The 57,348-nt window shown below is 68.9% G+C and carries 49 protein-coding genes, 1 tRNA gene and 2 pseudogenes (2 of these 52 cut by a window edge); 36 read left to right on the top strand and 16 right to left on the bottom strand.

Annotation, left to right across the window (positions count from 1 at the left end; translation table 11 throughout):
• Both ACWGLC_RS01310 and ACWGLC_RS01305 read left to right on the top strand, forming a co-directional pair.
• On the top strand, positions 1-394 hold the 3' portion of the coding sequence (locus ACWGLC_RS01310) for a hypothetical protein (protein ID WP_452098217.1). 125 nt of this gene lie to the left of the window's left edge; the window shows 394 of its 519 coding nt (coding positions 126-519); its start codon lies off the left edge, out of view; the stop codon is at positions 392-394.
• 74 nt (positions 395-468) lie between these two features.
• Complete coding sequence (locus ACWGLC_RS01305; RefSeq protein ID WP_452098216.1) at positions 469-1,323, top strand: oxygenase MpaB family protein; 855 nt, start codon at positions 469-471, stop codon at positions 1,321-1,323.
• Positions 1,324-1,412: 89 nt separating this feature from the next.
• On the opposite strand, the gene ACWGLC_RS01300 is transcribed toward ACWGLC_RS01305, so the two are convergent.
• A complete protein-coding gene (locus ACWGLC_RS01300) occupies positions 1,413-2,123 on the bottom strand; it encodes a GntR family transcriptional regulator (RefSeq protein WP_452098215.1) in 711 nt (236 codons plus the stop codon).
• A 494-nt stretch (positions 2,124-2,617) separates the two neighbouring features.
• Between ACWGLC_RS01300 and ACWGLC_RS01295 the strand changes: the two genes are divergently transcribed.
• The 5 genes from ACWGLC_RS01295 to ACWGLC_RS01275 all read left to right on the top strand — a co-directional run bounded on the left by ACWGLC_RS01295 (position 2,618) and on the right by ACWGLC_RS01275 (position 9,875).
• Positions 2,618-3,418 (top strand): crotonase/enoyl-CoA hydratase family protein, encoded by an 801-nt coding sequence (locus tag ACWGLC_RS01295; RefSeq protein ID WP_452098214.1) that lies wholly within the window; start codon positions 2,618-2,620, stop codon positions 3,416-3,418.
• A gap of 195 nt (positions 3,419-3,613) precedes the next feature.
• Positions 3,614-6,187, top strand: a complete 2,574-nt coding sequence (locus ACWGLC_RS01290; RefSeq protein WP_452098213.1) for a glutamate-cysteine ligase family protein — start codon at positions 3,614-3,616, stop codon at positions 6,185-6,187.
• A gap of 16 nt (positions 6,188-6,203) precedes the next feature.
• A complete protein-coding gene (locus ACWGLC_RS01285; RefSeq protein WP_452098368.1) occupies positions 6,204-8,147 on the top strand; it encodes an alpha/beta hydrolase family protein in 1,944 nt (647 codons plus the stop codon).
• Positions 8,104-9,309 (top strand): amidohydrolase, encoded by a 1,206-nt coding sequence (locus tag ACWGLC_RS01280; RefSeq protein WP_452098212.1) that lies wholly within the window; start codon positions 8,104-8,106, stop codon positions 9,307-9,309. The genes ACWGLC_RS01285 and ACWGLC_RS01280 overlap by 44 nt, the downstream gene beginning before the upstream one ends.
• A gap of 32 nt (positions 9,310-9,341) precedes the next feature.
• Positions 9,342-9,875, top strand: a complete 534-nt coding sequence (locus ACWGLC_RS01275) for a gluconokinase (protein WP_452098211.1) — start codon at positions 9,342-9,344, stop codon at positions 9,873-9,875.
• A 13-nt stretch (positions 9,876-9,888) separates the two neighbouring features.
• Here the strand turns inward: ACWGLC_RS01275 and selD are convergent, their stop codons facing one another.
• Positions 9,889-10,893 carry a selenide, water dikinase SelD gene (gene selD / locus ACWGLC_RS01270; RefSeq protein WP_452098210.1) on the bottom strand — a complete coding sequence of 335 codons (1,005 nt, stop codon included), beginning with the start codon at positions 10,891-10,893 and terminating at the stop codon, positions 9,889-9,891.
• A gap of 104 nt (positions 10,894-10,997) precedes the next feature.
• Here selD and ACWGLC_RS01265 point away from each other — a divergent pair.
• The 4 genes from ACWGLC_RS01265 (at position 10,998) to ACWGLC_RS01250 (ending at position 14,966) form a co-directional block, all read left to right on the top strand.
• Positions 10,998-11,093: transfer RNA gene (locus ACWGLC_RS01265), tRNA-Sec, on the top strand.
• A gap of 117 nt (positions 11,094-11,210) precedes the next feature.
• On the top strand, positions 11,211-12,491 hold the full coding sequence (gene selA, locus ACWGLC_RS01260; protein ID WP_452098209.1) for an L-seryl-tRNA(Sec) selenium transferase: 1,281 nt from the start codon (positions 11,211-11,213) through the stop codon (positions 12,489-12,491).
• Positions 12,491-14,263 (top strand): selenocysteine-specific translation elongation factor, encoded by a 1,773-nt coding sequence (gene selB, locus ACWGLC_RS01255; RefSeq protein ID WP_452098208.1) that lies wholly within the window; start codon positions 12,491-12,493, stop codon positions 14,261-14,263. Before selA ends, selB begins: the two co-directional genes overlap by 1 nt.
• A 226-nt stretch (positions 14,264-14,489) precedes the next feature.
• Positions 14,490-14,966: a hypothetical protein gene (locus ACWGLC_RS01250; RefSeq protein ID WP_452098207.1), complete on the top strand. Its 477-nt coding sequence runs from the start codon at positions 14,490-14,492 to the stop codon at positions 14,964-14,966.
• A 221-nt stretch (positions 14,967-15,187) separates the two neighbouring features.
• Here ACWGLC_RS01250 and nrfD read toward each other — a convergent pair whose 3' ends face one another.
• From nrfD to fdh, 3 genes are read right to left on the bottom strand one after another with little or no spacing between them, the layout of a single operon-like run.
• Positions 15,188-16,201, bottom strand: coding sequence for an NrfD/PsrC family molybdoenzyme membrane anchor subunit (nrfD, locus tag ACWGLC_RS01245; RefSeq protein ID WP_452098206.1), 1,014 nt, complete (start codon positions 16,199-16,201; stop codon positions 15,188-15,190).
• Positions 16,201-17,190 (bottom strand): 4Fe-4S dicluster domain-containing protein, encoded by a 990-nt coding sequence (locus ACWGLC_RS01240; RefSeq protein WP_452098205.1) that lies wholly within the window; start codon positions 17,188-17,190, stop codon positions 16,201-16,203. The genes nrfD and ACWGLC_RS01240 overlap by 1 nt, the downstream gene beginning before the upstream one ends.
• 3 nt (positions 17,191-17,193) lie before the next feature.
• Entirely contained in the window at positions 17,194-20,448 is a 3,255-nt protein-coding gene (gene fdh, locus ACWGLC_RS01235; RefSeq protein ID WP_452098367.1) for a formate dehydrogenase, read from the bottom strand.
• Between the two features lie 326 nt (positions 20,449-20,774).
• Between fdh and ACWGLC_RS01230 the strand changes: the two genes are divergently transcribed.
• Both ACWGLC_RS01230 and ACWGLC_RS01225 read left to right on the top strand, forming a co-directional pair.
• Positions 20,775-21,896 (top strand): hypothetical protein, encoded by a 1,122-nt coding sequence (locus ACWGLC_RS01230; protein WP_452098204.1) that lies wholly within the window; start codon positions 20,775-20,777, stop codon positions 21,894-21,896.
• 10 nt (positions 21,897-21,906) lie between these two features.
• Positions 21,907-22,887 carry an iron-containing redox enzyme family protein gene (locus ACWGLC_RS01225; protein ID WP_452098203.1) on the top strand — a complete coding sequence of 327 codons (981 nt, stop codon included), beginning with the start codon at positions 21,907-21,909 and terminating at the stop codon, positions 22,885-22,887.
• Positions 22,888-22,987: 100 nt separating this feature from the next.
• On the opposite strand, the gene ACWGLC_RS01220 is transcribed toward ACWGLC_RS01225, so the two are convergent.
• The 5 genes from ACWGLC_RS01220 to ACWGLC_RS01200 all read right to left on the bottom strand — a co-directional run bounded on the left by ACWGLC_RS01220 (position 22,988) and on the right by ACWGLC_RS01200 (position 26,165).
• A complete protein-coding gene (locus tag ACWGLC_RS01220; protein WP_230929765.1) occupies positions 22,988-23,203 on the bottom strand; it encodes a CDGSH iron-sulfur domain-containing protein in 216 nt (71 codons plus the stop codon).
• Positions 23,187-23,861: a HemK2/MTQ2 family protein methyltransferase gene (locus tag ACWGLC_RS01215; RefSeq protein ID WP_452098202.1), complete on the bottom strand. Its 675-nt coding sequence runs from the start codon at positions 23,859-23,861 to the stop codon at positions 23,187-23,189. The genes ACWGLC_RS01220 and ACWGLC_RS01215 overlap by 17 nt, the downstream gene beginning before the upstream one ends.
• 105 nt (positions 23,862-23,966) lie before the next feature.
• Positions 23,967-24,506 (bottom strand): hypothetical protein, encoded by a 540-nt coding sequence (locus tag ACWGLC_RS01210; RefSeq protein ID WP_452098201.1) that lies wholly within the window; start codon positions 24,504-24,506, stop codon positions 23,967-23,969.
• Positions 24,507-24,528: 22 nt separating this feature from the next.
• Entirely contained in the window at positions 24,529-25,617 is a 1,089-nt protein-coding gene (locus ACWGLC_RS01205; RefSeq protein WP_230929768.1) for an inositol-3-phosphate synthase, read from the bottom strand.
• Positions 25,614-26,165, bottom strand: a complete 552-nt coding sequence (locus ACWGLC_RS01200; RefSeq protein ID WP_230929769.1) for a PadR family transcriptional regulator — start codon at positions 26,163-26,165, stop codon at positions 25,614-25,616. Before ACWGLC_RS01200 ends, ACWGLC_RS01205 begins: the two co-directional genes overlap by 4 nt.
• Positions 26,166-26,365: 200 nt before the next feature.
• On the opposite strand from ACWGLC_RS01200, the gene ACWGLC_RS01195 reads away from it, so the two are divergent.
• The 8 genes from ACWGLC_RS01195 to dnaB all read left to right on the top strand — a co-directional run bounded on the left by ACWGLC_RS01195 (position 26,366) and on the right by dnaB (position 35,103).
• On the top strand, positions 26,366-26,815 hold the full coding sequence (locus ACWGLC_RS01195) for a DUF5318 family protein (protein WP_452098366.1): 450 nt from the start codon (positions 26,366-26,368) through the stop codon (positions 26,813-26,815).
• A gap of 167 nt (positions 26,816-26,982) precedes the next feature.
• The gene (locus tag ACWGLC_RS01190) at positions 26,983-29,271 is read left to right on the top strand and encodes a transglycosylase domain-containing protein (protein ID WP_452098365.1); all 2,289 of its coding nucleotides are present in this window, start codon (positions 26,983-26,985) and stop codon (positions 29,269-29,271) included.
• 22 nt (positions 29,272-29,293) lie between these two features.
• Positions 29,294-30,883 carry a glycosyltransferase family 87 protein gene (locus tag ACWGLC_RS01185; RefSeq protein ID WP_452098200.1) on the top strand — a complete coding sequence of 530 codons (1,590 nt, stop codon included), beginning with the start codon at positions 29,294-29,296 and terminating at the stop codon, positions 30,881-30,883.
• Positions 30,880-31,062 carry a hypothetical protein gene (locus ACWGLC_RS01180; RefSeq protein ID WP_452098199.1) on the top strand — a complete coding sequence of 61 codons (183 nt, stop codon included), beginning with the start codon at positions 30,880-30,882 and terminating at the stop codon, positions 31,060-31,062. Before ACWGLC_RS01185 ends, ACWGLC_RS01180 begins: the two co-directional genes overlap by 4 nt.
• 164 nt (positions 31,063-31,226) lie before the next feature.
• Positions 31,227-31,514: a 30S ribosomal protein S6 gene (gene rpsF, locus ACWGLC_RS01175; protein ID WP_230929773.1), complete on the top strand. Its 288-nt coding sequence runs from the start codon at positions 31,227-31,229 to the stop codon at positions 31,512-31,514.
• Positions 31,515-31,619: 105 nt separating this feature from the next.
• Positions 31,620-32,204, top strand: a complete 585-nt coding sequence (locus ACWGLC_RS01170) for a single-stranded DNA-binding protein (RefSeq protein ID WP_295648304.1) — start codon at positions 31,620-31,622, stop codon at positions 32,202-32,204.
• Between the two features lie 111 nt (positions 32,205-32,315).
• Positions 32,316-32,768 carry a 50S ribosomal protein L9 gene (gene rplI / locus ACWGLC_RS01165; RefSeq protein WP_344994456.1) on the top strand — a complete coding sequence of 151 codons (453 nt, stop codon included), beginning with the start codon at positions 32,316-32,318 and terminating at the stop codon, positions 32,766-32,768.
• Between the two features lie 508 nt (positions 32,769-33,276).
• Positions 33,277-35,103: a replicative DNA helicase gene (gene dnaB / locus ACWGLC_RS01160; protein ID WP_452098198.1), complete on the top strand. Its 1,827-nt coding sequence runs from the start codon at positions 33,277-33,279 to the stop codon at positions 35,101-35,103.
• A gap of 339 nt (positions 35,104-35,442) precedes the next feature.
• Here the strand turns inward: dnaB and ACWGLC_RS01155 are convergent, their stop codons facing one another.
• Complete coding sequence (locus tag ACWGLC_RS01155) at positions 35,443-36,708, bottom strand: MFS transporter (RefSeq protein ID WP_452098197.1); 1,266 nt, start codon at positions 36,706-36,708, stop codon at positions 35,443-35,445.
• A 114-nt stretch (positions 36,709-36,822) separates the two neighbouring features.
• Between ACWGLC_RS01155 and ACWGLC_RS01150 the strand changes: the two genes are divergently transcribed.
• From ACWGLC_RS01150 to ACWGLC_RS01115, 8 genes are all read left to right on the top strand, one after another.
• A complete protein-coding gene (locus ACWGLC_RS01150; protein ID WP_182631108.1) occupies positions 36,823-38,526 on the top strand; it encodes a (2,3-dihydroxybenzoyl)adenylate synthase in 1,704 nt (567 codons plus the stop codon).
• Between the two features lie 14 nt (positions 38,527-38,540).
• The gene (locus ACWGLC_RS01145) at positions 38,541-40,067 is read left to right on the top strand and encodes an FAD-dependent monooxygenase (RefSeq protein ID WP_452098196.1); all 1,527 of its coding nucleotides are present in this window, start codon (positions 38,541-38,543) and stop codon (positions 40,065-40,067) included.
• An 88-nt stretch (positions 40,068-40,155) separates the two neighbouring features.
• Positions 40,156-40,851 (top strand): TetR/AcrR family transcriptional regulator, encoded by a 696-nt coding sequence (locus ACWGLC_RS01140; protein WP_452098195.1) that lies wholly within the window; start codon positions 40,156-40,158, stop codon positions 40,849-40,851.
• A gap of 171 nt (positions 40,852-41,022) precedes the next feature.
• A complete protein-coding gene (locus tag ACWGLC_RS01135; protein WP_452098194.1) occupies positions 41,023-41,787 on the top strand; it encodes a maleate cis-trans isomerase family protein in 765 nt (254 codons plus the stop codon).
• Between the two features lie 21 nt (positions 41,788-41,808).
• The gene (locus tag ACWGLC_RS01130) at positions 41,809-42,462 is read left to right on the top strand and encodes a VOC family protein (RefSeq protein WP_452098193.1); all 654 of its coding nucleotides are present in this window, start codon (positions 41,809-41,811) and stop codon (positions 42,460-42,462) included.
• Complete coding sequence (locus tag ACWGLC_RS01125) at positions 42,459-42,704, top strand: hypothetical protein (RefSeq protein WP_182631113.1); 246 nt, start codon at positions 42,459-42,461, stop codon at positions 42,702-42,704. The genes ACWGLC_RS01130 and ACWGLC_RS01125 overlap by 4 nt, the downstream gene beginning before the upstream one ends.
• Complete coding sequence (locus tag ACWGLC_RS01120) at positions 42,701-43,930, top strand: alpha/beta fold hydrolase (RefSeq protein WP_182631114.1); 1,230 nt, start codon at positions 42,701-42,703, stop codon at positions 43,928-43,930. Before ACWGLC_RS01125 ends, ACWGLC_RS01120 begins: the two co-directional genes overlap by 4 nt.
• 65 nt (positions 43,931-43,995) lie before the next feature.
• Positions 43,996-44,586 (top strand): flavin reductase family protein, encoded by a 591-nt coding sequence (locus ACWGLC_RS01115; protein ID WP_452098192.1) that lies wholly within the window; start codon positions 43,996-43,998, stop codon positions 44,584-44,586.
• 57 nt (positions 44,587-44,643) lie between these two features.
• Here ACWGLC_RS01115 and ACWGLC_RS01110 read toward each other — a convergent pair whose 3' ends face one another.
• Positions 44,644-44,898, bottom strand: coding sequence for a hypothetical protein (locus ACWGLC_RS01110; protein WP_452098191.1), 255 nt, complete (start codon positions 44,896-44,898; stop codon positions 44,644-44,646).
• 152 nt (positions 44,899-45,050) lie between these two features.
• Here ACWGLC_RS01110 and ACWGLC_RS01105 point away from each other — a divergent pair.
• Positions 45,051-45,344 (top strand): annotated as a pseudogene (locus tag ACWGLC_RS01105) (transposase); the annotation flags it as partial.
• Between the two features lie 449 nt (positions 45,345-45,793).
• Here ACWGLC_RS01105 and ACWGLC_RS01100 read toward each other — a convergent pair.
• Complete coding sequence (locus tag ACWGLC_RS01100) at positions 45,794-47,269, bottom strand: aldehyde dehydrogenase family protein (RefSeq protein ID WP_452098190.1); 1,476 nt, start codon at positions 47,267-47,269, stop codon at positions 45,794-45,796.
• Between the two features lie 222 nt (positions 47,270-47,491).
• Between ACWGLC_RS01100 and ACWGLC_RS01095 the strand changes: the two genes are divergently transcribed.
• The 3 genes and pseudogenes from ACWGLC_RS01095 to ACWGLC_RS01085 all read left to right on the top strand — a co-directional run bounded on the left by ACWGLC_RS01095 (position 47,492) and on the right by ACWGLC_RS01085 (position 50,216).
• Positions 47,492-48,244, top strand: coding sequence for an SDR family NAD(P)-dependent oxidoreductase (locus ACWGLC_RS01095; RefSeq protein WP_452098189.1), 753 nt, complete (start codon positions 47,492-47,494; stop codon positions 48,242-48,244).
• A gap of 157 nt (positions 48,245-48,401) precedes the next feature.
• Positions 48,402-48,976 (top strand): annotated as a pseudogene (locus tag ACWGLC_RS01090) (leucine zipper domain-containing protein); the annotation flags it as partial.
• 74 nt (positions 48,977-49,050) lie between these two features.
• A protein-coding gene (locus ACWGLC_RS01085) for an IS3 family transposase (RefSeq protein ID WP_452098364.1) occupies positions 49,051-50,216 on the top strand; the annotation gives its coding sequence in 2 pieces (ribosomal slippage) (positions 49,051-49,335 and positions 49,338-50,216; 1,164 coding nt in all).
• A 75-nt stretch (positions 50,217-50,291) separates the two neighbouring features.
• Here ACWGLC_RS01085 and ACWGLC_RS01080 read toward each other — a convergent pair.
• Both ACWGLC_RS01080 and ACWGLC_RS01075 read right to left on the bottom strand, forming a co-directional pair.
• The gene (locus tag ACWGLC_RS01080) at positions 50,292-50,951 is read right to left on the bottom strand and encodes a hypothetical protein (protein WP_452098188.1); all 660 of its coding nucleotides are present in this window, start codon (positions 50,949-50,951) and stop codon (positions 50,292-50,294) included.
• Positions 50,948-51,496 (bottom strand): hypothetical protein, encoded by a 549-nt coding sequence (locus ACWGLC_RS01075; protein WP_452098187.1) that lies wholly within the window; start codon positions 51,494-51,496, stop codon positions 50,948-50,950. The genes ACWGLC_RS01080 and ACWGLC_RS01075 overlap by 4 nt, the downstream gene beginning before the upstream one ends.
• A gap of 544 nt (positions 51,497-52,040) precedes the next feature.
• Here ACWGLC_RS01075 and ACWGLC_RS01070 point away from each other — a divergent pair.
• From ACWGLC_RS01070 to ACWGLC_RS01060, 3 genes are all read left to right on the top strand, one after another.
• Complete coding sequence (locus tag ACWGLC_RS01070) at positions 52,041-54,305, top strand: hypothetical protein (protein WP_452098186.1); 2,265 nt, start codon at positions 52,041-52,043, stop codon at positions 54,303-54,305.
• Positions 54,306-54,914: 609 nt separating this feature from the next.
• Positions 54,915-55,607, top strand: coding sequence for a hypothetical protein (locus tag ACWGLC_RS01065; protein ID WP_452098185.1), 693 nt, complete (start codon positions 54,915-54,917; stop codon positions 55,605-55,607).
• 182 nt (positions 55,608-55,789) lie between these two features.
• On the top strand, positions 55,790-56,281 hold the full coding sequence (locus ACWGLC_RS01060; RefSeq protein ID WP_452098184.1) for a hypothetical protein: 492 nt from the start codon (positions 55,790-55,792) through the stop codon (positions 56,279-56,281).
• 178 nt (positions 56,282-56,459) lie between these two features.
• On the opposite strand, the gene ACWGLC_RS01055 is transcribed toward ACWGLC_RS01060, so the two are convergent.
• Positions 56,460-57,348, bottom strand: the 3' portion of a protein-coding gene (locus ACWGLC_RS01055; protein WP_452098183.1) for an alpha/beta fold hydrolase. The gene runs 158 nt beyond the window's last position; the window shows 889 of its 1,047 coding nt (coding positions 159-1,047); its start codon lies beyond the right edge, outside the window; its stop codon occupies positions 56,460-56,462.

Here is a 57,348-nt window from a genome sequence, read left to right as displayed (position 1 = left end):
CTGGCAGGACCAGCGGCAGGACGCGCTGCGTCAGTCCGCCGCGGATGACGCCACACGGCTGGTGATCCAGCTGGCCACCTACGACCACACCGACGTCGACCAGAACCTCGACGCGGTCGTGGCGGAGGCGACCCCGGGCTTCGCGGACCGCTACCGCGAGGTCTCGGAGGGACTCCGCGAACTGCTGGCCAGCGGTGAGGGCACCTCGACAGGGACCGTCACCCACGCCGCGGTGGAGAGCCTCGACGGAGACACCGCCGTCGTCCTGGTGTTCCTCGACCAGGAGGTCACCAACGTCACCGTCCCCGACGGTCGGGTCGACTCCAGTCGCATGGTCGTGACCGTCGTCCGCGACGGCGACCGGTGGCTGCTCGAGGACGCCCAGCTCGCCTGACCCCGGCCGTGGGAGGCCGAGACGATCCACGCACCCGCCGGACGGGCGGGTAGGACCCAGAAGGAGAACCTCCCATGCTCGACGAGCTGCACCGCAACCCCGCGCCGCCGGTCACCCGGGCGCGGCCGCCGCAGATCACCGATGCGATCGATTCGCTCGGCGCCGCCAGTGGCGTGGCCAACGTGATCATGCAGCTGTCCTGGCCCGAGGTGGGCTGGGGCGTGCGCGAGAGCCGGGTCGACACCGGCAACGTGTACAAGCGGCCCTTCAAGCGGGCGCGGACCACGTTCCAGTACCTGGCGGTGGCCACGCTCGGCACCGACGAGGACAAGCGCCTGTACCGGGAGGCCGTCGACCGCGTGCACCGACTCGTGCACTCCACGCCCGAGAGTCGGGTCAGGTACAGCGCGATGGACCCCAAGCTCCAGATGTGGGTCGCGGCCTGCCTGTACATCGGGTTCGAGGACGTCTTCGAGTGGCTGCACGGTCCGATGGACGACTCGGATCGGGAGGCCTTCTACGCCTCGGCCCCGACCCTGGGCACGACCCTGCAGGTGCGCCCGGAGCAGTGGCCGGCCACCCGCGCCGATTTCGACGACTACTGGCGCGAGGGCCTGGACCGGATCCGTTTCGACGGTCCGGTCCGCAGGCACCTGATCGGGCTGACGGAGCTGCGGATGCTGCCCCAGCCCGCCAACGCCCTGTTCGGGCGGATCAACAAGTGGGTGACCTCCGGCTTTCTGCACCGCGAGTTCCGCGACGCGATCGGCCTCCCGTGGAGCCCGCGGGACCAGCGGCGGTTCGAGACGTTCCTCGCCGTGACGGCCCGGCTCAACGGCATGCTGCCGGAGTCGATCCGCACGATCAGTTACCGGCTGCTCATCCTCGACCTGCGGTGGCGGCTGCGGACGGGCCGACCCCTGGTGTGAGGCCGGCGGCTGGTGGAGGTGGAGAGAACGACGACGACGAGGTCCGCCCCGCCCGTCCCGGTCCCGCCGCCGGCTCGGGCGGTCCGGCCTCAGGCCTGCGCGGCGGCCTCGGGCTCGCGGGCTTCGTCCCAGACACCGGCCCTGTCGAGGTGCTCGACGAGGAGCTGCGCGCCGGCGGAGAACTCGTCGTCCACCACGGCGTGGGCCGCGTCGACGTCTCCCGCGCACAGCGCCTCGAGCATCCGGCGGTTGTCCTCGAGCGCGTTGGCCCGCCACTCCGGGTCCTGGGCGTAGAGGCGGTACGGCATGTAGCGGGCGGCATTGCCGAGGAAGCGGGAGAGCTTGTCCGAGCAGGAGACCCGGTTGATCGAGCGGTGGATCGCGTACTGCGCGCGAACGACCCCGTCGGTGTCCCCGGCGGCGGAGGCGGCCTCGAAGTCGTCGATGAGATGGGAATGATGCTCGAGGGTCTCGGCCTCGTAGCGGGGGATCGCCCGATCGATGATGCGCTTCGACAGCTCGGCCTGCAGCCAGAAGATGTCCTCGATGTCCTGTCGGCTCATGGGCGAGACCAGGTAGCCGCGGCGGGGGACCAGGTCCACCAGACCCTCGCCGCGTAGGGTGAGCAGCGCCTCGCGGACGGGGGTCACGCTCACGCCGAGGCTGGCGGCGGTCTCGTCGAGCCGGATGAAGTCGCCCGGCCGCACCTCGCCACTCATGATTCGGGTCCGGACGTGGTCGGCGACCTCCTCCGAGAGTTGGGGACGTTGTGCGAGTCGAGTGGGGGTCAAGTCCGCCACCTCTTTTCAGGAGAGAAGCACCGTCGAGGGCGCGCGAAGCCGATGGTTGAAATCAAATATATCCGAAACGGCCGCGAGAATCCCCGTCGGGGGTGATCGGCACGGGGCTCGGCTCGGGCGGGTCCGGCTCGGCTCGGTTCGGCTGGGCTCGACTCGGCTCGGTGGGGTCGGGCCCGGGTCGGCTGGGCTGGAGCTGTGGCTTCGGCTCGGCTGCCAGGCGTGGCCGGCAGGGGGCCAGCGCATATCAAGGCAGATGCGCTGGGTCTTTGACTTATGCGCCCAAAATGCACCATTCTCGCAGCGCAAGTGGGTCGAAAGCGAGCAAAGGGGCATCGCAAGTCAGCGAGGCAGCGTATCCGGGGCCGGTTGTGCTGGCAGACCGCCCGGCGTCCGGCCGCCGCTGACGCGTCCGGCCGTGTCCGGCCGCAGCCGGGAATGCCGCGGAATCGCACGAGCCCCTGCGCATCGGAGCCGCCTCGGGTGAGACTGGGCGCATGACCGATACCGAGACCCGCCCCGCCGTCCGCAGTGAGCGCCGCGGCAACGTCCTGCTCGTCACGATCGACCGCCCCGAGGCCCGCAACGCCGTGAACGGCGAGGTGAGCACCCTGCTGGGCAATGCGCTGCACGAGGCCGACACCGATCCCGAGCTCCGCGTCGTGGTGCTGACCGGCGCCGGTGAGCAGTCGTTCTGTGCGGGCGCGGACCTCAAGGCGATTTCCCGTGGTGAGGACATCTTCCCCGCCGAGAACCGGCAGTGGGGGTTCGCCGGGATGATGCAGCACTACGTGTCCGTCCCGATCATCGCGGCCGTCAACGGCACGGCCCTGGGCGGGGGCTGCGAGATCGCGCTGGCCAGTGACCTGGTCGTGGCCGCCGATCACGCGAAGTTCGGGCTGCCCGAGGTCAAGCGTGGCCTCGTCGCGGCAGCCGGTGGCGCGTTCCGGCTGCCGGAGCAGCTGCCGCATCGCGTGGCGATGGAGATGATGCTCACCGGTGAGCCGATCACGGCCGCGCGGGCGCATGAGCTGCACCTGGTCAACCGCGTCGTCCCCGCCGACCAGCTGCTCGATGCCGCACTCGAGCTGGCCGAGGTGATCGCCACCAACGCCCCGCTGGCCGTGCAGGCTAGCAAGCGGGTCGCGCTGGGGATCCAGGACGGTGCGCGGCCGAGCGAGGTCGAGAAATGGCGCATCAGCGACACCGAGATGATCAACGTCATGACCTCCGAGGACGCCGCCGAGGGTCCGCGCGCGTTCGCCGAGAAGCGGGCCCCGGTCTGGAAGGCCCGCTGACCCGCAGGCCACGCCGATGAGCTGACCCCGGCCGCCAGGCTCGCCGAATCGCGCCTACCCGCTCGCTGAACCGTCCTTGCCAGGCCCGCCGAACTGCGCGTGCCAGACTCGCCGAACCGCGCTCGCCGGCACGCGAACCCCCGGCCGCCGGCCGTGCGGGTGCGGACCCGCGGATGCTGTCCTACCGTCGGCGCCATGACAGACGGATCGCGACGGATCATGGTCGAGGAAGAGCTGCATCTGGTCGACCTGCGGACGAGGCTGCCGGCGAGGCGTGCGGCGGAGGTGATCGCCGAGGCCGGTGATGACCGGGTACGCGCTGCCCGCCACGGGGCGTTGGTGGCTAGTGACTGCGGCGGGCACGCCACGCTCGAGGATCTCGGGGCGGCGATCCGCGAGCGGCGGACGCAGCTGGCGGAGGTGGCGAACGGCCTGCGTACAGGCATCGTCGCCGCGGGTGCGCTCGGCTCACCGGGCGTGGAGCTGGCCCCGGACCCCGATGAGCCGGGGACCGCTCCCGGACACGAGTTCCGCACCCGCGCCTCGGCGCGCTTCGTGGTGACGGTCGAGGTCGCGGACGCCGACGAGGCGCAGTTCGTGGCCCGCCGGGTGGTCCCGCACGCGCCGGCGCTGTTGGCGCTGGCCGCGGGCTCCCCGTTCCGGGCGGACGGCAGCGACTCGGGGTACGCCTCGGTGCGGTCGTTCGAGGCCCGGTGGTCGCCCGCGCACGTGTCGGCATTCCGCACGGACACCGCGGACGGGGTGCTGGAGTCGGAGGACGCGCTGGTCGCCACGGGCGTGGTGGCCGACCGCGGCCTGATCGACGCGGATATCCGTCCGTCCGCCGACGGATCCGGGGTGGAGCTGCGGCTGTGCGACTCGTGCAGCACCGTGGACACGATCGTGCTGGTGGCGGCCCTGTTCCGGGCGTTGGTGGACCGGGTGCTCGCCGATCCCGAGAACGCCTGGGTCGACCCCACCCCGGCCGTGCTGGCGGCCGCGTTCTGGCGCGCGGCCCGGTCCGGGCTCGAGGGCGACCTCGTGGACCCGGGAACGGGTCAGCCGCTGCCCGCGGGGGACGTGTGCGTGGCGCTGGTGGAGTCGCTGTCCGGCCAGCTCGACGCGACCGGCGAGCGCGACCTCGTCGACGACCTGGTCGACGGCGTGCTGGGGGCGGGCTCGTCGGCCGCCCGGCAGCGCGCGGCGCATCGCCGCAGGGGTCGCCGCGCCGACGTGGTTGCGGTGCTGCTGGCAGAGACGGTGGGCAGGATCAGGCCGCGCGCCACGGCCGACGACGGCGGGATGCGCTCGATGCTCGACGCGTACTCCCCGCTGGGCGAGGCGGTGACGGAGGAGGTCCACGACGAGGCGATCACCGAGGACGGCGCCCCGCGGCCGCAGTACGTGGACGTGCTCAAGGCCGTCTCGGACCTGGGCGCGGCGACGGTCCGCGAGCGCAAGAAGCAGGTCGACGAGGAGCTCCGGGAGCGCGGCGTGACGCTCAAGGTGTACGGCGAGCCGGAGCCGCAGGTGTTCCCGCTGGACCCGGTGCCGCGGATCGTGCCGGCCGATCAGTGGGGGCGGATCTCGGCGGGGATCGAGCAGCGCGGCCGGGCGCTGGAGATGTTCCTGCGGGACATCTACGGCGACGGTGAGATCGTCAGCGCCGGGATCGTGCCGCAGGACGCGCTGGACCGCGCCCCGGGTTACCGGAAGACGGGCCGGGCCGTGCCGGCGCGGACGATGCGTGCGGCGGTGAGCGGTGTGGACCTGGTGTCGACGGGCTCGGGCGAGTGGGTGGTCCTGGAGGACAACCTGCGGATGCCGGGCGGGTTGGCCATGGCCGTGACGCTGCGTGAGCGCATCCTCGAGGCGTACCCCGAGTTCGGGGCGCGCGGGGAGATCCACGACCCGGCCGAGGGGCTGGACATGCTGCGGGAGACTCTCCAGGCCGCGGCGCCCGAGGGCGTGGGGAACCCGTCGATCGCCGTGGTGGTGGCACCCGACGAGCTCACGGCGCACGACCTGATCCACGCGGCCGAGGCCGTGGGCGGTGCGGTGGTGACCCCGCGGGATCTGGTCGGTGACGACGGGCGACTGTGGAGGGTCGACGACGACAACGACGACGAGCGCATCGGCGTCGACGTCCTCTACGTCCGGATGGACGAAGAGGCGCTTCTCTCCTCCTCGGGCGCGGACGGGACGGTCCTGCGGCGCGGGCTGCTCGGCGCGATCTCGGACGGCACCGTCGCGATGGTCAACGCCCCCGGCAACGGGGCGGCGGACGACAAGGCGATCTACGCGCTGGTGCCGTCGATCATCGACTTCTACCTGGGCGAGAAGCCGCTCATCGGCCAGGTCGACACGTTCCTGTGCGCGGACCCGCCGCAGTTGGAGCAGGTGCTGGACCGGCTGGACGAGCTGGTGGTCAAGCCGATCGACGGCTACGGCGGCTCCGACATCACGGTGGGCCCGGAGTGCTCGCCGCGGGAGCTGGACGAGCGACGGGCCGAGTTGCGGCGCCACGGCGAGCGGTTCGTGGCGCAGGAGGTGCAGGCGCTGTCGACTCTGCCGACGTTCGACGGACGCGACCTGCAGCGGCGGCACGTGGACATGCGTGCGTTCGTCATGCTGCGCAACGGGCCGACCGGTGAGATCCACGCGTCGGCTCCTCCGGTGGCCATGACACGAGTGGCCCCGGCGGGCACGATGGTGGTCAACGCCTCGAGTGGAGGCGGTGGAAAGGACACCTGGATTCACCGTGCCTGACCCCGACACCATCGACATGACCGACACATTCCATACGACCGACACCGTCGACACGACCGAGAACCCGGACGTCACCGAGATCACCGAGGAGACGGGCTCCCGCGAGCAGGCGGGCCCGCCGGACGACGCGGCCGGGGGGCGGGGCGAACTCCGCCACACCAGCTCCCCGTGCCTGTCCCCGGACGGATCGCTGCTGGCCTGTGTGGTCACCGAACGCACCGGCTATCCGCGGGCGGTGCAGCGACCGCTGGGCCCGGACGGACTCAAAGGTGCGGGGCCCGAACGGGACGTGGTGCTGCCCGTGGAGGGCCCGGTTCGCAGGGTCGCCTACTCGCCGGACGGCCGGTGGCTGGCGTGCGAGGTGGCCCCTGACGGTGGTGAGCGTGAGCGCATCTGGCTCGTCACCACTGATCCGGACGACCAGAGTGCGTACGCCTTGAACGCCCCGGGCGACGCCACCGAGCAGATCGTCTGCTGGGACGGGGGTCAGCTGGCGGTGACGGCCTTCGACGCCGAGGGCCAGGCCGAGGGCCGGCTCGTGGACCCGGAGACCGGGGAGATCACCGTCATCGATCGCCGGATGGGCGGGGCGCTCAAGCACTCACGGGACGGTGCGGCGCTGTTCCGGGTGGGTGCCCGCGGGCATCGCGAGTTGCTGCGGATCATGCCGGACGGCCGGTGGTGGCCCCTGCTGCCCACGGACACCGGATCCACCACCGACGCCGGGGAGGTCCTCGACGCCGGCGGCGACGACCGGCCTATGCGCATGGTCGTACGCAGCGACCACTCGTCCGATCGCGTGGGGTTGCTGGAGGTGCGGGCCGATGAGTCCGGGACCACCTCGTGGCCGATCGCCTATCGCGCGGATGCCGACCTCGACCGCGTGGAGGTGAGCTACGACCGGCGCACGGCCGCACTGCTGTGGAACGTCCACGGGGGACTGTCCGAGATCGAGATCCTCGACCTGTCGCGGCGCCGGCCCAGGGTGATCGCCCGGCCGCAGCTGCCGGAGGTCGTGGCCTCGGCGCCCACGCTCACGGCGGACGGCCGACTGCTCGCCGTGACCGTGGAGAGTCTCGACCAGCCACCGCACGTGGTGATCTACGACGTGCGTCGTCGTCGCTGGATCGGCGAGTCGCCCGCGCAGCCCGACCCCGGCCCGGAGCTGCTGCGGTTCACCGCACGCGACGGGCTCGAGCTGAGCGGGTGGCTGTACCGGGCCGACCCGGAGGGCGGGCCCGCGCCGACGGTGGTGCACCTGCACGGCGGCCCGGAGGGCCAGTCCCGTCCGGGATATGACGACATCGCCCGGCGGATGCTCGACGAGGGCGTCAACTATTTCACGCCGAACGTCCGGGGCTCCACCGGCGGCGGCCGGACGTTCGGCCACGCCGACGACCGGTACGGCCGCTTCGCGGGGATCGACGACGTCGAGGACGCGTTGCTGCACCTCGTCGACGAGGAGATCGCCGATCCGGACCGGGTGGTGGTCTCGGGCCGGTCCTACGGTGGCTACCTCGTCAACGCGACCCTGGTCAGGCACGCCGGCCGTTGGTGCGGGGGGATCGCCGCCTGCGGGATGAGCGACCTACAGACCTTCTACCGCGACACCGAGCCGTGGATCGCGGCGGCCGCTCATCCCAAGTACGGGAACCCGCTCCAGGAACGGGAATTGCTTCGCGAGGCCTCCCCGCTGCGCAGGTACTACCGGATCACCGTGCCGATGTTGTTCATCCACGGTGCGCACGACACGAACGTGCCGGTCAGCGAGACCGATCAGGCGGTCGAGGAGCTGCGCTCGCGCGGCGTACCGGTGGACGTGTTGTTGTTCGAGGACGAAGGTCATGAGTTCGTGAAATTGGCCAACCGTCAGTTGCTCGGTGACCGGGTGGTCCAGTTCTGCCAGGAGGTGTTCGATGTTCGGGCGCAAGTCGACGGAGAAGAACGAACCGCACGCTGAGGGCGGTTTCGAGGACCGGCTCGCCCAGTGGCGGCGTCACCTCCACACCCATCCCGAGCTGTCCTACGAGGAGGAGCGGACGACCGACTTCATCGCGGGCGAGCTCGAGAAGATGGGACTGAAGCCCCGCCGGTTTGACCTCGGCACCGGGTTGTGGTGCGACGTCCCGGCCGCGAAGGACGCCACCGCGAAGGACGTGGTGGCGCTGCGCGCGGATATCGACGCGCTCCCCATGGACGAGGAGAGCGGCCTGGATTTCGCCTCACGTACGGAGGGGGTCGCGCACACCTGCGGCCACGACGCCCACACCGCGATGCTGCTCGGCGCGGCCGAACTGTTGGTCTCCGACCCGCCGCCCCGGCCCGTGCGGCTGATCTTCCAGCCGGCAGAGGAGACCATGCCCGGCGGCGCGAAGGAATGTGTGGAGGAAGGTGTGGTCAAGGGCGTGGTCCGCATCCTCGCCCTGCACTGCGATCCGCACCGGCAGGTGGGCGAGGTGGGCGTGACGGCCGGGCCGATCACCTCCTCCAACGCCAAGGTTCGGATCCGACTCGAGTCCGACGGTGGTCACACGGCGCGGCCGCACGAGACCCAGGACACCGTCTTCTCGACCGCCGAGCTCGCCACCGGGCTCACCGCGGTCCTCGACCGTCGTCTCGACCCGCGCTCGGGCACCGTGCTCACCTGGGGCGCCCTGCACGCCGGCGGTGATGCCCCGAACGTGATCCCCGACCATGCAGAGCTGTTGGGCACGCTGCGCAGCGCGGACCGGGACGTGTGGGCGACGGTCGAGGACCTCGTGCGGGAGGCCGTCGAGGACCTCGCCGCGCCCTACGGCATCCGCGCCGAGCTCGAGTACACGCAGGGTGTCCCGCCGGTGGTCAACGACGCCGACTGCGCGGACCTGGCCACCGAGGCGGTGCGCCGGGTGCTCGGGGAGGACGGTGTGGGCACCGCCGACCAGTCCAGCGGTGGCGAGGACTTCGCCTGGTACACCGAGGAGATCCCCGGCGTGTATCTGCGGTACGGCGTGTGGGACGGGAAGTCGGCGGAGACCGACCTGCACCACCCGGGCTTCATGCTCGACGAGTCGGCGCTCGCGCCGGGCGCCCGGCTGTTCGACGCCTTCGCCCGCCTGGACCGCGGCGCGGGCGAGGACTGAGCCTTCGTCCGCGGCACGGGAGGGCGCCCGCCGTGACCATCGTCGTGTTCGGGGTGAGCGGCTGCGGCAAGACGACGTTCGCGCGGCGGCTCGCGGAGGAGGTCGGTGGACTCTTCCTCGACGGGGATGATTTCCACAGCGCCGCATCGATCGCCAAGATGCGGGGCGGGGCCGGGCTCGATGAGACCGACCGGGGGCCGTGGCTGCGCGAGCTCAACGCCGTGATCCGGGAACGCGCCGACACCACGGTGATCGCCTGCTCCGCCCTCGCGAGAAGCTACCGGGACGTCCTCCGTACCGACGCCGCGGTGGCGTTCATCCACCTGGTGGTGACCGAGGAGCTCGTCCGGGAACGGCTCGCGGGGCGGCGCGACCACTTCTTCCCGCCCTCGCTGGTCCGGTCGCAGTTCGAGGCACTCGAGCCATTGGAGCCGGACGAGGCGGGGATCTCCCTCGACGGTGCCGCGCCCCTCGCAGAACTCCTGTCGCAGGCCCGGTTCTACCTCGACACCCACACCGGGCACTGGATGGCGGACGCGGCGAGCGATCTCGGGTCCGATCCCTAGCCCGAGCCCTGGCTCACCGCACCGTGACGGTCGCGTCCGCGGCCGGCACGAGTTCGCCGATCACCGGGGCGCCGGGGACCTCCCCGGCCACCAGCAGGCCACCGGAGGTCTGGGCGTCCGCGAGCAGGAGCAACTCGTCCTCGCCGACGTCCGAGGCGAGATGCGGGCGCACCCAGTCGAGGTTGCGCCGCGTCCCGCCGCTGACGAACCCGTCGGCCAGCGCCTGCCGCGCTCCGTCCAGATACGGCACCGCCGCCGAGTCGATCACGGCCGAGACGCCGCTGGCGCGGGCCATCTTGAACAGATGGCCGAGCAGCCCGAAGCCGGTCACGTCGGTGGCGCAGACGATCCCGGCGGCCAGGGCGTCGCGGGCGGCGACGTCGTTGAGGCGGGTCATGGTCGCGATCGCCTCCTCGCTCACCGCGCCGGTGTTCTTGTGCCGGCTGTTGAGGACTCCGATCCCCAGCGGTTTGGTCAGCGACAGCGGCACACCGGCGCGGCCGGCGTCGTTGCGCAGTAGCCGGTCGGGGTCGGCGATCCCCGTGACGGCCATGCCGTACTTGGGCTCGGGGTCGTCCACGCTGTGACCGCCGGCCACATGGCAGCCCGCGCTCCCGGCGACGTCCTGGGCCCCGCGTAGCACCTCGCCGGCCATCTCGTACGGCAGCACGTCCATCGGCCAACACAGCAGGTTGATCGCCACGATCGGCGTGCCGCCCATCGCGTACACATCGGACAGGGCGTTGGCCGCGGCGATCCGCCCCCAGTCGTAGGGGTCGTCGACGACGGGCGTGAAGAAGTCGGCGGTGCTGATCACGGCCTGACCGCCGGCGATCCGCACGGCGGCCGCGTCGTCGCCGTCGTCCAGACCCACGATGAGCTCGGCCGCCGGGTCGCGGACGGGCGCGCCGACGAGTCCGGCGACAACCGACTCGAGCGCGCCGGGCGGGATCTTGCACGCGCAGCCGCCGCCGTGGGCGTAGGAGGTGAGACGGGCGGGGGCGGGGGCGGAGGTCATGGGCCAGACCCTAGTGACAGCGACGGGGGTGCGCCGCCGGATTCATCGCCAGCGCGTGGCGCGGTTGACTCACGTGACGGCCATGGTGCTTACTCGTTCGTGAGGGAGGCGTCCGGGTACCTGGTGGTCCCCGCGGTCTTCAAAACCGACGTGGCCGAGTATCTCGGTCAGGCGGGTTCGATTCCCGTCCGCCTCCGCCAACAGTCCTCGCCCGTCCCCGACCCGGCCACCTCGAGTGGGCGGCCCCGGCCGGCGGGGCCGGGGAAGAGGAGCGGGCCATCACCGAGCAGTCGACGACCGGCGATCCCCGCCGGCGCGTGCCCTCCACCGATGCCGTGCTCCGCGACCCGCGCCTGGCCGACTCGCTCGCCGGGCTGGGCCGCGAGCTGGTCAAGGCACGGATCCGGGACGCGCAGGGCCGGGCACGTGCCGGCGATCTGCCCGCGGACGAGATCGTCGACGCCGTGCTGGCCGGCCTGCCGTCGGCGCCGGTCTCGCTCAGCCGCGTCCTCAACGCGACCGGGGTGCTGCTGCACACCAACCTCGGCCGGGCGCCCCTGTCGGCGGCCGCCGTGCGTGCGCTCGGCGAGGCCGCCGGCACCAACGACGTCGAGCTGGACCTGGCCACCGGACGGCGGGGTCGCCGGGGCCGGGGTGCGCTGGACGCGCTGCGTGACGCGGTGCCGACAGCGGGTGACGTCCACGTCGTCAACAATGGTGCGGCGGCGCTCGCCCTCGCCGTCACCGCGCTGGGCGGCCCGGGGCGCACGGTGGTGATCTCGCGCGGGGAGATGATCGAGATCGGCGACGGCTTCCGCCTGCCCGAGCTTCTCGAGTCCACCGGCACCCGGCTGCGGGAGGTGGGCACCACCAACCGCGTCCGCGTCGAGGACTACCTCGCCGCGATCGACGAGACCACGGCCTTCGTGCTCAAGGTCCACCCCTCGAACTTCCTCGTCAGCGGCTTCACCTCGGTCGTGCCGGCCGCGCAGCTCGCCGGCCACGGCGTGCCACTGGTGGTGGACATCGGGTCCGGCCTGCTCGCCCCGCACCCGGTGCTCCCCGACGAGCCCGATATGGCGACGATGCTCGCCGCGGGTGCTGACCTGGTGACCTCCAGCGGCGACAAGCTCCTCGGCGGACCGCAGGCCGGGATCCTGGGCGGGGCCGCCGACCTCGTGCAGCGGCTGCGCCGTCACCCGCTCGCCCGGGCCTTGCGCGTGGACAAGCTCACGCTCGCCGCGCTCGAGGCCACGCTCCGCGGACCGCGCCCGCCGGTCATCGAGGGACTCGAGGCCGACGCGGGCGGTCTTCTCGAGCGGGCGCGGCGCCTCGCCGACGACCTCACCTCCGCCGGGGTGCCGGCCGAGGCCGTCCGCTCGGTCGCGGCGGTCGGGGGCGGGGGCGCGCCGGGTGTCGACCTGCCGAGCGCGGCGGTGGCTCTGCCGGAGCGCTTCGCCGACGCCCTGCGCGCGGGACGACCCGCCGTACTGGGACGCGTCACCGAGGGGCGGTGCCTGCTCGATCTCCGGGCGCTGCCCACCTCGGACGATCCCGAACTGCTCCGACTGGTGATCGCGGCCCGGGAGCGCGCCTGATGTTCGTGGTGGCGACCGCCGGCCACGTGGACCACGGCAAGTCGACCCTGCTGCGGGCGCTCACCGGTGAGGAACCCGACCGCTGGGCGGAGGAGCGGCGGCGCGGGCTGACCATCGCCCTCGGGTACGTCTCCGCCACGCTCGACGACGGGCGGACCGTCGCGTTCGTCGACGTCCCCGGCCACCGCCGGTTCATGCCGAACATGCTCGCCGGGATCGGCCCGGTGCCGGCGGTGCTCTTCGTGGTGGCCGCCGACGACGGCTGGATGCCGCAATCCGCCGAGCACCTCGACGCGCTCGTGGCGCTGGGCGTGCGGCACGGCGTCGTCGTCGTCACCCGCAGCGATCTCCTGGAACCCGACCTCGCGCTGGCCGAGGCGCGCACCGCGATGGCCGGCACCCCGCTTGCCGACATACCGGCGGTGTGCGTCTCCGCGGTCACCGGCGCCGGCCTCGACGAGTTGCGTGCGGAACTGGTCCGCCTGGGCGCCGCACTGCCCGAGCCCGACCGGGAGGCGGACGTCCGTCTGTGGGTGGACCGGTCGTTCACCATCGGAGGCTCCGGCACCGTCGTCACCGGCACCCTTCCCGCCGGGACGGTGCGCACCGGCGACGCGCTGGAGGTCGGACCCGGGGGGCCGCGCGTCGCGGTGCGCGGCCTGCAGTCGCTGGGGGAGGCGCGCGACGAGGTCGCGGCGGTGGCGCGGGTGGCCGTCAATCTACGCGGCGTGGCCGCAGACGACGTGCCCCGCGGGACCGCTCTGCTCACGCCCGGCCGGTGGCGTCCGTCGTCCACCCCGGACGTGCGCGTGGACCCCGGCGCCGACGCCGCCGACCTGCCCGGGCAGGTGACGGTGCACTGCGGCTCCGCGGCCGTGACGGCACACGTCCGCCCGCTGGACGCGCGACACGCACGACTCGCCCTCGCCGAGCCGCTGCCGCTGCGCGTGGGCGACCGGCTGATCCTGCGCGAGCCCGGTGCCGAGCGAATCCCGGCGGGTGCGGTCGTCCTCGATCCCGCGCCTCCGGAGCTGAGCCGACGCGGAGCGGCTCGGCGCCGGGCGGAGGTGCTCGCCGCCACCCCCGAGGAGCCCGATCTGGGGTCCGAGCTGCGTCGACGCGGCGTCGCGCACGTCGACGACCTACGGGCGTTCGGCGTCGCCGACGTGCCGGCGGCCGACGAGATCGGCGGCTGGCTCCTCGACCGCGACGCCCTCCCCGGCCTGGTGGAGCGCCTCGTCTCCGCGGTCGAGGACCACGACCGACGCGATCCGCTCGACCCCGGGCTGCCCACCGAAGCGGCCCGCCGCGCCCTCGACCTGCCCGACGCGCGGCTGCTGACGGTGGTGCTCGCACATCCTGCCGCGTCGGGTCTGCGGACGGACGGCGGCCGTGTCGTCACCGGTGGCGGCGGTCCGGGGCTGCCCGAGCACGTCCGGACCGCGGTCGCCGGGCTGACCGAGCGATTCGCGGCGCGACCGTTCGACGCCCCGAGCGCCGACGAGCTCGCCGGACTCGGCCTGTATACGCGGGAACTGGCGGCGTGCGTGCGCGCGGGCCTGCTCAGCCGGATCGGGCCTGGCGTGTGGCTCGGGCCCGACGCCACGGAGGCCGCGGTCGCCGAGCTACGGCGCCTGCCCCAGCCGTTCACGCCGAGTACCGCCCGCACGCACCTGGGCACCTCGCGACGCGTCGTGATGCCTCTACTCGAGAAGCTCGCCGAGGAGGGGCTCAGCCGCCGGGTCGGCGATGACGGGCACACGGTGGAGTAGAACGCTTCTCACGCGATCGAAGAACGGTCGGCACACTTGTGCGCGGGCGCCGCAAGTTCCCAGATCCGCACGGATCGCAGGATGCGGTGGCAGACGCGGGTAAGACTGGTACGAACAAGAAATGGACCGCGCGGTGCGCGGTCCATTTCCGTTATTCCAATGTCTGCAGGGGGAGGCCGAAGCCCGCAAGTCCCACAGCTCGTGACATCGAGTGTACGTTTCGGAAGTGCCGTTCGCCAAGCCCACAGACGAAGCGGCGATTCGTGTCGTGCTGAGCGCTCCGCGGTCGCGGACCTATGTCGCTGCAGTCGGGGGCGATACAGCAAAGGCAGTGGCACTGTACGGGTGGAATGCTCGCGTGGCCGCTGCATTGATGCTTCCGTCTCACTTTGCCGAAGTCGCCACACGCAACGCCGTCTCGGATGCGCTCACAGCTGTTTACGGGGCGCGGTGGCCGTGGAACACAGCGTTTGAACAGAGCCTCCCCGCCCCGAAAGGCCCGGCATACAAACCACAGCGTGACCTCATTCAGACTCGAAACCGAGAACAGACGACCGGCAAAGTGATCGCGGAACGGAAGTTCGCGTTCTGGCAGAGTATGTTCACCGCTCGCCACGACGTTCGCGTGTGGGACCACCAGATCCTCACACTGTTCCCGAACGCTGTCGGCGTCTCGGTTTCGCAGCTCCGAGGCCGCATCTAGGCTGATCTTGAGGGCATTCGAAAGCTCCGCAATCGAGTGGCCCACCACGAGCCGATCTTCGCCCGCGACCTCGCCGGCGACCTCGTGCGCATGCTTGATCTGGTGGAACTACGTTCTACGGCAACCGCACAGTGGGTTCGCGCAATGGAGGAAGTGACCGACATCCTCACTGAACGACCGTAACCAGTTCGGTTAACTGGCGTGCGGACAGCGCGGTGGCCTTACTTGCTGAGGGCTTCGCCACCGCCTCGGGCGTCGCGACGCTGTCGCTGTGGCACGACGGTGTACTTCGGGTCCTTGGTCGACTCCATGCCGGCGTGGAACACGGCCCACCGGGTGGACGCAGAGCCGGCCGCCAGTGCGAGACCCGAGATGGCCGAGGCCACGCGGCTGCGTCTGCCGAGGACCGCGCCGACCGCTCCGACGATGGTGAGCGCGCGGGCGGCGGCGTGGTATCTGCCGGCTCGGCCCCGGTGGAGTGGCTCCGCGGTGATCCCCATCGAGCGCTGCATGAACTGCTCGGCGCCGAGTTCCAGCAGGGCGCCGCCGACCGCGAGGCGGCGCGCGGGCCCGGTCTCGTGCAGTGGGTTGAGGAGCATGCCGACGCCCCCGGACGCGGCGGCGGCGCTGCCGACAAAGACGAAGGGCAGTTCGTGACGGGCCTCGTGCCAGCTCGGCACGGCGGTGTCGGTGAGGAGGACCGCCGTGTAGGAGGCGACGGCCGGCGCGATGGCGGCGGCGACGATCCCGGCGGGCCTGGACGCGCGGTCGATGAGGCCGATCGGCAGCACCCCGGCGAGTCGTCCAGGGAGCAGGGGGACGACCTCGCGGCCGAGGGCGAGGCCGACGAACGGCCCGTAGGCGGACAGGATCCAGGTCCCCACGCTCATCGGCGAGGTCGGCTTGAACACCCGCAACATGTGGTGGAAGCGCTCCGGGCGACCCAGGTCGTTGACGAGAAAGTACAGGCTGGCCGTGATGCCGCCCAGCGCCACCACCCGCGCGGAACGCCGCTGCGCGGGGAGTCCGGCGAGATCCGCACCCGCGGCGAGCAGCGAGGACCCCGCCGCGAGGCCGCCGAGGAACAGGTAGGCGGGGATGTCGGCCTCCCACGGCGGGGCCTTGACGATGGGCTTGCCGTAGTAGGACTGGAACTCCGCCTCCGGGACCATGAGCTGCTCGCGCCCCCCGCGGCGACGCCGGCGGGTACGCGAACGCTGTTCAGAGTCGGTCATCAGGGTCGTCCCCCGGCGGCGAAGGCGACCACCGCGCCGCCGAGCAGTGTCGCGGCGGCGAGCGCGGCCTGTCGCCACATCGCCGGGGCGTGACGCGTGGTCACCACGGGATCCGGCGGCAGACCGTACACCTCGGGGTCGTCGAGGAGCAGGAAGAACGCCCCGGTGCCGCCGACGCCGTTGCGGGCGTCGTGGCCGTACAGCTGGGCGCGGGGTTCCCCGGCCTCGACGAGCTGGTCCAGACGCCCGACGGCCCGCTCGCGTAGTTCATCGAGGTCACCGAACTGGATCGAGTCGGTGGGGCAGGCCTTGGCGCACGCGGGGGTCATCCCCTCGGTGAGCCGGTCGTAGCAGAGGGTGCACTTCTGGGCGATCCCCACGGCGGGGTCGCCCGCGGGGCCGGGGCGTCGCTCGATGACCCCGTACGGGCAGGCGGAGACGCAGTAGCCGCAGCCGTTGCAGATGTCGTTCTGCACCACGACGGTGCCGAACTCGGTGTGCGCGAGCGCGCCGGTCGGACACACGTCGAGGCACGCCGCGTGAGTGCAGTGCTTGCACACGTCCGACTCCATGAGCCACCGGAAGTCGGTGGCGTCCCCAGCGTCTGCAGTGTCTCCGGGCAGGGTCGACGTGGGCAGGCCCAGATCGACCGGGGGCGCGGCCCCGAGCCCGGCGCCGGTCCCGGTATCGGGAGCCGGGCTCGCCGCGGCCAGGCGGGCCGGCACCTCCTGCTCGATGAACGCCACGTGCCGCCACGTGGACGAGCCGAGTGAGCCGGTGTTGTCGTACGAGTTCCCGGTGAGCTCGAGGCCGTCCTCGGGGATGAGGTTCCACTCCTTGCACGCCACCTCGCAGGCCTTGCAGCCGATGCACACCGAGGTGTCGGTGAAGAAGCCCTTGCGCGGCGGCGGGTCCTCGTAGCCGCCGTCGACGGCGGGGTCGACGTCACCGAAGAAGGACCGTCCGAGGTCGGACAGGAAGGCGGACATGGATCAGCTCTCCGTTCCCGGTTCGGTGCGGATTCCCGCTCGGCGACGATAACCCTCGACGAACTCGAGGAGCGCGGGGCCGCGCGGACGTCGTCCCGCGACGATGTCACAACTCGTGGCCTTGGTCGCCGGGATCGACACGTTGGGGTCGAGGTTCTGCGGCAGCAGGTCGTTGGCCGGGTCGCCGATGCTCACGCCGTTGCCGCCCCAGTGGTAGGGCAGGCCGATCTGGTGGAGCGTGGCGCCGTCGATGAGGAGTGGTCGCATCCGGCGCGTCACCAGCACCCGCGCCTCGATAGCCGAGCGTGAAGTGACGATGGTGGCCCAGCCGCCGTTCTCCAGGCCCCGCTCGGCGGCCAGCTCGGGGCTGACCTCACAGAAGAACTCCGGCTGCAGTTCGGACAGGTACGGCAGCGTCCGGCTCATCGCCCCGGCGGTGTGGTGTTCGGTGAGGCGGTAGGTGCCGAAGACGTAGGGGAACACCTCGCTGCCCGGCTCTCCGTGGCCCGGTTGGGTCATGTTGTACGGGCCGGGCCGCGCATGCCCGGCGGGGTTGGAGTTCTGCTCGGGGTAGATCGGGTTGCGGGTGGGTGACTCTGGAGGTTCGTAGTGCGCGGGCATCGGCCCGTCCGCCAAACCCCGGGGCGCGTAGAGCCAGCCGCGACCGTCGTCCTGCATGATGAACGGCTCCGCGCCGCCGATGGCGGCCTCCGCGACCGCGCCCTCCGGCGGCTCGTAGTCGGGCGCCTTGCCCGCCTCGAAGTCGGGCACGTCGTCGCCGACCCATCGGCCGGCGCCGTCGTCGGCGTCCGGGTCCCATCGCAGTAGCGCCTTGCGCTCGCTCCACGGCCGCCCCTCGGGGTCGGCGGAGGCGCGGTTGTAGAGGATCCGCCGGTTGGCCGGCCATGCCCAGCCCCACTCCAGGGCCAACTCGTTCTGTTCGTGCCGCGGCTTGCGGCGCGCGGCCTGGTTGACGCCGTCGGCGTACACGCCGCAGTAGATCCAGCAGCCGCAGCGGGTGGAGCCGTCGTCGGCGAGCTGGGTGTACGTCGACAGCGGCTCGCCGTCGGCGCGGCGGCCGTTGATCTCGGCCAGCACCGACTCGGCGTCGGGCTCGTCGGTGCCGTGTTCCATGGGGTAGTCCCACGTGAGGTCCTGCAGGGCCCGGTCCCGCGGGTCGGTGGAGTCGGCCAGCCGCTCCTTGAGTATGCGGCCCAGGTGGAAGTAGAACCACAACTCGCTGCGGGCGTCCCCGGGCGGCTCGACCGCCTGATGGCGCCACTGCAGCATGCGTTGGGTATTGGTGAACGAGCCCTTCTTCTCCACGTGGTTGGCGGCGGGGAAGAAGAACACCTCGGTACCGATGTCCTCGGTGCGCATCTCTCCGGTCTCGATCTCGGGGCCGGACTTCCAGAAGTCGGCGCTCTCGATCATCACCAGGTCCCGCACCACGAGCCAGTCGAGATTCGCCAGGCCGGCGCGCTGCATCCGGCCGTTGGCCGTGCCCACGGCCGGGTTCTCGCCGACGAGGAAGTAGCCGCCACCGCCCTCGTCGATCTGTCGCTGCACCGTCGAGGTCGAGTCGTGTTTGCCGGTGAGGCGCGGCAGGTGGCCGAAGCAGTAGTCATTCTCCGCGGTCGCCGCGTCGCCCCACCACGCCTTGAGCAGGCTCACGGTGTACGACCGCATATTGCCCCAAAAGCCCTTGGCCTCCGCATCGGTGCCCACGTAGGAGTCGAGGTCGTGGTGGTGCGAGGCGTTGGGGGTCGGCAGGTAGCCGGGCAGCAGGTCGTACAGGGTCGGGATGTCGGTGGAGCCCTGGATGCTGGCGTGCCCGCGCAGCGCCATGATCCCGCCCCCGGGCCGCCCGATGTTGCCCAGGAGTAGCTGGAGGATCGACGCGGTGCGGATGTACTGCACACCGACCGTGTGCTGGGTCCAGCCGACCGCGTAGCAGAACGCCGAGGTGCGGTCGCGGCCGGAGTTCTCCGCCAACGTCCGGGCCACACGAAGGAAGTCGTCGGCGGACACACCGCAGGTGCGCTCCACCATCTCCGGCGTGTAGCGGCTGAAGTGCCGCTTGAGGATCTGGAAGACGCAGCGGGGATCCTGCAACGTGTCGTCCCGCGGCGGGGCGGCGGTGGTCGAGGACGCCCGGGCGCCACCGGATCCCGCGACCTCGGTGGGGTTCTGCTCGGTGCCGTCGTCGGCGCCGCCGCTCTCGTGCGGTCGCTGGTCGTGCGCGCCCTCGTACTGCCACGAGTCGACCTCGTACTGGTTGCCCTCGTCATCGAAGCCGGAGAACACCCCGGCCAGGTCCTCGGTGTCGAGGAACTCCTCGTCGATGAGCATCGGCGCGTTCGTGTACGCGACTACGTACTCGTGGAACCACGCGTCGTGGGTGAGGACGTAGTTGATGAGCCCGCCGAGGAACGCGATGTCGGCGCCTGCGCGGATCGGGACGTGCAGGTCGGCCTTGGCGCTGGTCCGCGTGAACCGGGGGTCGACGTGGATCACCGTGGCGCCCCGACGCTGGGCCTCCATCACCCACTGGAAGCCGACGGGATGGGCCTCGGCCATGTTGGAACCCTGGATGACTATGCAGTCGGAATTCGCGAGATCCTGCTGGTAGTTCGTGGCACCACCACGCCCGAATGAGGTTCCCAGACCGGGAACGGTGGAGGAGTGTCAAATGCGGGCCTGGTTCTCCACCTCGATGGCGCCGAGCGCCGTGTAGAGCTTCTTCATGAGGTAGTTTTCCTCGTTGTCCAGCGTCGCCCCGCCGAGGCTGGCGACCCCGCGGGTACGCCGGACGGTGTCGCCGTTCGCGTCGGTTTCCTCCCAGAACCGCTCACGGGAGTCGAGCACGCGGTCCGCGACCATCTCCAGCGCGGTGTCGAGGTCGAGTTCCTCCCACTCGGTGGCGTACGGCTTGCGGTGCAGCACGGTGGTGATCCGGCCGGGATTGGTTACGAGCTGCTTGCTCGCCGATCCCTTGGGGCAGAGGCGGCCGCGGGAGACGGGGCTGTCGTCGTCGCCCTCGATCTGGATGACCCGCCCGTCCTTGACGTAGACGTTCTGCGCGCAGCCGACCGCACAGAACGGACACACGCTCTTGACCACTGCGTCGGCGGTGGCGGTACGTGGGGTGATCTCGAGGTGGCGTCGGGACCGGGTGGCCGCGCCCCGCCCGAGGAGGTCGCCGCCGGTGAGCTGGCGCCAGACGGGCCAGTTCTGCGGGGCGCCCCGCCGCGCCAGCGTCGGCCGGGACGGACGCCCCGGCTGGGGCGGGGAGTGGGGCTCGTGCGGCGACATCGACACCTCCAGACTCGTTGACCACCGCCCATGTAACGCCAGTCACGCCAGTTACCGCAACCGTTTGACCGATCATCCAGTCGCAACCGGTTCCGTTGTGGGCAATCGGCAGCATGATGGAGGGGGTGGACGATCTTAGACCGACTGACGGAGACAAGACGGGCAGCGAGGACGAGGTGGCCGGGGTGCCGCCTCCGGGCGAACAGGCGGCCGCCGCGGCGAAGGCCAGGCGGAACAGTGGGGAGGAGAGCCTCGCAACCGTCGGACTCATGGCCGATCCAGGAATGCCCAGCATGGTGGCGGCGGCGATCGCGGACGAGCTCGCTGACGACCTGACCCGGGAGCTCGGGGGCCGGTGGCGGGTGGAGTCCGGCCAGGAGACGCTCCCGCTCGGGCCTGACGGTGAGATTCGTCTCACCGACCACGCGCCCCGGTTGCTGCAGGAACATGACTGGGACTTCGTGCTGTATCTGGCAGATCTCCCCACCCGCCCTCAGGGGATTCCGCTGCTCTACGACGTCAGCGGCTCCACCGCCGCGGCGCTGGTGAGCATGCCGGTGCTCGGCGCGTTCCGGGTGCGGTCGAGGTTACGGAAGCTCGCCCTGCGGCTGGTGAGTTCCGGTATCCATCGGGACGGGCTGGGTGCGCCCGGCACCGATGACCTCCCGCCCCCCGAGCAGCGCGGCTTCGGTTCCGAGATGCGCCTGCTGGGGGGCATGGTGCTCAACAACAGGCCCGCGCGCATGATGACGGCGCTGTCCGGTGTGGTCGCGGCCGGCGCGGGCTCCGGTGCCTTCGGCATCTTCTACGGCAGCATCGCCTCGCTGGCCGTGGAGCTGCATCCACTCCGCCTGCTCCTCATCAGCCTGTTGAGTGTTCTCACACTCGTGACCTGGCTCATCCTGCGCAACGGCCTGTGGAACTCGGGCGACGACGAGGTCACCCCGGCTAACCGGCGGATGGACAACGCCGCCACGGTCCTCACCGTCGGGACCGGCGTGGGCATCATGTACGTCGGTTTGCTGGCGGCGATGTTCCTGCTCGCGCTCGCGGTGATGGACGCTGACTACCTGCAGAACCAGCTCGGCAGGCCCGTGCGGCTGATGGACTACGTCCACCTCGCCTGGCTCTCCAGCTGCCTCGGTGCGTTCGCCGGCGCACTCGGCTCGAACTTCGACAACGAGGACTCCGTCCGCGAGGCCACCTACAGCCTGAGGTGGCATGAGAGACGCAAGATGTTCGACAACTACGCCAAGCGCGAATCCGACCGACGCGAACAGCAGGAGCAGGAGCGGATCGAGCGCGAACACGACGACGGCGGGAGCGACGACGAAGGCCGGGGCGGCGACAGCGGTCGCGACGCGGTGGAGGACGACCGGCGGAGGGGGTAGACAAGGGGCCATGACCATCATGACCGTCTCCGCCCCGACGTTGCCGGAAGCTTGCGGCGAGCTGTCGGACGCGGTCGTCGCGGCGCTGTCCTCCGGCGACACCTCGGCGCTGCCGGTGGTGTCCTCCGATCCGATGGGTCGGGATCTTCAACTCGCCTTGCAGACGCTCTACGAGCTGCACTACCGAGGTTTCGCCGGCGTGGACGCCGGGCTCGAGTGGGACCCGGAACTGCTGCGGCTGCGTGCCGCGCTGGAGGCGAGCTTCCTCGCGTATCTCCGCGACAACGTCGAGCCGGGTGACGATCCGGTCGCCGAGATGGACGCGTTGTCCGTGGAGACCACCTCGGGGACGGGGCCGTCCTGGTTCCTGAAGGACGAGGGGACCTGGGACCAGATGCGGGAGTACTTCGCGCACCGCTCGCTCTACCACCTCAAGGAGGGCGATCCCCACGCCTGGGCGATCCCGCGGATCCAGGGGCAGGCCAAGGCGGCATTCGTCGCCGTGGAGTTCGACGAATACGGCGGTGGGCGCGGCGACCGCGTGCACCAGCAGCTGTGGGCGGACCTCATGACGGCCGCGGACCTCGACCCGACCTATCTCGCATATCTCGACCGGGTGCCTGCAGAGACGCTGGCGACCGTCAACCTCATGTCGCTGCTCGGCCTGCACCGCTCGAGGCGGGGCGCGACGCTCGGGCACTTCGCGGCCATCGAGATCACGTCGTCACCCGGGTCGGCCCGGTTCGTCGCGGGGTTGCGGCGTCTGGAGGCGCCAGAGGAGTGCGTGCACTTCTACGCAGAGCACGTCGAGGCCGACGCCGTGCACGAGCAGGTCATGCGACACGACGTGATCGGGGACCTGCTCCGCCGGGAGCCCGAGCTGGCCGCCGACGTGGTATTCGGGATGCGGTCACTCGCGTATCTCGACGACCTCGCGGGTGACCGGTTGGTTGCGGCGTGGCGGCGCGGGGAATCGTCGCTGGTGGCCTGAGCCAGGCTGGACTCGGGTCGCCTCCCGACCGCGGCCCGTGGAAACGCGACCGCCGCCCGGCCGCGGCCCGACCGAACTCGAACCGCCGCCTGACCGGCGCTCAGTCGTCGTCCGTGGGCCGGACCTTCTTGCGATGACTGGTGTCGCACAGCGGGTAGTTCCGGCTGCGTCGGCACGCGCAGACCGCCACCATGAAGCGGTCCGAGCTCACACATTCGCCGTCGGGGGTGACGATCTCCACGGGGCCCTCCACGAGGACGGGCCCGCCCGGCACCACGCGGACGACCCGGGGCTCGCGGTCAGACGCGGTGGGCACGGATCACCACCAGCTCCTCCGTCCGCCGGCCGGGCTCGAGCAGGCCGGACGCCTCGAGCTCGCCGGCCCGCGCGGTCATCACCGGACCGAAGTCGATCATCTGGCGGGCCGCGGTGTGGGCGATGAAGCCCGAGTCGGTGAGCATCTGCACGGTCTGCTGGGGCGCGGAGAACTCCGACTGGACGAGCAGCAGGGCGCCCCCGGGCGCGATCAGCCCCGGCGCGAGGGCGCAGAGTTCGTCGAGCACCACCCGACCGTCGGCCCCGGCGTCCCACGCGCGGTCGGGTCCGGTCCCGGCCGGCGGCAGCGTCGACGGCACGTAGGGCGGGTTGGTCACCACGAGGTCGAAGGGCCCGTGCTGCGCGGCGTCCTGCAGCGTGCCGAGCCGGACCTCGACGGGGAGCCCGCTGGCCGCCGCGTTGCCGGAGGCACACTCCACCGCGGCGGGACACAGGTCAAACGCGAGGACCTCCCGGGCCCCCAGCCTGGCGGCCTCGAGTGCGAGCACCCCGCTGCCGGTGCAGATGTCGAGGACACGCCGCCCCTCGGCCAGCCCGCTGGCCTCGAGCACGCCGCTCAGCAGCCAGGAGTCCTCCTGCGGCGCATAGACACCGTCGGTCACCTGCAGGGGAATGGTGCTGCGTAGTGGTGCTGCCATCTCGCCTCCGGTCGGATCGCGGGTGAGGCCACGAGTCAATCCCGACCCCCGCGGTGCCGCAACCGGACGGCACGGGCCGGCGCACGCGCCGACGGGTCTCGGCGCCTACTTCCAGTACAACCCGCCGGGCACGTCGCCGCCGCCGGTGAGGGCGCAGGTGAGGATGGTGCCCTCGGGCCCAGGCACGGCGATACCCTCCTGCGAACACGGGCCGCCGGGCCGCGCCTGCCCGATGCCTGCCTCGACTCCGCCCGCGGGCTGCCACAGCGGCCCGGCGAGGGGGTCCTCGGTGCAGAACAGCGGCGAGCCGTCCTCGGCCTGGGCGACCTCGCCCACCATGTGGCAGGGCCCGCCGGTGCTCACGACGTTGGCGGGCAGCTCGGGCGCGGGGGCCGGGGCGGGCGCGGGGGTCGTGGTGGTGGCCGGCGCCGAGACGGGATCGGCCGTCGCCGCGGGGGTCGAGGTGGTGGGGGAGGACGACGACACCGTCGTCGTCGACCCCGTCGGCGAGGTGTCCGGGTCGTCCACCGGGTCGGCGGAGCAGGCGGCGAGCGCGAGCCCGGCCGCCACCGCGAGTGCGATGACGGCCGGGACACGGCGACGTCCCGTGGTGGTGTGCGGGCGGTTCGTCGCGGTGTGGTTCATGTGTTCCGATTTCTCTCGCGGGTCAGGCCCCGATGATGAAGGCCTCGAGCTCGGCGCGGGCCTTGTCGTCCGGCATCTGCTCCGGCGGGGACTTCATCAGGTAGGCCGAGGCGGGCAGGATCGGTCCGCCGATGCCGCGGTCCTTGGCGATCTTGGCCGCGCGGACGGCGTCGATGATGATGCCGGCCGAGTTGGGGGAGTCCCACACCTCGAGCTTGTACTCGAGGTTCAGCGGCGCGTCACCGAAGGCGCGTCCCTCGAGACGAACGTACGCCCACTTGCGGTCGTCCAGCCACTCGACGTGGTCCGACGGGCCGATGTGCACGTTGCGGTCGTGGATCTTGCCCTTGAGGGAGCCCTCGAGGTTGGAGGTCACGGCCTGGGTCTTGGAGACCTTCTTGGACTCGAGACGCTCCCGCTCGAGCATGTTCTTGAAGTCCATGTTGCCGCCGACGTTGAGCTGGTAGGTGCGGTCCAGCGCGACGCCGCGGTCCTCGAACAGCTTCGCCATCACGCGGTGGGTGATGGTGGCGCCGACCTGCGACTTGATGTCGTCACCGACGATCGGGACGCCCGCGGCGCGGAACTTCTCGGCCCACTCGGGGTCCGAGGCGATGAACACGGGCAGGGCGTTGACGAAGGCGACATCGGCGTCGATGCAGCACTGCGCGTAAAACTTGTCGGCCTCCTCGGAGCCGACGGGCAGGTAGGACACCACCACGTCGACGCGGGCGTCCTTGAGCGCCTGCACCACGTCGACAGCCTCGGCGGGGGACTCCTCGATGGTCTCGCGGTAGTACTTGCCCAGGCCGTCGAGGGTCGGGCCGCGCTGGACGGACACGCCGGTGGGCGGCACGTCGCAGAGCTTCATGGTGTTGTTCTCGGAGGCGAGGATGGCCTCCGCGAGGTCCATGCCGACCTTCTTGCCGTCCACGTCGAACGCGGCGACGAACTCGACGTCGTTGACGTGGTAGTCGCCGAACTTGACGTGCATGAGGCCGGGGACGGTCGAGTCGACCGCCGCGTCCTTGTAGTACTCCACGCCCTGCACGAGCGAGGACGCGCAGTTGCCGACGCCGACGATCGCGACGCGCACCTTCTGGTCGGTCATTGGGGTTCTCCTTGTGATGGGTTCTCTGTCTGGATGAGTTCGTTGATCCACCGCAGCTCGCGTTCGCTGGTCTCGAGTCCGAGCAGGGTGAGCTGCCGGGCGTAGCGCAGTTCGGTGGGGCCGGTGCGTGCGGCGGCGTCGCGCTGGCCCTCGCGGCGTTCCTCCAACACCCGGCGCCGGCCCTCGAGCAGGCGCACCCGGGCGGGCCCGGGCGTGCGGTCGAAGAAGGCCAGGTGCACCCCGAAGCCGTCGTCGGTGAACGACGCCGTGCCGGGCTCGTCGAGCAGCGCTGCCAGGGAGTCCTTGCCCCGCGTGGTGATGCGGTAGGTCTTGCGCCCGCGCCGCGCGGTGGCGGGTGGGCGCGTGACCGTGGCGGCCGAGGCGTCCTCGACGATGTCGCCCTGCTGCTGGAGGCGGCGCAGGGTCGGATACAACGAACCGAAGGAGACGGTGCGGACCGTGCCGAGCATCTCGGACAGTCGCTTACGCAGCTCGTAGCCGTGCATCGGCCGCTCGTCGAGCAGGCCCAGAATGGCGAGTTCGAGCACCCATCTCCTCCTTTCGTGTTCTCGCCTGCGGGTGTCCGCCTGCGACGACGGTCGATGCTACACCCCGTGATGTATCGAACCGATATAACCCGCTGTGGCATCGCCTCCACGAGTCCGCCCGGTCCGCGCCCGGTCCGGGCCCGGGGTCGTAGGCTGGCCTCGTGGACCAGGCCGACTTCCGCGACCCGCGACCCGGCCCCGTGCCGGGGACGGAGGAACCCGCCGGCCGTGCGGCGCTCCAGCGTCGACGGGTGGTGAACTTCGCGCTGCGCCGACGGGGCGTGCTGGCCGAACTGCAGGCGGGCGGGCTGTCGCTGCGCGAGGTGTGCGACGCGGACGTGTACCTCCAGCGCGCGGCCGGGTTCCACGGCGAGACCACCGAGACCGTCTGCCCGGTGTGCCGCAAGGAGAACCTCACGGAGGTGTCGTGGGTGTTCGGCGACGACCTCGGCTCCTCCTCGGGCTCGGCCCGCAGCGACGAGGAGATCGAGCAACTTGCCCTGACCCACGACCAATTCACCGTCCACGTGGTGGAGGTGTGCCGTAGCTGCTCGTGGAATCACCTGGTGCTCTCGTACGAGGTGGGCCTGCCGGAGGGCACGGGCAGACGGACCCGCCGGGCCGCCCGGGAGCTGCGCCGCCGCCCCTGAGTCCCGATTCGACGAGTCGCCGCGCGACGGCTTTCGTCGACCCCTCGGGAATGTCCTGTGACGTGCGACGGTTCTTCGATGAGCCGTTTGTCGTACACAATGGAGGCCAGAGCACCGCCACCGGGGGTCGCCCGGACGGGTCGGACCTGCTCGCAGGAGGATAGATGATGTCGCGAAGTGATCAGAAGGACCGCAGCGCTGACGGGGATCACGACGATTCCGCGCGGCGCGGCTGGGCCCGTCGTCACCCTGTCTGGACGACTCTGATCCTCCTCGTCGTCGTCGTCCTGGTCATCCCGGCGGTGATCGTGGGGGTGGCCTACTCCCGCACCGACGTGCCGCGCCCCGGCAGCGTCGCCACCAACCAGATCTCCGAGATCTACGAGAGCGACGGCACCACGCTCATCGGCCGCATCGTGCCGCCGGAGGGCAATCGCACGCTCGTCAACATCGACATGATCCCCGTGCACGTGCGCAACGCGGTGATCGCCGCCGAGGACCGCAGCTTCTACACCAACGAGGGCTACGACCCCACCGGCATCGGCCGTGCGGTGATCGGGCAGGTCACCGGTGAGTCCACCGCGGGCGGTGGCTCCACCATCACTCAGCAGTACGTCAAGAACACGATGGTCGGCGACGAGGTCACCTACGAGCGCAAGGCCAAAGAGATCATCATCGCGGCCAAGATGACGCAGGAGTGGTCGAAGGACCAGATCCTCGAGGCCTACCTCAACACCATCTACTTCGGCCGCGGCGCCTACGGCATCGCCGCCGCGTCGAACGCCTACTTCAACAAGCCCGTCGAGAACCTCACCGTTGAGGAGGGTGCGCTGCTTGCCGGCGTCATCCAGTCGCCGTCCGCGTTGGACCCGCTCAACAACGCCGCCGCCTCGGAGGGGCGCTGGAACTACGTCATGGACGGCATGCGCGACATGGGCGCCATCGACGCGCAGCAGCGCGCCAACGCCGTGTTCCCGCAGGTCGTGGAGGACCCGCAGGCCATCGAGCAGAACGTCGGCGACCCGAGCAACGGCCCGATCCGTCGGCAGGTCCTGGCCGAGCTGGCGATGGCCGGTATCGACGAGCAGATGCTCAACACCCGCGGTCTGAAGATCGTCACCACGATCGATCGTCAAACGCAGGAGTCCGTCCTCGACGGGGTCCGCAACAACATGCAGGGCGAGAACGCGGACACCCGCACCGCCGTGGTCTCGGTCAACCCCCGCACCGGCGGCGTGATCGGCTACTACGGCGGCGATGAGGCCGAGGGCTGGGACTACGCCAACGCCCCGCTCCAGACCGGCTCGGTCTTCAAGATCTTCGGCGTGGCCGCCGCCCTCGAGCAGGGCATCGGTCTGGGGACCACGGTGTCCTCGGCACCCGTCACCACCGGCAACGTCACCGTCACCAACGTGGGCGGCCAGTCCTGTGGTTCGTGCTCGGTGGCGCAGGCCCTCAAGATGTCGCTCAACACCTCGTTCATCCGCCTCCAGCGGATGCTCGACAACGGCGCCAACGACACCCGCGAGATCGCGCACCGCGCCGGTGTCGCCAAGCAGATCCCCGGCCTCGAGTGGGAGACGCTGACCGAGCAGGGCAGCGACCCGTACGACGGCATCATCCTGGGCCAGTACCCGATCCGCGTGCGCGACATGGCCAACGCGCTGGCCACCTTCGCCGACGAGGGCGTCTACCGGCCGGCCCACTTCATCGAGCGGGTCGAGACCGCCGAGGGCGAGGTCCTGCTCGACAACTCCTCGCCGGAGGGCGAGGAGGTCATCGACGCCGACGTGGCCAACAACCTGACCTCCGCGATGGCGCCGATCGCTGCCTACTCCAACGGTCACACGCTGGCCGGCGGTCGGCCCTCCGCCGCCAAGTCCGGAACCACACAGCTCGGGGACACTGGCTACAACAAGGACGCCTGGTTCGTCGGCTACACCCCCTCCATCGCCACGGCGGTCTGGGTGGGTACGGACGACAACAAGCCGCTGTTCAACGCCTACGGCGGGACCATGTACGGCTCCGGGCTGCCCGCCGACATCTGGAAGTCCGTGATGGACGGCGCGCTGTCGGGCAGCGACTGGGAGCAGTTCCCCACACCCGGCATGATCGGCGGCCAGGCGGGCGCACCCTCCTGGGAGTCCTCGGGCTCCAGCTCGGCCGGTGGCGGCGGCGGGGCCACGGCCACCCAGACCCAGCCCGCGCCCGTCGTCCCGGACGAGCCCACCCCGCAGCCGCCCGCGCCCGCGGCGCCCCCGCTGACGATCCAGGTCCCGGGACTTCCCGAGATCGTGATCCCCGGCGCCGGTGGCGGTCAGCCGGCCCCGGCGCAGCCCGGAACCGCCCCGGATCCGGGCGGCGCCGGGGCGGGCACCGGCGGTGACACCGGTGGCGGAGGCAACGCTGGTGGTGGCGGGACCGGCGGAGGCGGCGGTGCCGGCGGCGAGGCCTGACGCCCGCGCCGTGGACTAGAGTGTGGCCGTGCTGAGCAACGGTCGCCTCTCTCCGCTGCCGCTCGACGAGGACCTCCGTTCGCTGTCCCCGCAGGAGCGCGTCCGCCCCGGCGACGGCCCGGCGGCCACCGTTCTCGACGCGTGGGGCGGGCCGGTCGGCAGGCATGCCGCGGTCGGCCGCCAGCGCTTCTGGACGCCGCTGCGCGTGGTCATGCTCTTCGCCGTGATCTTCCTGGCGTTCGGTTTCTTCTCGAAGGCCGCCTGTCTGGAGACCTCCCACCCCACCGACGGGTCGCAGCCCGGACTCATGTGGGACGGACGCCAGTACTACAAGGCCTGCTACGCCGACCCGCTGCCGCTGTACTCCGCCGAGGGCCTGAGCGCGGGGGCGTTCCCTTACAAGTACACGTGGACGACCGATGCCGGCGAGGTCCGCTTCATGGAGTACCCCGTGATCTCGGGGCTGTTCCAGTACGTCACCGCGCAAGGCGCGCAGGCGTGGCAGGCGGTCTTCCCCGGTGGGCCCATCGAGGTGGTGAAGTACTTCGTCCTGGGCGCGGTGCTGCTGGCCATCATGTGGATGGTCGCCGTGTGGGCGACCTATCGGTCGGCCGGGCGCCGACCCTGGGACACGCTGCTCATGGCGGCCAGCCCGCTCGTGATCTTCCAGGCGTTCACCAACTACGACGTCATGGCCGTCGCACTGGCCTCCGTCGCCTTGCTGCTGTGGGCACGCCGCCGCCCCGTCTGGGCCGGCGTCGTGCTGGGACTGGGCGTGGCGGCCAAGCTGTATCCGCTCTTCCTGTTCGGTGCCCTGCTCGTGGTGGCGATCCGGCGACGACGTTTCGTCGAACTCGCGAAGGCGCTCGCCGCCGCGGTGGTCGCCTGGCTGGCGGTCAACCTGCCGATCCTGATCCCGTTCCCGCAGGGCTGGCGAGAGTTCTTCCGCCTCAACTCGGACCGGCCCGCGAACCCTGAGAGCATTTACGCCGTGGTCCAGGGGCTCACCGGCTGGGCGGGCTTCGACGCGGGCCGCGCCGCCGGCGAGGCGCCCGCGACTCTGAACACCGTCTCGCTGGTGCTGTTCGCGCTCGGCTGCGTCGCGGTACTCGCGATCGGACTGACCGCGGCCACCACGCCGCGCGTCGCGCAGCTGGCGTTCCTCATCGTGGCGATCTTCCTGCTCACCAACAAGGTGTGGAGCCCGCAGTACTCGCTGTGGTTGATCCCGCTGGCGGTGCTCGCCGTGCCGCGCGTGAAGCTGTTGCTGCCGTGGATGGCGTTCGACGCCCTGCTGTGGGTCGCCCACATGTCGTACTTCCACGGGGTGGCCAACCGGGGGATCGATCCCGAGCTGTTCCACGTGCTCGTCCTGGTGCGCGGCCTGCTCGTGGTGGCGGTCTGCGCGGTGGTGATCACCGAGATCTACCGCCCGGACCTCGACGTGGTCCGGCGGAGCCACCGGGACGACCCGGACGGGACGGATCCGCTCGCCGGAGTGCTCGCGGACCCGACCGATCGCCCCGTCGCGACACCACCCGGGGTCGGCTCCGATCCGGCCGCCCCGATCACCCCCGGGCAGAAGCCCCAGAAGGAGAACGCCGACCGATGACCACAAGCGAAATGATCTGGATGTTCTCCTTCATCCTCATCGGGTTCATCTGCATGGTCACCGCTGCCGGCGGTTACCGGGCGGGCTGGCGACAGCGGGTGTGGATCGGCTGGACGGTCGCCGCGTTCCTGTTCCTCACCGTGATCCCGGTGACGCAGGCACTGACCATGGCCATCTAGCCTCCCGGGCGCCCACCCGCACCCACGTCCGCGCTGCCAGCGGTAACGGGATTTCGCCGCTCGGTACCGCACGGGGTAGCCTTGAACGGTTGCTGACGCAACGACCCTCCTGCCACGGAGACACCGTGGCCGAATCTGTAGTCCACAGGAGGTGATGAGGTCCCGTGCGTCAATACGAAGTAATGGTCATCCTCGATCCGAGTCTCGACGAGCGCACCGTGGCGCCGTCGCTGGATACGTTCCTGAACGTGATCCGGCAAGAGGGCGGTTCGGTCGACAAGGTCGATGTCTGGGGCAAGCGCCGCTTCGCCTACGAGATCAACAAGCAGTCCGAGGGCATCTACGCCGTCGTGCAGCTCAAGTCCAGCCCGGACGCGGTCAAGGAGCTCGACCGTCAGCTCGGTCTGAACGAGAACGTGCTCCGCACCAAGGTGCTGCGCGCCGACAAGTGAGTCTGACTGTCCGACCGGCCCGGTAATCTGGGCGCGGTCGGTCGGCCTCGACCACCATCCACCTCAGGACTTCACACGCAGGTCTTCTACACGGAGGAGAAGCGCATGGCACAGGGCGATACCCCGATCACGGTCGTAGGAAACATCGTCGCGGACCCCGAGCTGCGGTTCACGCCGTCGGGTGCTGCGGTCGCGAACTTCCGGATCGCCTCGACGCCGCGTCGTTTCAATTCGCAGACCAACCAGTGGGAGGACGGCGAAGGCCTGTTCCTTACCTGCAACGTCTGGCGGCAGGCTGCGGAGAACGTCGCGGAGTCGCTGCAGAAGGGCATGCGCGTCATCGTCAACGGCCGGCTCCGGCAGCGGTCGTACGAGACGCGTGAGGGCGAGAAGCGCACCGTCTATGAGGTTGAGGTCGACGAGGTCGGTCCGTCGCTGAAGTACGCCACCGCCAAGGTGACCCGCACCCCCCGCGAAGGCGGCCAGGGTGGCGGTTTCCAGGGTGGGGGCGGCCAGGGTGGCGGCTTCCAGGGCGGAGGCCAGCCGCAGGGTGGTTTCGGTGGAGGCCAGTCACAGGGCGGCTATGGCGGAGGCCAGGGACGTCCGCAGAACGACGACCCGTGGGGCAGCGCCCCGCAGGCCGGCGGATCCGGTGGCTTCGGCGGCATGGAAGACGAGCCCCCGTTTTAGATCGGGTCGATTCCCAGGGGCACTTCCCGCCCCACCCCACAAGCATGAGACATGACCTCGCGACAACCCGGCCCGGGTCGGATCGTCGGAGGGAAGAAAGGTAGACGGATCGTGAAGCTGATCCTCACCGCCGACGTCGACAAGCTCGGTGCTCCGGGCGACATCGTCGAGGTCAAGGGCGGATACGGTCGTAACTTCCTGCTCCCGCGCGGGCTGGCCATCGTGGCCACCCCGGGCGCCGAGCGCCAGATCGAGTCCATCAAGCGGGCCCAAGAGGCCCGTGAGGTGCGCGACTCGGACCACGCCAACGAGCTCAAGCAGAAGCTCGAGTCGCTGGCCGACGTCAAGGTCGCTGTCAAGACCTCCGACACCGGCAAGCTGTTCGGCTCGGTCACCGCGGGCGATGTCGCCTCGGCCGTGAAGGCCGCCGGTGGCCCCACGCTCGACAAGCGCTCGGTGCACATGCCCAAGGAGCACATCAAGTCGACCGGCGCGCACAGCGTCGTCGTCGACCTGGGTCACGAGACCACCGCGCGCGTCGCGGTGGAGGTCGTCCCCGCCTGATCGATCTGACCAGGCCCGAGGGCCCCGGCCGTCACCACGACGGCCGGGGCCCTCGCACTTCGGCAGGCACGCAAGGGCTGTGGACGCCCTGTGGATAACTCGGTAGGAAAGCTACGGTTTTGTCGGCTGGACGATTGCCCGGGTTCATCTTTCGTTATCCATTGTGTCCCCAATCGTGACGTGGTATCGGAAGTAATCCACCGGACGCTCTACCTGCGGCGATACCGGTGACCTGCAGGTTTATACCAACTGACCTGCGATTTCCACTGGTTATCCACAGCAGAGCCCAGATCGCTCCTGCATAACTCACGCCCATCCACAGTTCTCCACAACCCCGCACTCGCGATTGTGGAAAAGCCTGTGGATAACCCAGGGGGATGTGAGCCGGGCGTGTCGTAGCGGTGCCCTACAGTGGAGGAGTCGCGAGGGCGCGCCGGTGTCCCGGGCGGCAGCGGCGGTACGGCCACGCACGGCGTCAACATCAGCACTACAGCGGAGAGGAGCGGTCATGGCGCAGGGGGGATACGACGATCCCGGCGATATGCCACCGCCTCCCGAGGACGGCGGCGGTGGCGGAGAGTTCGGGCGGACCCCGCCGCAGGACCTGACCGCCGAACAGTCGGTGCTCGGCGGCATGCTGCTGAGTAAGGACGCCATCGCTGATGTGGTGGAGGAGATCCAGCCGAACGACTTCTACAAGCCGGCGCACCAGGCGATCTACGACGTGATCCTGGACCTCTACGCGCGGGGCGAGCCCGCGGACGCGGTGACGGTGGCCGCGGAGCTGGAGCGCCGCGGCGATCTGCGGCGGGCCGGCGGGGCGCCCTATCTCCATACCCTCATCTCGACTGTGCCCACGGCGGCCAACGCCGGCTACTACGCCCAGATCGTCTCGGAGAAGGCGGTGCTGCGCAGACTCGTCGACGCCGGCACGCGGATCGTGCAGTACGGCTATTCCGGCTCCGAGGGCGCCGACGTGGCCGAGGTGGTGGACCGGGCGCAGGCCGAGATCTTCGACGTGACGGAGCGCCGGACCACCGAGGACTTCGTGGTCATCGAAGAGCTGCTGCAGCCGACGATGGACGAGATCGACGCGATCCACACCGCCGGCGGGCTGAGCAAGGGTGTGCCCACCGGCTTCGCGGACCTCGACTCCATCACCAACGGTCTGCACGGCGGACAGATGATCATCATCGCCGCGCGACCCGGCGTCGGTAAGGCCCTCGCTCTCGACACGGTCCTACCCACGCCGGACGGCGAGACCACGATGGGCGAGGTCGCGGTGGGCGATCGGGTTCTGGGGGTCGACGGCACGCCGACCGAGGTCACCGGCGCGACCGAGGTGTGGCAGGACCGCCCCTGCTTCACAGTGCGTTTCAGCGACGGCGCGGAGATCGTGGCCGATGCCGAGCACGAGTGGCGTATCGAGATGGGCGGCACCGAACAGGTGGTCACCACCAAGTCGCTCGACACCCTGATGCTGGTGTGCGACTTCGGGATCGTCATCCCCGAGCATCCCGACTCGGGCCGCAGCACCCGCGTCATCACCGATGTACGTAGCGCGGAGAGTGTTCCGGTCCGGTGCATCGAGGTGGCGGCGGCAGATCACCTGTACCTCGCCGGCCCCACCGGGATCCCCACGCACAATTCGACCATCGGGCTGGACATCATGCGGTCGTGTTCCATCAAGAACGGGCTGGCCTCGGTCATGTTCTCGCTGGAGATGAGCAAGACCGAGATCGTCATGCGTCTCATGAGCGCCGAGGCCCGCGTGAAGTTGTCCGACATGAAGTCGGGCACCATGAGCGACGAGGACTGGACCCGGATGGCGCGGCGGATGGGCGAGATCTCCGAGGCGCCGCTGTACATCGACGACTCGCCCAACCTCACCATGATGGAGATCCGCGCCAAGGCCCGGCGGCTCAAGCAGAAGCACGACCTGCGGCTGATCGTGGTGGACTACCTACAGCTGATGTCCTCGGGCAAGAAGGTCGAATCGCGGCAGCAGGAGGTCTCCGAGTTCTCGCGTCAGCTCAAGCTGCTTGCCAAGGAGATCGACGTGCCCTTGATCGCCATCTCCCAGCTGAACCGTGGCCCCGAGCAGCGTACGGACAAGCGGCCCCAGGTCTCCGATCTGCGTGAGTCCGGCTCGCTGGAGCAGGACGCCGACATCGTCATGCTGCTGCACCGCCCGGACTCCACCGAGCGCGACGACCCGCGGGCCGGTGAGGCCGACCTGATTCTGGGTAAGCACCGTGGTGGTCCCACGTCCACGATCACGGTGGCGCACCAGTTGCACTACTCGAGGTTCGTGGATATGGCGCGAGGGTTGTAGCTGCTGTCGGTTGCCAAACAGTGTGTCAGTTTGCCAAACCCGTGTCAGTAGCGTGCCACTAATTTGTCAGTGGCGGCTGCGGGTCAGAGTGAATCTCCTGCCAGCAGGCCCCAGGCCCGCCACCTCGAATACTGACAGGCGATTCACTGAGCCAGAGGTCGCGCCGTCGGCCCCATTCGGGGAGGGGGAACTGGTAGGAGTTTGTTAGGCACAGTTGCTGAACTCGCCATGCGAGTCCGTCGTCGGCGGGCATGGGGAGCGCCCGTGCTGACATCGGACGATTTTCGAGGACGTCAGCACCCCCAGACTCGCTGCAGTCTCCTTGTGTAGCCGAGTCAGTCAGCCGTCCCCGACCCCGGCTGTGACGAGACCGATCTTCTCATTAGGGTCCAGCGCTCGGCGAGGAACGAGGAGGCAGGTGACCAGGCCCAGCAACGCCACCGCTACGAATGCGCCCGAGATCCCGGCGAACGAGACACCAGCTGTCAGGAGCAGGCCCCCCGCGAGCGGGCCGGTCACCGCGCCGAGACGCCCGACACCGGTGCTGATGCCGAGCGCCGAGGCACGCACACGCGCGGGATAGTAGGTTGCCACGTAGCCGAACAGCACGATCTGGGTGCCGATCGAACCCGCTCCGGCGAGCAGGACCACCAGGTACATGATGCCGAGCGACGGTGTCATCGCCATGCCCGTGATCGCCAGGGCCGCCACCAGGAAGTACGCCCCGGAAACCAGTCGATTGCCGTACCTGTCGGCCAGCACCGCACCGGCGAGCCCGCCGATGATCGCGCCGACGTTGAGCAGAACCTGGAACGTCAACGCGGAACCGAGGCTGTATCCCGCACCGCGCATGAGTTCCGGGAGCCAGGTGTTGAGACCGAACACCAGGAGGAAACCGGCGAAGTTCGCGATCGCGAACAGGATCAGGGCCCACCGCAGCCTGGTGGCCCCGGCGAGCTCGCGCACTGGTCCTCGGGCCGGCTTGTCTCCGGCGATCGCTGGCCCCGGTGCGGACGGAGCCGTCTCCGGGATCACCTTGATGGCAAAGGGGACCACCAGGATGAGCGCGCTCGCTCCGAGCGCCCAGAGCCCGCGGAAGCCGAGGACGTCACCCCAGAGCAGAGTGAGTACGGCGGCCAACACACCACCCACCGGGAGACCGGACAGCATCAGGGCGTTGAGCAGGTTCTTCTCATGAGGCCTGGCCACCTCGACCACCAGAGCGATGGCCACCGGGGCGACACCACCGAAGCCGAGACCGGCGATGAAGCGGAACAGCCCCAGCAACTCCGGGGTCGGCGCAAGAGCCACTGCGAGCATCGCCGTCGAATACCAGACCAGACAGCCGATGAAGAGCTTTCGGCGACCGAATCGATCGGTCAGCGTCCCCGCCAGGATCGCGCCGAAGAACATCCCCAACAGGGCGTAGCTTCCGATCGCGCCGGCCTCCGCCCTGGTGAGCGCCCAGGGCTCGTACTCCAGCAGGGAGGGGATCGTCGAGCCGTACACGATCAGGTCGTAGCCGTCGAAGACGATGGCGGCAAAACAGACGGCGACCACGAGATATCGGCGTGCGCCCTGCACCGGTGGCGATTGACTGGACATGGGGACTCCTCACGAGGGTGGGATGGCATCGGTGAGGCCGGGGCGTCACCGCTCACGATGATCAAACGGCGAAACCCTTGCATTGTCAACACTCATGTTGATATTTTGACTCTCATGTCAGTCATCCCTGCCGCCCAGCCCACACGGCCCGATCCCGATCCCGGGCTGTCGCCGTATCCCGAACAATTCGTCGCCGACTACCGCGACCGCGGTCTCTGGCGCGGCTTGTCGTTGCCCCAGGAGATCCTCGACGCCGCCGACCGCCACGCAGACCGGCTCGCATTGGTCACCCCGGAGGTGCGGTGGAGCTACGCCGAACTCGCAGAGCGCGCCCGGAACTTCGGTGCGGGGCTGCTGGCGACCACCGATCTCGAACCCGGCGAGGCGGTGATGTTCCAGATGGGCAACGTCGCCGAGACACTCGTCGCCTACTTCGGCACACTCGTCGCCGGACTGCGTCCCGTGTGCACCCTGGCCCAACACGGCTCGCGCGAGATCGGCTCGCTGGCCGAGCACGTCGGCGCGCGCGCCACGATCGTGCAGGCGGACCACGGTCGGGGCGAGACCCTGAAAGTCGCCCGCGACCTGCACTCCGCAGGCACCCTCTCGACGGTGATCGTTGCGCGTGGTGAGGCGATCGGCGACGGCCCGACCCTCGAGCAACTCGTCGAGAACGGCTCCCGATCCCTGGCGCCCGAGCCCGTGCATCCCGAGCAGATCGCGGTGTTCCAACTCTCCGGCGGCACGACCGGTCTGCCCAAGGTCGCTCCCAGGCAGCACGAGGAATACGTCTACAACTCACGCGCGTGGGCCGAGGCGCTGGATTGGGGGCCCGACACCCGCATCCTGTACCCGCTGCCGGTCATGCACAACGCGGGGATCGCTCTTGCCGTGCAACCCGCCCTTCTCAGCGGAGCCACGCTCATCCTGGCACCGTCGGCGTCGGTGCCCGAGCTCCTCGACCTCATCGGGTCGGAGCGTCCCACATCGATGCCCCTGGTACCGCCGGCATTGGCCGTCCGCATGTTGGAGGAGCCCCGTAGCCGACAGACCGACCTGAGCAGCATCGAGCAGTTCCTCGTCGGCGGCCAGGCCTTGCCGACCGGAGTGTCCGAGCGCCTGCGAGACGAGCTCGGCATCGCGGTTCGACAGATGTTCGGGATGGCCGAGGGGATGTTCCTGCTGACTCCCGGCGATGCCACCGAGGACGTCCGCCATCACACCGTCGGAGCTCCGATCTCACCTGCCGACGAGGTCCGCATCACCGAGGTCGGCAGTGACGACCCCGCTCCCGTCGGGGAGATCGGCGAGTTCTGCGCCCGAGGCCCCTACACGATCCGCGGCTACTACCGGGCCGAGCAACACAACCAGTCCGCCTTCAGCCCGGACGGCTTCTACCGGTCCGGCGACCTCGCCCGAGCCCACGACGTCGACGGGGTCCTCATGTACTCGATCGAGGGCCGGATCAAGGATGTGATCAACCGCGGGGTGGAGAAGATCCACGCCGAAGAGGTCGAGGAGGTGATCCTGCGTCACCCCGACGTCGTCAACGCCGCGCTGGTCGCGATGCCCGATCCCGTCCTCGGCGAACGAGGATGCGCCTACCTGATCATCGAACCCGGTGCCGCCGAACCGACGGTCGCCTCGCTCGGGGAGTTCCTCCTGGGCCATGGGCTCGCGAAGTACAAGCTTCCCGAGCGGGTCGAGATCGTTCCCGAGTTCCCCCTGTCCAACGTGGGGAAGGTTTCCAAGAAGCACCTGCGCGAGCGGATCGCCGCCGCACTCCGCGATGACAGCCCCACCTCGGGCGCCCGGTAGGAAGGATCAAGACGATGACCGACAAGACAGTGGCGATCATCGGCGGCGGGCCCGCCGGTCTGGCCGCGGCACGATTGATCAAGCTGCGCTCACCCGAGGCGACCGTGACGGTGTATGAGCGCGCCGAGTCGAGCACCGGCACCTTCGGCTTTGGGGTCGGGCTGACCGAAGCCACGATGCGCAACGTCGCGTCCGCCGACCCGGAGATGGCAGAGCAGATGCGCCAGGCCAGCTACGCCGGCCACAACCTGGTGTTGCGCTCCGGCGCCCGCGAGGTCCATCTTCACGGCGCGCGGAACCTCGCGATCGGACGAGCGACCCTGCTCGAGGTGCTCACCCGGCTCACCGACGAGGTGGGGGTCGACCTGAGAATGGGCACCAAGGTGGACATCTCCGAGCTGACGGCGGACGTGATCGTGGCTGCCGACGGCGCTCGTAGTGCCACGCGGGAGGGACTGCAGGAGGAGCTGGGCGTCACGGTCGACTACGGCTCACTCCACTACATGTGGTGCGGTGCGGACTTCGCCGTGGAGAACGCCAACTTCGCGTGGCGCTCGAACGGGGACGATCTCTTTGTCGCTCACGCCTATCCGTACGCCGAGGACCGCAGCACGTTTCTCATCGAGGCGGACGAGACCACCTGGGCCAGTGCCGGCCTCGCCGAGAACGACCGTGCGGTGCAGCCCGGCGAGTCGGACTGGCGCAGTCTCGAACTCGTGGAGACGATGTTCGCCGACGAGCTCCGCGGCCGCCCCCTCCTGGCCAACCGGACCCGATGGTCCCGCTTCCCGACCGTGTCCCTGCAACGCTGGTCGGCGGGGAACGTGGTGCTGCTCGGCGACGCCGCCCACACCGCGCACTACACCATCGGCTCGGGTACGAAGCTGGCCCTGGAGGACGCCATCGCACTGGCCGACGCACTCGCCGAGCACGACGAGGTCGGTGAAGCCTTCGCCGCCTACGAGACCCGTCGCCGCCCCGGGGTGGACAGGTTCAAGCATCTCGCCGCACGATCACAGGCCTGGTGGACCTCCTTCCGCGAACGCATGACGAACACCCCCGAAGAGATCGCGCTGTCATACATGACCCGCGCCGGAAACATCGGCGTCTCGGACTACGCGCGGGAGTACCCGGACAACGCACGGGTGGCTCTCGAGCATCTCGGCGACGCCCCCGTGGGCGATCTCGACATGCTCGACGACTGGGTGCTCTCCCGACCACTTGCCGCCGGAGCCCTTGCGGCCCCGTCCAGGACCCTGTCCGATGCCGACCTCCCGGCACAGGGAGTACGACGGCTGCAGTGGTCCGACACGGCCGGAGGGGAACAGGCCACGAGGGAGTTGTGCTCGTGCCCAGAGGAGGTCGTCGTACTGGGAGGTGACGACGACCCCCGCGCTGTGGGAGCCCGTATCGATACCGCTGAGCGGGTCCGGTGGAAGGGGCGCCACACGGTGGTGGTCGAGGTACCGACCGCATTGCGCTCGGAAGCCGCCGCCGCGGTGGCCACCGGCCGCGCGGATGCTGTGATCCTCACGCAGTGAGGTCCGCCTCTTGCCCCTGCCCGGTCCGGGGCTGACCTCCCGGTGCGCGGGACCGGGCCGTTGCTCCGCCGAGAGTAGGGTGATCGGCATGTCAACGGGGGAAAAGACAGGCAAGACGACGAACTGGCGACGCCGGGAACTGATCGTCGGCGAGGTGCTCGACACCGCGACCGAACTGTTCGCGGTCAAGGGATACGAGGCGACCAGCCTGCAGGACATCGCCGATGCCGTCGGGGTCTCCCGGCCGGCGCTGTATCACTACCTCAGCAGCAAAGAGGACCTCCTGGTGATGCTGGTGGAGGGCGTCTCGCAGAGCCTGGCGGAGGTGCTCGGCGAGCTCCGCGAACGTCCCGATCTGACCCCGTCGGAGAAGATCTCCATGGTCACGGACCAGCTGGTCCGCCAACGGGTCCAGCATCCGGGCCGCTTCCGGATCCTCGATCGTTCGGAGACCGTCCTGCCCGAGCCCGCCCGCACTGATCACGCCGAGGCCAAGCGGCGCGTCCTGCGCGAGGTGGTGACGATCATCGAGGAAGGTGTCCGCGCCGGCCAGTTCGCCCCGACGGACTCGCGCACCACGGCACTGAGCGTGATCGGAATGTGTAACTGGGTGGCGTGGTGGGTGCGGCCCGAAGACGCCGTGAGAATGGAGTCGATCGCATCGACGATCGACACGCTCGTCACGCGGATGCTGTCCCTTCCGGCACAGGACGCCGCCGACGGCGCCCCGGGTCTGATCAAAGAGATCCGTGATCGGCTCGACCGACTCGAGCCATTGCTCTAAACACGCCACGTAGCTCCACCCGACCGACGGCACCCTCTTGCGGGGTGCCGTCGGTCGTTCTGCTGGCGGTCGGCGCTGTACGCCCACTCGTCAGTCTTGGACGCGAGTGTTGACTTTTCTACGTCAATGTCGAACACTGGGGGTGTACCCGCTCGCACCCGGAGGATCAGCGTGACCCAGAAACCCAAACGCATCGGACTGGTCGTCCCCAGCTCGAACGTCACCGTCGAGACGGAGATGCCCCGCATCCTGGCCCGCCACCCGGACGAGGAGTTCACGTTCCATTCGAGCCGTATGCGGATGACGACGGTCTCCCCCGAGCAACTGCGGGCGATGAACGCCCAGCGGGAACGCTGCGTGATCGAGCTCGGCGACGCCGGTGTCGATGCGATCCTCTACGCATGCCTGGTCGCCATCATGTCGACCGGCCCCGGCGCACACCGTGATACCGAGCTCTCGATAGCCGAGCAGCTCGCCGCGGGAGGCTCCGAGGCCCAGGCGCTCTCGAGTGCCGGCGCACTGGTCGACACACTGACCGCCATGGGTGCGACGAGGATCGCCGTGGTCACCCCCTACCTGCGGCCGCTGGCGGAGCAGGTGATCGCCTACCTCGAGAACGAAGGCCTGGAGGTCACCGACTGGCGCGCCCTCGAGGTCGCCGACAACGCCGAGGTGGGCTGCATCCCGGGCGAGAAGGTGATGGAGGCGGCGCGCAGCCTGGATCTCAGCGGAGTCGACGTCCTCGTGCTCTCGGCGTGCGTCCAGATGCCCTCACTCGACCTCGTGCAGGCGGCCGAGGACGAGTTCGGCGTCCCCGTCATCACCGCCGCCACCGCCGGAGCGTTCCAGCTCCTGAGAGCAGTCGGCGCGCGCGTCGACATCCCCGGCGCCGGTTCGCTCCTGCGTGCCGACGCCACTGCCGAGACCACCCACTGACTGTCTGCGAAAGGAGACGACATGTCCAGCCAGTACAGCGAACAACACCTGTCGCGAGGAGTCGACCACGCGGCCTTCCCCACCTTCGATCCCGTGGGCACGGTGACCTTCTACCGCGACGTTCTCAAGTTCCCGGTGGTGCACTCGATCTGCGCAGCCGGCTGGGGGCCGGACAAGCACCCCGACTTCATCCACTTCTTCTTTGACATCGGCAACGGCGACCGGCTGGCCTTCTTCTACTACTTCGGCCTGCAGCCATACGGCGACCAGAGCGCGCCGGGCGATTCCTGGGCGAGGTTCGACGAGGACGTCCCCGTGTTCTTCCGTAACTCCCGCCACCTCGCACTCCACGTGGACAGCGAGGAGGACCTGCTCGAGTACCGACGCCGCCTCGATGATTCGCAGTGGCCGTGTGAGATGCAGGTGATGCACGAGACCATCGAATCGATCTACACCCACGACCCCAACGGTTACATGGTGGAGATCACGCGGGCTCTGCGCCCGGTCACCCCACAGGAGGACCTCGACGCCCAGCTCACCCTCGAGGCGCTGTGCGATGTGGTGTCCGCGGGAGACGCCTCACTGGACACGCTGCTGGCCCGCAAGGCGGAGCTGATCGTGGACAAGGCCGCCGCCTGGGAGCGGGAGCACGCCGCTCTGGAGGTGGACCGATGAGCCGGCTCTACGTCCTCGACGTCCCGGAGAACAAGGGAGTGGTCCGCGTTGCGTCGGGAGAGGAGGGGGTCACCGTCGACAAGGTCGGTCCGTACTTCCGGATCTCCGCCGAAGGCACCATCGTCATCGACCGGCGTGCCACCGGGTGTCGCCACGCCGTCTGGTACAGCGCGATCGCCGGTCTCGAGGCGTCGAAGATCACCCAGCACGACAAGGACGCCCTGCGCGTGGAAGCCCGATGAGCACGACGGAGCGGGTGGGCGCGGGTCGCTACCTGGCCGCCGACGATGCTCCACCGGAGACGTCGGTGACCGCCCACGAGCTCACCACGGTCGACGGCGCGAGCGTCTCCGGACTCCTGCGGACGGTGCCTGGAGCGACCACGGTGGCGTTCCTCATGCACCCACGGAACGACTTCAGCCATCACGTCCTGGTTCCGGAGTTCCTCAAGCGCGGATACGCGGTATGGACGCAGGGCAGCAGGACCATGGGCAACGACCTCACTCTGCTGCACGAGCAGGCCCTGCTGGACATGGCCGCCGGACACGTCTTCCTGCGGGAGCGGGGCTTCGCGTCCGTGGTCTCGGTCGGGCACTCGGGCGGCGGCGCGCTGGCCGCGTTCTACGCCGAACAGGCAGGACTACCTGCGTCCCAGCGTCTTTCCGCGACCCCCGGCGGCAAGCCCGTGCCTCTGCCCGACGCCGAGATGCCGTTGGCCGACCTCATGGTGCTGATGGCTCCACACCCGGGGCAGGGCGAACTCCTGCTCAGGATGATCGACCCCTCGGTCACCGACGAGGACGATCCGCGTTCAGTCGACCCCGCGCTCGATCCGTACTCGGGGAGCAATGGATTCGCACCGGCGCCGGAACCGAGCGTGTACTCCCCGGAGTTCATCGACGAGTACCGGGCCGCGCAACGCGCCCGTGTCGCACGGATCGACGCCAAGGCCCGCGAGAGGGTCGCGCGGGCCCGCGAGGCGCAGGGCAGATTCAAGCAGTCCGGCGATCCCGCGGACCGACGGGACGCGCTGGCCACGGAGCTCATCACGGTGTACCGGACCGACGCGGATCTCCGGTGCGTGGACCCGACACTCGATCCGAACCTGCGCCCCTATGGCTCTCTGTTCGGGTCGCGACCCGACCTGACCAACTACGGGGTGGTCGGCTTCGGGCGGTTGACCACGCCCGAGGCGTGGTTGTCCACCTGGTCAGGATTGAGCAGCCGTGCCGGGTTCATTCGCTGCGCCCCTGCTATCCAGGTACCTACACTGTTTATCGAGATCACGGGGGACCAGGCGTGCTTTCCCGCCGATGCGATTGCGATGGTCGCTGCCCTCGGGACAAGCGATGTTGAACACGTCAGGGTGCGCGGCAAGCACTTCGGTGCCGCTCTCTTCGAGGGAGAGCCCACCGCCGCGGCGGCCGCCGGCAGGGAGATCGGGCGTTGGTTGCGAGACCGAACGTGAGCAGACTTCACCCCCGGCGACCTACTGCGTTCGAACAGCCAAGTTCGGGCACGCAAACTGGGGTCATGCGAACCGTCTACAGTCCGGAATCCGCGCCTCCCCGGGGCTTCTACACCCTGCTCACCGCATCGGTGGCTCCGCGGCCAATCGCCTGGATCTCATCACTCTCCGCAGACGGTATCCGAAATCTCGCACCATACTCATTCTTTACCGTCGCGTCAGGTGAGCCCCCGATCCTGTCCGTGACCTCGCTCGGGCACAAGGACTCGTGGCGCAATATCCGCGACACAGGCGAGTTCGTTGTCAATATCGGCACGGAATCGCTGATGGAGGTAATGAACGAGACGTCCGCACCTCTCCCCGCAGACGTCGACGAATTCAAGGTCGCCGGAGTACGCGCTGAGGCGTCCGACGTAGTAGCCGCGCCGCGCGTGGCCGAGGCGCCCATCGCCCTTGAGTGTCGTCGGCATGACATAGTCGAGGTCGGTAACGGAACGCTGCTACTCGGCGAGGTGGTGTCCGTGGCGGTCGATGACGACGTACTGGCTGAGGACAGGCTCCCCGACTTCAGAAAATTGCTCCCGCCGTCCCGCCTCGGGCGTCTGGAATGGGGATTCGCGCCACGGACCCAGTGGATCGCGCGCCCCAGGGGGTAGCCGGGACACCAGGCGTGGCGGGCCCAGATGATCGGGGGTCCGCTATCGCCCGCGCTCTCATGTCGTCGACGTCGTGCCCCTCCGCAGCATCGCATCGATCAACGCTGCGATCACCTCGGTGATCGCCACCTTCTGCGTGCCCTTGCGCGAGGGCGCCGACGGCGGCGCCGTCGGGGCATCATCGGCCAGGTACTTGCGTACCGTGCGCCAGTCACAGCCGCACTCGCGACCGATCTCGGCGTACGTCATGCCGGTGGCATGCAGCTGTTTGAAACGTCGGATATTCATCCAGGACTCCTGATCCAGGATCATGGGGGTGGGCCACCCTTCGGAAATTGTCAACTTGCCGGAAGACGACTCCAAGGGTGGCCCACCCACCTCGGCGAACAACTACGGAACGCCGAACACCGACCTACACATGAACCTGTCCCCAAACCGACATATCAAGGTGTACGCGGACACTGCCGGAGGCGATCGAGGCCACCTGGCCGGACTCGCTGATCCAAACGTGCGTGGTGCACCTGATCCGCGCCTCGATGCGGTTCTTCTCCGACTCAGACCGCAAGAAGATCGCCGCCGAGCTCAAGAAAATCTACACCGCCCCAAACGAGGAGACCGCGCTGGCGACCCTGGCCGAGTTCGAGTCCTCCGCGTGGGGCGCCAAGTATCCGCAAACAGTCGCGACGCGGACCGCGGCGTGGGAGCGGTTCATACCGTTCCTGCAGTTCCCGTCGATGCTGCGAAGGGTGATCTACACGAGGGCCGATGCCGTAGGCTACCGCGACGATCTTTGATCGTCTTCGATGTCGTGATGGCCTCTTGGCGCAGCTCTTTTTTTGAATTCTGGCTGAATCGTCTGCGTGCGCTCACTGCTGGATCCCATTTCGGTAGGTCCCTCATTTCAGGAGGGTACTTTGTCCGAGATCGCCGCAGCAGGCCAAACCAAGCATCAGACTGCTCCGAGCTCAGCCTCGGTGGATCGAGGCTGAGCTCGGAGCTACACTGTTGAAGTCACAGTCCCCCACGTAACCCCGCACTCCAATAGATGGCGCACCCGTGCCATGGTCACGGCGGTCAGAACTTCAACGAGGGGGCGCGTCCACCAGAACGGGAACGGTCCATGGGGATCGGTATGGGCTGGGTAGTGGTGCTTATAGTCGGCAGCCTGCGGCGCACGACGTCCCCGTCACAGGCTTGCCCATTGGACTCAGCGCGGCGGCGCCACCTGGGCATACATCTTGGTGTCCTGGAACTCAGTTATCGCAGTCGGTCCACAGAGCACTCCGTAGCCACTCTGCTTGAGGCCGCCTTGTTCGAAGCCTTCGTGAATCACGCCCCAGCAATTGGTCCACACAAAGCCCGCCCGCATCTCGCGAGCCACCCGGCGGCCACACCATTCATCTGTGGTGAAAACGGCGGCCCCGAGACCGAAGTCAGTGCCGTTCGCCATGCGGATGGCGTCTTCTTCTGCATCGAACACCTCGAACGTCTGGACAGGGCCGAAGAGCTCGTCCTGCACGACCGGTACGTCCAGACGATCGACTTCGAGAAGCGTCGGGGCATAGTAGGCACCGCCCGGACGTTCGTCGTCCTCGATAAGTCCACCGCGCACCAGCACCTTGGCGTACGACATAGCTTCGGTGACTACCTCGTCGACGCGCTTGGCGCTCGCAGCATCAATTAGTGGACCCAAGTCCGAAGTCGGGTCCTCGCTAGGGCCGACCCGCAGATTGGACAACGCCTCGATCACCAGCGGGCGGAGCCTTTCGGCAATACCCCTCTGAACGATTAGGCGTGAGCCGGTGAGGCAGAACTGGCCGTTCATCAAGGTGCAAGCGGCTACCACATTCTGTAGAGCCACGTCGATGTCGGCGTCGTCGAAGATTACGAGGGGGGTCTTACCGCCAAGCTCGAGGCTGAGTCGCTTGAGCGTCTCGGCGCCGGACTTGGCGATTGCGCGACCGACATGAGTGCTGCCGGTGTAGCTGATCATGTCCACGCTCTTCGAGGCCACGAGCGCGGGGGAGACGGCATTGCCGGCCTCGGTGAGGATGCTCACCACGCCTGCGGGGATGGACGTCGTCTCTGCAATGATCTCGGCGAGCAGGGTATTGGTCAGCGCGGTTTGGCCAGGCATCTTGACAACCATCGTGCAACCGGCCGCGAGTGCCGGTCCAATGGAGCGCAGAGACAGGATGACCGGTGAGTTCCATGGGGTGATGATTCCGATGACTCCCATGGCTTCCTGACCCGTCTGGAAGTACATCCCCGGGCTGACCTCAGCGGAACGACCGCCGTCTTGGATGATCGCCGAGGCGGCGGAATACCGCAGCCAGTCCACCGCCGTTGAGACCTCCCAGTTAGTCTCCGCGATGAGCTTGCCGTTCTCTCGGGAGAGCATCGTGGCCACCTCTTCGATCCGGGCCTCGAGATTGTCTGCCAGCTCGGTTAGCGCACGCGAACGCCTGCGGGCATCCCGCGACCAGTCCGTGGTGTCGAAGATCCGGCGCGCCGCATCGATGGCTGTCTGGGCCGCGTCTTCGCTCGCGCTGACGAAGGTACCGAGGACCTTACCCGTCGACGGACTGACCGAATTGAAATTCTCACCGTTGTTGTCCCACTCGCCTGCGACCAGGTTACGACCAGTCACGACCTGGGTGGCGGTTGCCGTTTCAAGATTCATTTGGGCCCTTCTCCCTCTAGCGCTCTGGGTTGTGCCGGATCATCAGGACCGCTATGCGCGGCTGGCATCCGGAGTGACGTAGAACACGTCCTGCGATCCCACGCTACTCAAATCATCACTGATGTCAATATTTTGACGCACACGTTGACATTTGCCCTGGCCGGTCGTAGCTTCGCAACGCAGCCGGAAAAACCCGGTCACCACGAAATGAGGAGAGCCAACATGGTCAACCCCGCAACCCACAAGGATCGAGTGGCTGTAGTGACGGGAGGCGGGCAGGGCTTCGGTCGGGCTATCGCGACCGGCCTCGCCAAACGTGGCGCTGACATCGTCATCATCGACCTCAACGCCGCTCCGGAGACTGTGGCGGAAGTCGAGGCGCTCGGCCGTCGCGCGGTATCCCTCACGGCCGACGTGTCCGACCCCGAGGCAGTTGCCGAGGCGGGCAAGCGAGCCCTTGACGAGTTCGACGCAGTTGACATCCTCATCAATAATGCCGGCACATTCCCTTTCAGGGACTTCTTCGACCTAGACTTCGCGGGCTGGAAGAAGAGCCTCGCCGTCAACCTTGACTCGCAGTTCCTCACGGCGATGACCTTCGCGCCCGGGATGCGAGACAGGGGCTGGGGACGCATCGTCAACATCGCTTCCAATTCGCTCGGCCTCGCGGTACCGTCCCTGTCCCACTACATGGCCGCCAAGGGCGGAGTCGTCGGGTTCACCCGCGGCCTGGCGACCGACCTCGCCGCCTACGGCATCACCGTGAACGCCGTGTCCCCGACAGCCTCGGGCACCCCGGGAGGAAAGGCGAGCTTCCCCGACGGCGTGCTCGAAAACGTTGCCTCGATGCAGGCGATCAAACGGGGTGGAGAGGCGACGGACATCGTCGGCACTGTAAGTTTCTTGTCCAGCGAGGACTGCGCCTTTGTCACTGGTCAGACTATCGTGGCCGACGGCGGTTTGGTGCGACTCTGAACTGCTCAGTGCTAAGAGATTTCGCAGCTAGGTCATGGTCGGCGGCTAGTTGTACTCGGCCTGGACGTTGGTGACACACGCGCCGGGTCATTGACGCAAGGGAGGACCTCCGGGTGCGGTGGATCGAGGCTAAGTCGCCTACCGTCCGGTGGTCCTCATGTCCCACCGTAATGCCCGGCTGAACGTGCGTGGTCGGCAACTGCTCGTCGAACGCGTCTGCGAGCAAGGCTGGGCAGTCGCTCACGCTGCGAAGGCCCATGGCGTCTCTCGACAGTGCGCTCACCGCTGGATCCGACGCTTCCGGGAGGAAGGCCGTCGCGGCTTGGAGAACCGCTCGTCGCGGCCGCACCGCTGTCCGTCCCAGACTCCGGTCGATATCGAGGAAACGATCGTGGTGATGCGCCGCGAACAGCGGCGGGGCCAGGACTGGATCGGTCCCGTGCTCGGGGTACCGGCCCGGACGGTGTCCCCCGGGTCCTGCGCCGCCACGACGTGCCCTACCTGCGGGAGTGTGACCCATTGACCGGCGAAGTGATTCGAGCCTCGAAGACCACCGCGGTGCGCTACGAACGCGACCACTCAGGCGAGCTGGTCCACGTCGACGTCAAGAAAATCGGCAGGATCCCCGACGGCGGGGGATGGAAGGCTCACGGCCGTCAGATAGGCAAAACCTCAGCCCAGAAGAAGGTACGGATTGGCTACGACTACGTGCACTCGATGGTCGATGACCACTCCTGGGGCTGATGCGCGGATAGGTGACATCTGATCTGGCTTGCCCTGCGGGGCGGGCCTGGAAGGATGTTGCTGTGCCTAAGCCCTACCCCCAGGAGTTCCGCGACGACGTCATCCGCGTCGCCCAGGCCCGCGAGGACGGTGTGACTCTCGAGCAGATCGCCGCCGACTTCGGGATCCACCCGATGACCCTGAATAAGTGGATCCACAAGGCCGACGTAGAAGCCGGAATCAAGCCCGGCACGACCGCCGCGGAATCCCAGGAACTGCGCGAGGCCAAGCGTCGTGTGCGCCTGCTGGAGCAGGAGAACGAGGTCCTTCGCCGAGCTGCTGCGCACCTGTCCCAGGCGAATCTGCCGGGAAAAGGTGGTACCCGCTCGTGAGCGAGCTCGCCGCTGACGGAATTCCCGTCGCGGTGACGTGCCGGGTACTTGAAATTGCTCGTCAGCCCTACTACCGATGGCTCAAGAGCCCGGTCCCCGATGCCGAACTCGCCGAGGCGTACCGGGCCAACGCCCTGTTCGATGCCCACCGCGAGGACCCAGAGTTCGGCTACCGCTACCTCGCCGATGAAGCCGAGACCGCAGGCGAGAAGATGTGCCGGCGTACCGCTTGGCGGAGCTGCTCGTCCGGTGGCTGGACCAGCGCCATCAGCAAGAAAGGCCGCGGCCGGCACCGCAAAGCAGGCCCTCCCGTGCATGACGATCTCATCGAACGGGACTTCACCGCCGTCGGCCGGAACGAGCTGTGGCTGACCGACATCACCGAGCACTGGACGGCCGAGGGGAAGCTGTATTTGTGCGCGATCAAGGACGTCTATTCGGGGCGGATCGTCGGTTATTCGATCGACTCGAGAATGAAGTCCCGCCTGGCGGTCAACGCGTTGAACAGCGCTGCCGCCAGGCGGGGCGAGGTGACCGGCTGCATCCTCCACAGCGATAAAGGATCGCAGTTTCGCTCGAAGAAAATGCAGAAGGCGATCACCCGACACGGGATGCTCGGGTCGATGGGCAGGGTCGGCGCGTGCGGTGACAACGCGGCCATGGAGAGCTTCTTTTCCCTGCTGCAAAACAACGTCCTCGACCGCCGATCTTGGGCCACCAGAGACGAGCTCCGGACCGCCATCGTGCACTGGATCGAACGCACCTACCACCGCCGCAGACGGCAGGACCGCCTCGGCAGATTGACCCCCATCGAATACGAGACCATCATGACCGACGAGGCCCTTCAGGCCGCGTGACTGCCCGTGTCACCTACTCGTGCATCAGCCCCCTCCTGCTGACTGTGGAGGTCAGCCAGACGTAGTCGTCGTCTCCTATAGCACGTAGCTGTACGAGTACCAGTCACCGTCGAGGTGAGTGACCTCGAGGCCGCGTACTCGCGGGTCGAACGTGGGCGGTCCGTCCGGGGAGTGGGCCCAGCCACTCATGTGGAAGAAGACTCCGGAATCAGCGTCGCTCACCACAACGACCCCGTCCTCTCGATGGGATACCGAATCGATTTCCAGGTTCCCCACCCGTCGTGGGCTCCCGGAGTGGAAGTAGTTCTCCGACCATCCCGGATGATGTGAGCGGGCCTGGTCGGCCACGGCGTCGAGGTCTGCGCGGGACGAGTCGAACCCGCTCGGAACCACCGTGCCCAGCGCCACGAAAACGGCTGCGCCGACCACCAGCACGATCGGTGGGACAGCGAGCCATATTGTGTGCAGGGGCCGTCTCCACCACGCGATGATGAGCGCGACCAGCCAGGCCAGACCGGCGATCGCCAGCGCCCATCCGGAGAGGATGAACCCGATGAAGCGGTCCGTGTCGGTCACGTTGTACGAACTGAACGGCATCCGGTCGGTCCACAGGACGGCGTGAGCCAGCACGACGGCCACGGCGACCAGGGACGCGAGCACGCCGACTGCGCGGACGAGGGCTGCCGCCACCACACGGGATCTGCGGCTGGTGGTCTCGGCTATAGCCTGGCTCATGGCTGCGCGCCGTTCCCGCGCCGACTGGCGAGGATGAAGTACCGGATCGACATGAGAATGGACAGGCTCAATCCCCAGCCGACGATCGACAGGAACAACCCGACCCCCTCCTGGCTGGTCACTGTTCGTGCCGCGTCAACGCAGAACGCCGCTGTGAATCCACCTGCGGTCCCGGCGGCGGCAGCAAGACCACCGGCGAAGAGGGTGCGGGACCAGTGCGCGGCCAGGAAGCACGCCAGCACCATGGCCGCGCCGCACGCGAAGACCTGCCAGGACGGGAAGGACGTCGGTGCGGGAAGGCCCGGCCCGCGGACATTGCCGTCGTGGTCCGCAGCGGTCCAACTCAACCATCCCGCGCAGGTCAGAAATCCGAGAAGAAGAGCGATCGCCCCGGTTGCCCACATGCCGAGGCCACCGCGGGGCGCCTTCCGCTCGGACCGGTGAATGACGGCAACCACACCGCCTGCGATCGCGAGGGGGATGACCACAAAGATCCCCAGATTGGTGATCAGCTGTGCGAGCGAGAAATCGAAGCCGTGGTCCATGGATTCCAGTGTCACCGCGCGCCGACCAGCGCAACAATCGCTGGCGGGCTCGTGGACACGCTGTTTTCAGAGTCCCCGGCCCGAACAATGTCACTCAAGGGGGACCTAGAGTGACATTGTGCGCTGCGGAGTCTTCGTCAACGGCGCGATGAGTGTGCTCGTGGATTCCTGAGTCCGGCGTATCGGCGAACCACCAGACCGCATCCAGGGAGCTACCTGCACGTCACCGCCGATGCCGACGGTACTGTCTGGGTCCCGGGCCCGCAGATCCGCGGTTTGCGCACTGATGGCACCGTGGCACAAATCGACGTCACGCACATTCTCGCCGACGGTGGAGGGGAGCGCGGATGAGTTCGATGGCGTCGACTCTCGGTGCGATCGGCTTCCTTGGCTTCGCCAGCGTTGATGACTACAACGACCAGCTGTGATGTTCAGGGAGGCTGTCCGCTCCTTCCGGATTCAGCGCCGTAGTGATATTGACTCAAGGCCCGCTCGCTCGACTGTGTGTGTGCCGCGCGTGGTCCTCTGCTCCTAGGCTGACGCTATGCCATTGACGTGGTCTGACATGGGCGAGTTACTTGCTCGCGGCGCCGATGAGTCGTTCGATGCGGAGCTCGTGGTCCGGCCGCCTTCGTTGCCCGTGCAGCCGGTCCGGTTCTGGGTGATGGATGATCCGCGCGCGAACTTACATGCTGTCCCGGGTTGTACAAGGCTCGTCAGAGCCGGCCGAACGCGAGCGCGCCTCGACCACGCCGATGGGCGGCGGACCCTCTTCGACCACGGCCAGGTCTGGCAGATCGCGGGCGACGGCACCGCGACTATTTTCCGCGTTCGGTCGCTGAACGCGTCCGGTTACGCTGCTCTGCTCATCGATCCACCAGACAACGCCGAGGAGGGCCTGGGCTACGGGTTCCCCGCGGGCGATATTCGCGAGTCCACACACCAGGGTCGGCCCGTCGCGGTGATGTCGGGCGACGCAAGAGACGGTTTCGGCGCCATCGAGATCTCAGTCGACCTGAACACCGGCATCCTCATCCGGGTGGCCGCATCGGACGACTCCTGGGAGGCCCGGCTTGAGAACCTACAAGTCAAGCAGGTCGACAACTCGGAGTTCCGCTGGGAGGGCCGCGCGGAGCCTCCTGGCCCGATCCAGCCGCTGGCCGAATGGGTTCCTGCCCCGATCACTGAGCAGCTCACTCCTGTCCCCGACACGGAGCCACTGCCGACCGACCCTCGCGCGCGGCGATTGCGCGCCACGCTCGACGAGATCGTCATCGCTGATGGCCAACTCTCGCCACCCCGTGTCGGCGAGACCATCGAGGTGTACCTGACGTTCTTCGACGACCCGTCACCGATGAATGCAGAACCCGTCGAGGTCCGCGCGTTGGCAGAACCGATCGGCCAGGGCATTCCGCACGAGGATCGTCATGGGATCTTGCGCTGGTCCACCCTTCTGCGCGGTGACGGCTGGACGGCGAAGTGGTCCGCGCCCAGGCCAGCGATCGGGCATGTCGCGGTCTCAGGCCACTTCGCGATCATCCATGACGCGGCAGCGGCGCAGTGGTTCACTCCCACGCGAGCCGCCGTGTCGGGGATCCGCGTCAACCGTCTGACCGGCCCGGTGCCCGCGGATCCGGAGACAGAGCCGCTACCTGGTAACGCCTGGTCTAGCGAGTCTGCGTGCCCCAACGGCTTTGCTCGACACATGGTTCAACACAACGCGGAGGGCCCCGCCCCGGCCATCGACGTAGCCCTGGACCTGGACCTCGACGCGGCTGAACCCCCACGAGTGCGAAGTGCGTTCGAGCCCGGTGAGCTGTCTGTTGTCGGTGACGACCTCTGGATCGGTGACCGTTTTCGCCCGATCCTGCAGAACCGATCCGGCTCGAGCCCGGGGCAGTCGGCGGATCATCTCCTGCCCCTGCCGGTCGGCTCCCACTCGAACACCGTCACGCCGCATGCCGGGCCGGACGGGATCTGGATAGAGCATCAGCACACGCTCTGGTCGGTGGAGGAAACCGCTGGCGCCCCGGCACGCCTGCACGATCTCGGCACCGTGCGGTGGGGCTCCGCTGTGACTATCGGACACCACCTGGTGACCTCTGCCAATCCCCTCCGGCGATTCACCGCACATGGCGAGGATGACCCGGTCGCGCTCCCTCCCGAGATCGGATTTGTGGCCTCCCTCGCCCGCGCGGGCGGGGGATTGGTGGTGGTGGGAAGAGAACCAAGAGATGACGACGACGACAACGTCAGCACCGGCGAACACTGGATCCGAGACGACCAGCCACTGCGCTATCGACTGGCACTGCATCGAGCTGGCGGATGGACGGTGGGTGAGTCGTTCGGCCTGCCAGTGCCCCCGACCGCCGTGTGGCGCAGCCGGGACGGCTTCCACGTGCAATGTGCCGACCTTCTTCTGCGGCTCACCGAGTCCTTGGAGCGAGGGACCGTCCACCGGCTCCCGTATAGTCCCCGCGCCGCCGGTCCGACCGCCACAGGTATGTGGCTGACTTTGCGTGCAGATCTCATTGCCCTGGAACTCCGCGATCCAGAGGCCACAGACCCGTGGCAGCTCCGAGGGATGCTCGGCGACCTCGGCCCACGAGGTGAGTTCCGCCAGGGACTACTCGTCCGGCTGAATGACGACCTCGAACCCGCAGCAATCGTTCTCACCGCCACCCCAGCCCCCTCAGTTGCCGTGACCCCCGACGACGTCGTCTGGTTCTCCGGGCGGTCGTTGCGAGGGATCACCGCTGCCGGCGAGCTGGTTCACGGGACGCGAGGAGAGGGCGTGTACGGCGCTTGAAAGTGAGTTCCGTTTCGCAACCCCGGATGCTGCCGCACGTGTGAATAGGGTTAGGGCATGGCGTCGCAGCACATCACCGTGGACCTGGCCCCTGCGACCGCCGATGCGCTGCTGGGATCTCCCTACTTTCACGCGGGTTTCCGCGCTTTCGCGGACCCAGAGATCGCGGCCCGTTACCGGCTGGAGCCGACACCGCCGCTGCGGCCTGGCGATACCGTTCATTGGCCGATCCGGCCCGCCCGGGTTCGTCGTCGGCGCGATGCTCCGTCGCCGAGCAACTTCAGCGCGTGGGCACGGTCCGAGATGCGCCGACAGCGTCGGCGGCCCCGCCGGGCCCACGCGTTCTCCGTCGTTGCTCGAGAGCCCATGTACTTGAAACTGCGTGGGCCGGGAGGGGCCAGCGTCTCATTCACGATTGCCTCCGACGACTCTGGTAGCGGCTCAGTGATCGGGATCGAGTCGACTCTTCCGTCACGAACGGTCGGCCTACTTCGGTCCTACCTCGAAGCGGAGGATCGGGACTGGGCACACTTTATGAGCTGCGGGATCCAGCCACTGTCCGGTGATCCGCACAGCAGATGGCTCCGGGACCGCAGGGGACTGGTCAACATGGCATGGCAGGCCTCCGATGCCGTCCCGGATCCGAGCGGCTTTGAGGCATTGCTTCTGATCCGCCACCCGGGGCACGCCGATCAAAGGGAAGTGACCTGGGAAGAAGTGGCCCGAGCCAACGGCGTCGCGATCTCGCCGACGTCGATGTGGTGGGATATCGCGGTCACCAACGGACGACCCCCACCCCAGGATGAGTGTGATGCCTGCGACGATCGCTTCGGACGGCCGCACGACGGTGCCGAAGGGCTCGGTGAAATCGAAGCGCTCTTCGCCGTTCTTGCCCGCAGCACCTCCACACCGGAGGTGGCTTTCGGAGCGATCTTCGACACCGCCAGCCTGGCCTGGGATTCCTACGGGCCGGGCCCGGACCACTCTGTGGCCTACTACTCCACTGATCCGGACGCGGTCATCCACCCCGAACTCGCCGTGGTCCCCGCTTCGCAGATCTGCTCGCCCGAGGTGACGCTGCTGCGCACCATGCCGGTGTTCCAAACGAAGGTCGACAGGGTCACCGACATGGAGAACCTCGCTCGCGGGCGGGCGCACGGCGTCGACGCGCTCTGGCCCGACGGGCGCGAGTGGCTCCTGGCTACCGATGTCGATTGGGGATACTCCGTGCTCGGCTGCAACGGCACAACAGCTGAGGCAGTCCTCGCTGACGACGGGATCGACGCCGTCGCCCTCACCTGAGTGGGGTCGTCGTCTGTCGGTCCGGTGCCCAGGCGCCAGACGCGAGTTCGGTCTCGCGACTACTGTGACACGCTCGCGCGAGATACCCGACTTCTGTCGATCCGCATCGGCGTTTCCTGCCAATCTGGACTCATGGCGATAGGCGCCAGCCGTCGAGAACAGGAGAGTCGACGATGTACCGGGTGTTCTCGAGAACCTCGTGGTTCTTCTGTTCGCTGGTGATTCTGCTCGTGGGCGGGTTGGCGATCGGCCTCGGTCAGCATCGGCAGAACGAAGTCCGCGAGGAACTGGTCATGCTCGACATGGCTAATCACAATCTGGCGCTCGTGGTACAAGCCCGGATCGACCGAGTCCTTGACCGACCAGGCCTGACCAAGACCCCCTCCGAGGATGAGGACGTCGCCGAGCGCGTCGAGGCTGTTCGCTCGCGAACGGACCGAGTCGACGAGGACCTGGATCGCATTCTGGAGTTGCTCAATCGGGTCGACGCCGGCGATCTCAGGGGGACCCTGTTTTCCCTGACTGTGGCGCTGATCAATGTGCGTGACGGCTCCATGACGCCGGTGCGTATGGAGCTCAGCTCGGCGGTGACGCGTACGTGGTGGGCGATCGGACTCACCGGCGCGGCGCTTGCGGCTCTGCTGGTGGTGGAGGTTCGACGCCCGGAGGACTGAAACTGCTCGCGCGGCGGTGATCTCTCGCCTGGCTCGGGAAATGGCGCCCGTCGGGTGAGAGCGAACTTCCCCGAAGTGCCGCTGCGAATCTGCCGGTGACGCCGAATGGGGCGGTGATCTGGACCAGCGCTGCGTCGATGCCCGGCCGTGGCTCGTCGAGTCTTGCGCCGACCGGAAGTCAGGACGGCTCGTTCTCCGCGAAGAAGTCCAGTAGCACCGGTTCCACCGCGCCCGCGGCCTGCATCGGCAGGGAGTGGGTGGTGTCCGGCCACGTCTGCACGGTTGCGGCAGGTAGCTGCTCGGCCCGCCGGGCGGCTGATGTGCCGCCGGCGAGGGAATCGTCAGAGGCGATGGCGACGTAGACCGGCATGGTGAACCGCGACAGTTCCTCGTCAGTCAGGGGGGTGGGCTGCGGTAGGGCCGCCTGGTAGTGCTCCGTCGCCGCCGCGATCATGCGCGCCATCGGATCATCTCCGAGTGTCTCGGCCTCCTCCTCCACGCCCCCGATCTTCCCCAGAGCGGTCTCCCGGATCCCGTCCGGCAGGAGCGGCAGAGACGAGACCATCGCCCAGAAGAAGAGTCCCGCCGGGGGTTGGCTCAAGGTGAGCACCGGCTCCAGTAGCGAGAGGGTGAGGGTCCGCTCGGGATACTGACGCGCGTAGGAGGCGGCGATGGCGCCGCCGAACGAGTGGCCCACCACGTGCACCCCGCCGGGCGCGAGCGCCGCGACCACCTCCTCGATCGGGTGGGCCTGGTCGGCGAACGTCGCGAACGGGACGGACTGCTCCGACATCCCGGAATCCCCGAGCGCATCGAAAGCCAGGACACGGTGGTCGGCGACGAGTGCGGGGAGGTTCTCCGCCCACATCGGCACCCCGGAGGCGCGGCCGGGGACGAGTAGTACCGGGGCCCGGTCCCGGGTTTCCGCGGTGGACCACTCGTAGACCCGGATCGAGCCGTAGTCGGTCTGAATGTCGTGCACGGTGGTCGGTGCGGGGAGCGCCTCCATAGCTTCCATGTACGCATCCATGTAAGCGTTCCGGCCGTCGGCGCTGCGGAAGTGCCCC

It is taken from the genome of Dietzia sp. NPDC055877, assembly GCF_053615975.1.
The sequence above is the reverse complement of the archived record's forward strand: the minus strand, read 5'-3'. Positions and strand labels throughout refer to the sequence as shown.

What these genes read in the sequence shown, in the direction of transcription:
- ACWGLC_RS01305 (WP_452098216.1), top strand. Translation starts at nt 469, where the DNA reads ATGCTCGACGAGCTGCACCGCAACCCCGCGCCGCCGGTCACCCGGGCG.
- ACWGLC_RS01295 (WP_452098214.1), top strand. Translation starts at nt 2,618, where the DNA reads ATGACCGATACCGAGACCCGCCCCGCCGTCCGCAGTGAGCGCCGCGGC.
- ACWGLC_RS01070 (WP_452098186.1), top strand. Translation starts at nt 52,041, where the DNA reads ATGCCATTGACGTGGTCTGACATGGGCGAGTTACTTGCTCGCGGCGCC.
- ACWGLC_RS01150 (WP_182631108.1), top strand. Translation starts at nt 36,823, where the DNA reads ATGTCAGTCATCCCTGCCGCCCAGCCCACACGGCCCGATCCCGATCCC.
- nrfD (WP_452098206.1), bottom strand. Translation starts at nt 16,201, where the DNA reads ATGACCGACTCTGAACAGCGTTCGCGTACCCGCCGGCGTCGCCGCGGG.
- ACWGLC_RS01205 (WP_230929768.1), bottom strand. Translation starts at nt 25,617, where the DNA reads ATGACCGACCAGAAGGTGCGCGTCGCGATCGTCGGCGTCGGCAACTGC.
- ACWGLC_RS01100 (WP_452098190.1), bottom strand. Translation starts at nt 47,269, where the DNA reads ATGAATCTTGAAACGGCAACCGCCACCCAGGTCGTGACTGGTCGTAAC.
- ACWGLC_RS01180 (WP_452098199.1), top strand. Translation starts at nt 30,880, where the DNA reads ATGACCACAAGCGAAATGATCTGGATGTTCTCCTTCATCCTCATCGGG.
- ACWGLC_RS01280 (WP_452098212.1), top strand. Translation starts at nt 8,104, where the DNA reads ATGTTCGGGCGCAAGTCGACGGAGAAGAACGAACCGCACGCTGAGGGC.
- ACWGLC_RS01240 (WP_452098205.1), bottom strand. Translation starts at nt 17,190, where the DNA reads ATGTCCGCCTTCCTGTCCGACCTCGGACGGTCCTTCTTCGGTGACGTC.
- ACWGLC_RS01210 (WP_452098201.1), bottom strand. Translation starts at nt 24,506, where the DNA reads ATGAACCACACCGCGACGAACCGCCCGCACACCACCACGGGACGTCGC.
- ACWGLC_RS01095 (WP_452098189.1), top strand. Translation starts at nt 47,492, where the DNA reads ATGGTCAACCCCGCAACCCACAAGGATCGAGTGGCTGTAGTGACGGGA.
- ACWGLC_RS01170 (WP_295648304.1), top strand. Translation starts at nt 31,620, where the DNA reads ATGGCACAGGGCGATACCCCGATCACGGTCGTAGGAAACATCGTCGCG.
- ACWGLC_RS01190 (WP_452098365.1), top strand. Translation starts at nt 26,983, where the DNA reads ATGTCGCGAAGTGATCAGAAGGACCGCAGCGCTGACGGGGATCACGAC.
- ACWGLC_RS01130 (WP_452098193.1), top strand. Translation starts at nt 41,809, where the DNA reads ATGTCCAGCCAGTACAGCGAACAACACCTGTCGCGAGGAGTCGACCAC.
- ACWGLC_RS01080 (WP_452098188.1), bottom strand. Translation starts at nt 50,951, where the DNA reads ATGAGCCAGGCTATAGCCGAGACCACCAGCCGCAGATCCCGTGTGGTG.
- ACWGLC_RS01125 (WP_182631113.1), top strand. Translation starts at nt 42,459, where the DNA reads ATGAGCCGGCTCTACGTCCTCGACGTCCCGGAGAACAAGGGAGTGGTC.
- ACWGLC_RS01065 (WP_452098185.1), top strand. Translation starts at nt 54,915, where the DNA reads ATGGCATGGCAGGCCTCCGATGCCGTCCCGGATCCGAGCGGCTTTGAG.
- ACWGLC_RS01230 (WP_452098204.1), top strand. Translation starts at nt 20,775, where the DNA reads ATGGCCGATCCAGGAATGCCCAGCATGGTGGCGGCGGCGATCGCGGAC.
- ACWGLC_RS01115 (WP_452098192.1), top strand. Translation starts at nt 43,996, where the DNA reads ATGCGAACCGTCTACAGTCCGGAATCCGCGCCTCCCCGGGGCTTCTAC.
- ACWGLC_RS01285 (WP_452098368.1), top strand. Translation starts at nt 6,204, where the DNA reads ATGACCGACACATTCCATACGACCGACACCGTCGACACGACCGAGAAC.
- ACWGLC_RS01225 (WP_452098203.1), top strand. Translation starts at nt 21,907, where the DNA reads ATGACCATCATGACCGTCTCCGCCCCGACGTTGCCGGAAGCTTGCGGC.
- dnaB (WP_452098198.1), top strand. Translation starts at nt 33,277, where the DNA reads ATGGCGCAGGGGGGATACGACGATCCCGGCGATATGCCACCGCCTCCC.
- ACWGLC_RS01155 (WP_452098197.1), bottom strand. Translation starts at nt 36,708, where the DNA reads ATGTCCAGTCAATCGCCACCGGTGCAGGGCGCACGCCGATATCTCGTG.
- ACWGLC_RS01110 (WP_452098191.1), bottom strand. Translation starts at nt 44,898, where the DNA reads ATGATCCTGGATCAGGAGTCCTGGATGAATATCCGACGTTTCAAACAG.
- selD (WP_452098210.1), bottom strand. Translation starts at nt 10,893, where the DNA reads ATGACCTCCGCCCCCGCCCCCGCCCGTCTCACCTCCTACGCCCACGGC.
- ACWGLC_RS01145 (WP_452098196.1), top strand. Translation starts at nt 38,541, where the DNA reads ATGACCGACAAGACAGTGGCGATCATCGGCGGCGGGCCCGCCGGTCTG.
- ACWGLC_RS01075 (WP_452098187.1), bottom strand. Translation starts at nt 51,496, where the DNA reads ATGGACCACGGCTTCGATTTCTCGCTCGCACAGCTGATCACCAATCTG.
- ACWGLC_RS01120 (WP_182631114.1), top strand. Translation starts at nt 42,701, where the DNA reads ATGAGCACGACGGAGCGGGTGGGCGCGGGTCGCTACCTGGCCGCCGAC.
- ACWGLC_RS01140 (WP_452098195.1), top strand. Translation starts at nt 40,156, where the DNA reads ATGTCAACGGGGGAAAAGACAGGCAAGACGACGAACTGGCGACGCCGG.
- ACWGLC_RS01215 (WP_452098202.1), bottom strand. Translation starts at nt 23,861, where the DNA reads ATGGCAGCACCACTACGCAGCACCATTCCCCTGCAGGTGACCGACGGT.
- ACWGLC_RS01290 (WP_452098213.1), top strand. Translation starts at nt 3,614, where the DNA reads ATGACAGACGGATCGCGACGGATCATGGTCGAGGAAGAGCTGCATCTG.
- selB (WP_452098208.1), top strand. Translation starts at nt 12,491, where the DNA reads ATGTTCGTGGTGGCGACCGCCGGCCACGTGGACCACGGCAAGTCGACC.